Origin of the sequence: Streptomyces sp. ADI95-17 (assembly GCF_003846175.1) — a bacterium.
GTDB classification, from domain to species: domain Bacteria; phylum Actinomycetota; class Actinomycetes; order Streptomycetales; family Streptomycetaceae; genus Streptomyces; species Streptomyces sanglieri.
Genome location: NZ_ML123044.1, coordinates 1,255,931 through 1,311,607 on the forward strand (window position 1 = coordinate 1,255,931; position 55,677 = coordinate 1,311,607).

At 68.4% G+C, this 55,677-nt stretch carries 60 protein-coding genes and 1 tRNA gene (1 of these 61 running past the window's edge); 13 read left to right on the plus strand and 48 right to left on the minus strand.

The genetic code is table 11. The features are described 5' to 3' along the window. Positions 1-222: 222 nt before the first annotated feature. The 28 genes from rpsK to rpsJ form a co-directional block, all read right to left on the minus strand. On the minus strand, positions 223-627 hold the full coding sequence (rpsK, locus tag EES42_RS05495) for a 30S ribosomal protein S11 (protein ID WP_003956432.1): 405 nt from the start codon (positions 625-627) through the stop codon (positions 223-225). A gap of 105 nt (positions 628-732) precedes the next feature. Beyond that, positions 733-1,113, minus strand: a complete 381-nt coding sequence (gene rpsM, locus EES42_RS05500; protein WP_018519286.1) for a 30S ribosomal protein S13 — start codon at positions 1,111-1,113, stop codon at positions 733-735. A gap of 194 nt (positions 1,114-1,307) precedes the next feature. After that, entirely contained in the window at positions 1,308-1,421 is a 114-nt protein-coding gene (gene rpmJ / locus EES42_RS05505) for a 50S ribosomal protein L36 (protein WP_003956441.1), read from the minus strand. 60 nt (positions 1,422-1,481) lie between these two features. Further along, positions 1,482-1,703 carry a translation initiation factor IF-1 gene (infA, locus tag EES42_RS05510; protein WP_003956442.1) on the minus strand — a complete coding sequence of 74 codons (222 nt, stop codon included), beginning with the start codon at positions 1,701-1,703 and terminating at the stop codon, positions 1,482-1,484. A 178-nt stretch (positions 1,704-1,881) separates the two neighbouring features. After that, positions 1,882-2,718, minus strand: a complete 837-nt coding sequence (gene map / locus EES42_RS05515; RefSeq protein ID WP_124716933.1) for a type I methionyl aminopeptidase — start codon at positions 2,716-2,718, stop codon at positions 1,882-1,884. Between the two features lie 138 nt (positions 2,719-2,856). Continuing rightward, on the minus strand, positions 2,857-3,513 hold the full coding sequence (locus EES42_RS05520; RefSeq protein WP_124716934.1) for an adenylate kinase: 657 nt from the start codon (positions 3,511-3,513) through the stop codon (positions 2,857-2,859). Further along, positions 3,513-4,832, minus strand: a complete 1,320-nt coding sequence (gene secY, locus EES42_RS05525; protein ID WP_093540755.1) for a preprotein translocase subunit SecY — start codon at positions 4,830-4,832, stop codon at positions 3,513-3,515. The genes EES42_RS05520 and secY overlap by 1 nt, the downstream gene beginning before the upstream one ends. A 215-nt stretch (positions 4,833-5,047) precedes the next feature. Then, positions 5,048-5,503 carry a 50S ribosomal protein L15 gene (gene rplO, locus EES42_RS05530; RefSeq protein ID WP_018550610.1) on the minus strand — a complete coding sequence of 152 codons (456 nt, stop codon included), beginning with the start codon at positions 5,501-5,503 and terminating at the stop codon, positions 5,048-5,050. Position 5,504: 1 nt separating this feature from the next. Then, complete coding sequence (gene rpmD / locus EES42_RS05535) at positions 5,505-5,687, minus strand: 50S ribosomal protein L30 (RefSeq protein ID WP_018550611.1); 183 nt, start codon at positions 5,685-5,687, stop codon at positions 5,505-5,507. After that, entirely contained in the window at positions 5,687-6,292 is a 606-nt protein-coding gene (gene rpsE / locus EES42_RS05540; protein WP_030914151.1) for a 30S ribosomal protein S5, read from the minus strand. Before rpsE ends, rpmD begins: the two co-directional genes overlap by 1 nt. Positions 6,293-6,338: 46 nt before the next feature. Next, complete coding sequence (gene rplR, locus EES42_RS05545; protein ID WP_093540756.1) at positions 6,339-6,722, minus strand: 50S ribosomal protein L18; 384 nt, start codon at positions 6,720-6,722, stop codon at positions 6,339-6,341. Positions 6,723-6,724: 2 nt separating this feature from the next. Then, on the minus strand, positions 6,725-7,264 hold the full coding sequence (gene rplF, locus EES42_RS05550; RefSeq protein WP_124716935.1) for a 50S ribosomal protein L6: 540 nt from the start codon (positions 7,262-7,264) through the stop codon (positions 6,725-6,727). Between the two features lie 21 nt (positions 7,265-7,285). After that, positions 7,286-7,684, minus strand: a complete 399-nt coding sequence (gene rpsH, locus EES42_RS05555; RefSeq protein WP_124716936.1) for a 30S ribosomal protein S8 — start codon at positions 7,682-7,684, stop codon at positions 7,286-7,288. A 224-nt stretch (positions 7,685-7,908) separates the two neighbouring features. After that, the gene (locus EES42_RS05565) at positions 7,909-8,094 is read right to left on the minus strand and encodes a type Z 30S ribosomal protein S14 (RefSeq protein ID WP_003948630.1); all 186 of its coding nucleotides are present in this window, start codon (positions 8,092-8,094) and stop codon (positions 7,909-7,911) included. Positions 8,095-8,096: 2 nt separating this feature from the next. Then, positions 8,097-8,654 (minus strand): 50S ribosomal protein L5, encoded by a 558-nt coding sequence (rplE, locus tag EES42_RS05570; RefSeq protein WP_093540759.1) that lies wholly within the window; start codon positions 8,652-8,654, stop codon positions 8,097-8,099. Next, on the minus strand, positions 8,654-8,977 hold the full coding sequence (rplX, locus tag EES42_RS05575) for a 50S ribosomal protein L24 (RefSeq protein WP_003966949.1): 324 nt from the start codon (positions 8,975-8,977) through the stop codon (positions 8,654-8,656). Before rplX ends, rplE begins: the two co-directional genes overlap by 1 nt. Before the next feature lie 2 nt (positions 8,978-8,979). After that, the gene (gene rplN, locus EES42_RS05580) at positions 8,980-9,348 is read right to left on the minus strand and encodes a 50S ribosomal protein L14 (RefSeq protein ID WP_003966950.1); all 369 of its coding nucleotides are present in this window, start codon (positions 9,346-9,348) and stop codon (positions 8,980-8,982) included. A 106-nt stretch (positions 9,349-9,454) separates the two neighbouring features. Then, positions 9,455-9,739, minus strand: a complete 285-nt coding sequence (rpsQ, locus tag EES42_RS05585; RefSeq protein WP_030977953.1) for a 30S ribosomal protein S17 — start codon at positions 9,737-9,739, stop codon at positions 9,455-9,457. After that, on the minus strand, positions 9,739-9,963 hold the full coding sequence (gene rpmC, locus EES42_RS05590; RefSeq protein WP_124716937.1) for a 50S ribosomal protein L29: 225 nt from the start codon (positions 9,961-9,963) through the stop codon (positions 9,739-9,741). Before rpmC ends, rpsQ begins: the two co-directional genes overlap by 1 nt. Further along, positions 9,963-10,382 (minus strand): 50S ribosomal protein L16, encoded by a 420-nt coding sequence (gene rplP, locus EES42_RS05595; RefSeq protein ID WP_014047785.1) that lies wholly within the window; start codon positions 10,380-10,382, stop codon positions 9,963-9,965. Before rplP ends, rpmC begins: the two co-directional genes overlap by 1 nt. Positions 10,383-10,387: 5 nt before the next feature. Next, complete coding sequence (gene rpsC, locus EES42_RS05600; RefSeq protein ID WP_093540760.1) at positions 10,388-11,230, minus strand: 30S ribosomal protein S3; 843 nt, start codon at positions 11,228-11,230, stop codon at positions 10,388-10,390. Next, positions 11,230-11,577 carry a 50S ribosomal protein L22 gene (gene rplV, locus EES42_RS05605; RefSeq protein ID WP_004571827.1) on the minus strand — a complete coding sequence of 116 codons (348 nt, stop codon included), beginning with the start codon at positions 11,575-11,577 and terminating at the stop codon, positions 11,230-11,232. The genes rpsC and rplV overlap by 1 nt, the downstream gene beginning before the upstream one ends. Positions 11,578-11,617: 40 nt before the next feature. Then, complete coding sequence (gene rpsS, locus EES42_RS05610; RefSeq protein WP_003966956.1) at positions 11,618-11,899, minus strand: 30S ribosomal protein S19; 282 nt, start codon at positions 11,897-11,899, stop codon at positions 11,618-11,620. 12 nt (positions 11,900-11,911) lie between these two features. Beyond that, positions 11,912-12,748: a 50S ribosomal protein L2 gene (rplB, locus tag EES42_RS05615; protein WP_124716938.1), complete on the minus strand. Its 837-nt coding sequence runs from the start codon at positions 12,746-12,748 to the stop codon at positions 11,912-11,914. A gap of 39 nt (positions 12,749-12,787) precedes the next feature. Then, the gene (gene rplW / locus EES42_RS05620; protein WP_014154589.1) at positions 12,788-13,111 is read right to left on the minus strand and encodes a 50S ribosomal protein L23; all 324 of its coding nucleotides are present in this window, start codon (positions 13,109-13,111) and stop codon (positions 12,788-12,790) included. Further along, positions 13,111-13,761 (minus strand): 50S ribosomal protein L4, encoded by a 651-nt coding sequence (gene rplD, locus EES42_RS05625; RefSeq protein WP_072485541.1) that lies wholly within the window; start codon positions 13,759-13,761, stop codon positions 13,111-13,113. The genes rplW and rplD overlap by 1 nt, the downstream gene beginning before the upstream one ends. A 4-nt stretch (positions 13,762-13,765) precedes the next feature. After that, a complete protein-coding gene (gene rplC / locus EES42_RS05630) occupies positions 13,766-14,410 on the minus strand; it encodes a 50S ribosomal protein L3 (protein WP_072485542.1) in 645 nt (214 codons plus the stop codon). 13 nt (positions 14,411-14,423) lie between these two features. Beyond that, positions 14,424-14,732: a 30S ribosomal protein S10 gene (gene rpsJ / locus EES42_RS05635; protein WP_003948644.1), complete on the minus strand. Its 309-nt coding sequence runs from the start codon at positions 14,730-14,732 to the stop codon at positions 14,424-14,426. A 510-nt stretch (positions 14,733-15,242) separates the two neighbouring features. Between rpsJ and EES42_RS05640 the strand changes: the two genes are divergently transcribed. From EES42_RS05640 to EES42_RS05655, 4 genes are all read left to right on the plus strand, one after another. Further along, entirely contained in the window at positions 15,243-16,913 is a 1,671-nt protein-coding gene (locus EES42_RS05640; protein WP_124716939.1) for an RNA ligase family protein, read from the plus strand. Positions 16,914-17,076: 163 nt separating this feature from the next. After that, the gene (locus EES42_RS05645; RefSeq protein WP_124716940.1) at positions 17,077-19,596 is read left to right on the plus strand and encodes a poly(A) polymerase; all 2,520 of its coding nucleotides are present in this window, start codon (positions 17,077-17,079) and stop codon (positions 19,594-19,596) included. A gap of 47 nt (positions 19,597-19,643) precedes the next feature. Beyond that, positions 19,644-20,102: a GNAT family N-acetyltransferase gene (locus EES42_RS05650; RefSeq protein ID WP_124716941.1), complete on the plus strand. Its 459-nt coding sequence runs from the start codon at positions 19,644-19,646 to the stop codon at positions 20,100-20,102. A 202-nt stretch (positions 20,103-20,304) separates the two neighbouring features. Next, positions 20,305-22,371, plus strand: coding sequence for a PIG-L family deacetylase (locus tag EES42_RS05655; protein ID WP_124717431.1), 2,067 nt, complete (start codon positions 20,305-20,307; stop codon positions 22,369-22,371). A gap of 113 nt (positions 22,372-22,484) precedes the next feature. On the opposite strand, the gene tuf is transcribed toward EES42_RS05655, so the two are convergent. The 4 genes from tuf to rpsL form a co-directional block, all read right to left on the minus strand. Beyond that, complete coding sequence (gene tuf / locus EES42_RS05660; protein ID WP_072485548.1) at positions 22,485-23,678, minus strand: elongation factor Tu; 1,194 nt, start codon at positions 23,676-23,678, stop codon at positions 22,485-22,487. 160 nt (positions 23,679-23,838) lie between these two features. Then, positions 23,839-25,968: an elongation factor G gene (gene fusA, locus EES42_RS05665; RefSeq protein ID WP_124716942.1), complete on the minus strand. Its 2,130-nt coding sequence runs from the start codon at positions 25,966-25,968 to the stop codon at positions 23,839-23,841. 38 nt (positions 25,969-26,006) lie between these two features. After that, entirely contained in the window at positions 26,007-26,477 is a 471-nt protein-coding gene (rpsG, locus tag EES42_RS05670) for a 30S ribosomal protein S7 (RefSeq protein WP_007445917.1), read from the minus strand. A 2-nt stretch (positions 26,478-26,479) separates the two neighbouring features. Further along, on the minus strand, positions 26,480-26,851 hold the full coding sequence (gene rpsL / locus EES42_RS05675) for a 30S ribosomal protein S12 (protein ID WP_003948652.1): 372 nt from the start codon (positions 26,849-26,851) through the stop codon (positions 26,480-26,482). Between the two features lie 381 nt (positions 26,852-27,232). Between rpsL and EES42_RS05680 the strand changes: the two genes are divergently transcribed. The 6 genes from EES42_RS05680 (at position 27,233) to EES42_RS05705 (ending at position 34,155) form a co-directional block, all read left to right on the plus strand. Next, positions 27,233-28,003 carry a Crp/Fnr family transcriptional regulator gene (locus EES42_RS05680; protein WP_124716943.1) on the plus strand — a complete coding sequence of 257 codons (771 nt, stop codon included), beginning with the start codon at positions 27,233-27,235 and terminating at the stop codon, positions 28,001-28,003. Between the two features lie 129 nt (positions 28,004-28,132). Beyond that, complete coding sequence (locus tag EES42_RS05685) at positions 28,133-28,909, plus strand: hypothetical protein (RefSeq protein ID WP_124716944.1); 777 nt, start codon at positions 28,133-28,135, stop codon at positions 28,907-28,909. Then, positions 28,906-31,080: a hypothetical protein gene (locus EES42_RS05690; protein WP_124716945.1), complete on the plus strand. Its 2,175-nt coding sequence runs from the start codon at positions 28,906-28,908 to the stop codon at positions 31,078-31,080. Before EES42_RS05685 ends, EES42_RS05690 begins: the two co-directional genes overlap by 4 nt. Positions 31,081-31,115: 35 nt before the next feature. Beyond that, the gene (locus EES42_RS05695) at positions 31,116-32,522 is read left to right on the plus strand and encodes a hypothetical protein (protein WP_124716946.1); all 1,407 of its coding nucleotides are present in this window, start codon (positions 31,116-31,118) and stop codon (positions 32,520-32,522) included. Then, entirely contained in the window at positions 32,519-33,028 is a 510-nt protein-coding gene (locus EES42_RS05700) for a Pycsar system effector family protein (protein WP_124716947.1), read from the plus strand. The genes EES42_RS05695 and EES42_RS05700 overlap by 4 nt, the downstream gene beginning before the upstream one ends. A gap of 23 nt (positions 33,029-33,051) precedes the next feature. After that, positions 33,052-34,155: a M48 family metalloprotease gene (locus EES42_RS05705; RefSeq protein WP_124716948.1), complete on the plus strand. Its 1,104-nt coding sequence runs from the start codon at positions 33,052-33,054 to the stop codon at positions 34,153-34,155. Positions 34,156-34,252: 97 nt separating this feature from the next. On the opposite strand, the gene EES42_RS05710 is transcribed toward EES42_RS05705, so the two are convergent. The 10 genes from EES42_RS05710 to EES42_RS05760 form a co-directional block, all read right to left on the minus strand. Then, positions 34,253-38,152 carry a DNA-directed RNA polymerase subunit beta' gene (locus EES42_RS05710; protein ID WP_093540768.1) on the minus strand — a complete coding sequence of 1,300 codons (3,900 nt, stop codon included), beginning with the start codon at positions 38,150-38,152 and terminating at the stop codon, positions 34,253-34,255. Between the two features lie 129 nt (positions 38,153-38,281). Beyond that, positions 38,282-41,767 (minus strand): DNA-directed RNA polymerase subunit beta, encoded by a 3,486-nt coding sequence (gene rpoB / locus EES42_RS05715; protein WP_124716949.1) that lies wholly within the window; start codon positions 41,765-41,767, stop codon positions 38,282-38,284. A 618-nt stretch (positions 41,768-42,385) separates the two neighbouring features. Beyond that, a complete protein-coding gene (gene rplL, locus EES42_RS05725; protein ID WP_093540770.1) occupies positions 42,386-42,769 on the minus strand; it encodes a 50S ribosomal protein L7/L12 in 384 nt (127 codons plus the stop codon). A 111-nt stretch (positions 42,770-42,880) separates the two neighbouring features. Further along, positions 42,881-43,411 (minus strand): 50S ribosomal protein L10, encoded by a 531-nt coding sequence (gene rplJ, locus EES42_RS05730; RefSeq protein WP_093540771.1) that lies wholly within the window; start codon positions 43,409-43,411, stop codon positions 42,881-42,883. Between the two features lie 274 nt (positions 43,412-43,685). Further along, positions 43,686-44,597 carry an SCO4651 family lipoprotein gene (locus EES42_RS05735; protein ID WP_124716950.1) on the minus strand — a complete coding sequence of 304 codons (912 nt, stop codon included), beginning with the start codon at positions 44,595-44,597 and terminating at the stop codon, positions 43,686-43,688. 162 nt (positions 44,598-44,759) lie between these two features. After that, on the minus strand, positions 44,760-45,482 hold the full coding sequence (rplA, locus tag EES42_RS05740; RefSeq protein ID WP_093540773.1) for a 50S ribosomal protein L1: 723 nt from the start codon (positions 45,480-45,482) through the stop codon (positions 44,760-44,762). Positions 45,483-45,564: 82 nt separating this feature from the next. Beyond that, positions 45,565-45,999: a 50S ribosomal protein L11 gene (gene rplK, locus EES42_RS05745; protein WP_006126872.1), complete on the minus strand. Its 435-nt coding sequence runs from the start codon at positions 45,997-45,999 to the stop codon at positions 45,565-45,567. A 176-nt stretch (positions 46,000-46,175) separates the two neighbouring features. Next, entirely contained in the window at positions 46,176-47,051 is an 876-nt protein-coding gene (nusG, locus tag EES42_RS05750) for a transcription termination/antitermination protein NusG (RefSeq protein ID WP_124716951.1), read from the minus strand. 73 nt (positions 47,052-47,124) lie between these two features. Next, positions 47,125-47,412: a preprotein translocase subunit SecE gene (secE, locus tag EES42_RS05755; RefSeq protein ID WP_093540775.1), complete on the minus strand. Its 288-nt coding sequence runs from the start codon at positions 47,410-47,412 to the stop codon at positions 47,125-47,127. 106 nt (positions 47,413-47,518) lie between these two features. Further along, a tRNA-Trp gene (locus tag EES42_RS05760) sits at positions 47,519-47,591 on the minus strand. Positions 47,592-47,816: 225 nt separating this feature from the next. Here EES42_RS05760 and EES42_RS05765 point away from each other — a divergent pair. After that, positions 47,817-49,043, plus strand: a complete 1,227-nt coding sequence (locus tag EES42_RS05765) for a pyridoxal phosphate-dependent aminotransferase (protein ID WP_124716952.1) — start codon at positions 47,817-47,819, stop codon at positions 49,041-49,043. Between the two features lie 124 nt (positions 49,044-49,167). Further along, a complete protein-coding gene (locus EES42_RS05770) occupies positions 49,168-50,190 on the plus strand; it encodes an adenosine deaminase (RefSeq protein ID WP_124716953.1) in 1,023 nt (340 codons plus the stop codon). A gap of 8 nt (positions 50,191-50,198) precedes the next feature. Here the strand turns inward: EES42_RS05770 and EES42_RS05775 are convergent, their stop codons facing one another. Next, positions 50,199-50,804, minus strand: a complete 606-nt coding sequence (locus EES42_RS05775; RefSeq protein WP_124716954.1) for a TetR/AcrR family transcriptional regulator — start codon at positions 50,802-50,804, stop codon at positions 50,199-50,201. Between the two features lie 87 nt (positions 50,805-50,891). Between EES42_RS05775 and EES42_RS05780 the strand changes: the two genes are divergently transcribed. Then, positions 50,892-51,527 carry an NAD(P)-dependent oxidoreductase gene (locus EES42_RS05780; protein ID WP_124716955.1) on the plus strand — a complete coding sequence of 212 codons (636 nt, stop codon included), beginning with the start codon at positions 50,892-50,894 and terminating at the stop codon, positions 51,525-51,527. 65 nt (positions 51,528-51,592) lie between these two features. On the opposite strand, the gene EES42_RS05785 is transcribed toward EES42_RS05780, so the two are convergent. From EES42_RS05785 to EES42_RS05805, 5 genes are all read right to left on the minus strand, one after another. After that, positions 51,593-52,648, minus strand: a complete 1,056-nt coding sequence (locus tag EES42_RS05785) for a UDP-N-acetylmuramate dehydrogenase (protein WP_124716956.1) — start codon at positions 52,646-52,648, stop codon at positions 51,593-51,595. A gap of 70 nt (positions 52,649-52,718) precedes the next feature. Beyond that, positions 52,719-54,149, minus strand: a complete 1,431-nt coding sequence (locus tag EES42_RS05790) for an MFS transporter (protein ID WP_124716957.1) — start codon at positions 54,147-54,149, stop codon at positions 52,719-52,721. A 75-nt stretch (positions 54,150-54,224) separates the two neighbouring features. Continuing rightward, the gene (locus EES42_RS05795) at positions 54,225-54,773 is read right to left on the minus strand and encodes a TetR/AcrR family transcriptional regulator (protein ID WP_124716958.1); all 549 of its coding nucleotides are present in this window, start codon (positions 54,771-54,773) and stop codon (positions 54,225-54,227) included. Between the two features lie 120 nt (positions 54,774-54,893). Continuing rightward, positions 54,894-55,322, minus strand: a complete 429-nt coding sequence (locus EES42_RS05800; RefSeq protein WP_124716959.1) for a MaoC family dehydratase — start codon at positions 55,320-55,322, stop codon at positions 54,894-54,896. Next, positions 55,322-55,677, minus strand: partial view of a MaoC family dehydratase N-terminal domain-containing protein gene (locus EES42_RS05805; protein ID WP_124716960.1) — the 3' portion only. Its footprint extends 97 nt past the window's final position; 356 of the gene's 453 nt are visible here — the last part of the coding sequence; its start codon lies off the right edge, out of view — the gene reads right to left on this strand; it ends in the stop codon at positions 55,322-55,324. Before EES42_RS05805 ends, EES42_RS05800 begins: the two co-directional genes overlap by 1 nt.

The window sequence follows — 55,677 nt, forward strand, 5'->3', positions numbered from 1 at the left end:
AAGCCCGGCTCCAGCGGCTCGATGACGAACCGGGAGCGGAACTCGTCAACGACCTCTTCGGTCAGCGACGGACGCTGAGCGATAAGCATGTTGCGTTCCTTCAGTCGTGGGCGCCCACTATTTGACGCCCCCAGATACTGACAAGGGTACGGGCGGCACGACCCCGAAGGGGCCGTACCGCCCGGACCCACGAGCTACTGCCTGGAGCAGAGCCCGAAAAAATCAGACGCGGCGACGCTTGGGCGGGCGGCATCCGTTGTGCGGGGTGGGGGTGACGTCCTGGATCGAACCGACCTCCAGGCCGGTGGCCTGGAGCGAACGGATCGCGGTCTCGCGGCCGGAGCCCGGACCCTTGACGAAGACGTCAACCTTGCGCATGCCGTGCTCCTGCGCGCGGCGGGCGGCCGACTCGGCGGCCATCTGCGCGGCGAAGGGGGTGGACTTGCGCGAGCCCTTGAAGCCGACGTGGCCGGCGGAGGCCCAGGAGATCACGTTGCCCGAGGGGTCCGTGATCGAGACGATCGTGTTGTTGAACGTGCTCTTGATGTGCGCGTGGCCGTGAGCGACGTTCTTCTTTTCCTTGCGACGCACCTTCTTGGCTGCGCCCTGACGACCCTTGGGGGGCATGTCTTGACTCCAGATGGAGAGGGGAGGTGATCGGTCCTACAGCGAAGACCGCTGGTTGCTGCGGATGACCGGTGGCCCGGACGCCCGCAGTGCGTCCGCTGAGGACTACTTCTTGCCCGGCTTCTTCTTGCCGGCGATCGCGCGACGCGGGCCCTTGCGGGTACGAGCGTTCGTGCTGGTGCGCTGGCCGTGGACCGGCAGGCCGCGGCGGTGACGCAGACCCTGGTAGCAGCCGATCTCGACCTTGCGGCGGATGTCGGCCTGAATCTCGCGACGGAGGTCACCCTCGGTGCGGAGGTTGGCGTCCACGTACTCGCGGATCTTGACCAGGTCCTCTTCGGCCAGGTCGCGAACGCGGGTGTTGGGGTTCACGCCAGTGGTGGCGAGAATCTCCTTGGACCGGGTGCGCCCGATACCGAAGACGTAGGTGAGGGCAACCTCCACGCGCTTTTCGCGCGGGATGTCAACACCTGAAACGCGTGCCATTCAATGGCTCCAGTTGTTAATTCGGGGGTCTTCCGCAGTGCCGCTCCCGACCGCCGACCTCTCATGGCGAGAGATGGTACGCCCGGGTCCCCGGCCCCCACCGGAGGTGTCGTCAGCCGAAGCTTGGACGGACTCTGCGTATGTACGTTTTACGTGCGTCGCGCGAAGTACTGCGAGATGCAGGGGGTCGTGCGTCAGCCCTGGCGCTGCTTGTGGCGCAGGTTGTCGCAGATGACCATGACCCGACCGTGACGGCGGATCACCTTGCACTTGTCGCAGATCTTCTTGACGCTCGGCTTGACCTTCATGGGATGTCAGGTTCTCCGGGTCAGTGCCGTCACCACGCGGAAGCGAGGTGGAGGCAAGATCTACTTGTAGCGGTAGACGATCCGGCCACGCGTCAGGTCGTACGGGGAGAGCTCCACGACGACCCGGTCATCCGGAAGGATTCGGATGTAGTGCATCCGCATCTTGCCGCTGATGTGCGCGAGGACCTTGTGACCGTTCTGGAGCTCCACCTTGAACATGGCGTTCGGGAGGGACTCGATCACGGTGCCCTCAATTTCGATGGCACCTTGCTTCTTGGCCACGCTTCGCCTTTCGAATCGGCTACCTTGATCGACTTTCGGCATCGCATGCGGACACACTGATGCACGACAGCCGACGAGTCAGTCTACGTCAGCGGACTCCAAAAGACGAATCCGTCAAGTTTGCCCACCGGAGGAGATCCTTAGACCTCGACAAGCGGGTCAAATCCCCCGGGCACCGTCAGCCCAGCGGGTCGGGCGCCGCCTCGATGCCGTACTGCGCCAGCTTCGCCCGGCCGCAGTCGGGGGCGGTCAGGACCAGGGGGCCCTGCTCGGTGAGGGCGATCGAGTGCTCCCAGTGGGAGGACCAGGTGCCGTCCGTCGTGATGACCGTCCAGTCGTCCTGGAGCACCTCGGTCTGCGCCGTACCGAGCGAGACCATCGGCTCGATGGCCAGGCAGACTCCGGGGACCAGCTTGATGCCCTTGCCGCGCTTGCGGGCGACGTAGTTCAGCAGGTGCGGGTCCATGTGCATCTCGGTGCCGATGCCGTGGCCGCCGTAGTCCTCGATGATCCCGTACTTGCCGGTGGCGGGGCGGGGCTGGCGGCGGATGTAGGACTCGATCGCCTTCGAGATGTCGACCAGGCGGTTGTTCACCTTCATCGCGGCGATGCCGGCCCACATGGACTCCTCGGTCACCCGGGAGAGCTCGACCAGCTCCGGTGCGTGACCGGTGCCGACGAAGGCCGTGTACGCGGCGTCGCCGTGCCAGCCGTCGACGATCGCGCCGGCGTCGATGGAGATGATGTCGCCGTCCTTGAGGACCGTCTTCTCGTCCGGGATGCCATGGACGACGACCTCGTTGACCGAGGTGCAGATGGTCGCGGGGAACCCGCCGTAACCGAGGAAGTTCGACTTCGCACCGTGGTCGGCGATCACCTTGCGGGCGACCTGGTCCAGGTCCAGCGTGGTGGCGCCGGGCACCGCCGCCTCGCGGGTGGCCGCGTGAATGGCAGCGACCACCAGCCCCGCCTCGCGCATCTTCGCGATCTGCTCGGGGGTCTTGATCTGCACCATTGCGCGGCGCCTCTCTGCATCGGACTGCATCGAACGGTGGTGTCTGCGGCGTACTCACACAACGATACGGCGCAAACAGTCGGCCGCGGCGCCCATGGACGCCGCGGCCGACTGCACAAGTACTGCGGGGTTCTGCGCTCAGTCCTTGTCGGACTTGAGGGCCTCCATCGCCCGCTCGGTCACATCTGTGACCTTGCCGAGCGCGGAGATGGTGACCACCAGGTTCTGGGCCCGGTAGTAGTCGATGATCGGCTCGGTCTGCGTGTGGTAGACCTCCAGCCGGGTACGCACCGTCTCCTCGGTGTCGTCGTCGCGCTGGTACAGCTCGCCGCCGCAGACGTCGCAGACGCCCTCGGTCTTCGGCGGGTTGTACGTCACGTGGAAGACGTGGGAGCCCTCGTTCCGGCAGATCCGGCGGCCGGCGATGCGCTTGACCACCTCGTCCTCGGGGACCTCCAGGTCCAGGACCGCGTCGAGCTTGGTGCCCTCGTCCTTCAGCATGGCGTCAAGAGCCTCGGCCTGACCCACGTTGCGCGGGAAGCCGTCCAGCAGGAAGCCGTTCTCGGCGTCCGGCTGGGACATGCGGTCCTTGGCCATCCCGATGGTGACCTCGTCCGGCACCAACTGACCTGCGTCCATGAAGGCGCGGGCCCGCTTGCCAAGGTCGGTGCCCTGGCTGATGTTGGCGCGGAAGAGATCGCCCGTGGAGATCTGCGGAATCGACAGGTTCTTGGCAAGGTACGCAGCCTGCGTTCCCTTGCCGGCACCGGGCGGCCCGACGAGGACGATTCGCATCAGCGGAGGAACCCTTCGTAATTGCGCTGCTGGAGCTGACTCTCGATCTGCTTCACGGTCTCCAGCCCCACACCCACGATGATCAGGATGCTCGTCCCGCCGAACGGGAAGTTGGCGTTCGCACCACCGAAGCCGGCCAACGCCATCGTCGGCACAAGAGCGATCAGACCCAAGTACAGCGAGCCCGGCCAAGTGATCCTGTTGAGCACGTAGCTCAGGTACTCGGCAGTAGGTCGACCAGCCCGGATACCCGGGATGAACCCACCATACTTCTTCATGTTGTCGGCGACTTCCTCGGGGTTGAACGAAATCGCCACATAGAAGAAGGCGAAGAAGACGATCAACAGGAAGTACGCCGTGATGTAGTACGGGTGGTCGCCCTTGACGAAGTTGTCCTTGATCCAGGTCGCCCAGCCCGCGGTCGAGTTGGAGAACTGGACGATCAGGGCAGGGATGTAGAGCAGCGAAGAAGCGAAGATGACGGGAATCACACCCGCCTGGTTGACCTTCAGCGGAATGTACGTCGAGGTACCGCCGTACGACCTGCGGCCGATCATGCGCTTCGCGTACTGCACCGGGATGCGGCGCTGGGCCTGCTCGACGAAGACGACGAGGCCCACCATCACGAAGCCGATCAGGATGACGGTGCCGAACTCGATCCAGCCGTCGGCCAGCTTGCCGCTGGTCTTGATGGCCCACAGGGCACCGGGGAAGCTGGCGGCGATCGAGATGAACATCAGGATCGACATGCCGTTGCCGATGCCGCGGTCGGTGATGAGCTCACCGAGCCACATGACGGCCGCGGTGCCCGCGGTCATCGTGATGACCATCACGATGGTCGTGAAGATCGACTGGTTCGGCACGATCTGATCGGCGACCGGGCAGCCGCTGAACAGCGCGCCACTGGTGGCGGTGGCCACCAGGCCGGTGCCCTGGAGGATGGCGAGCGCGACGGTCAGATAACGCGTGTACTGCGTGATCTTGGCCTGGCCGGACTGCCCCTCCTTCTTGAGCGCCTCGAGTCGGGGAATCACCACGGTCAGCAGCTGAAGAATGATGCTGGCCGTGATGTACGGCATGATGCCGAGCGCGAAGATCGTGATCTGCAGCAGTGCACCACCGCTGAACATGTTCACCAGGCCGAAGAGGCTGTTGTTGCCCTTGCTGGCCTGATCAACACAGGTCTGGACGTTCTCGTAGCTCACTCCCGGGACCGGGATGTGTGCCCCGAGCCGGTAGAGCACGATGATGCCGAGCGTGAAGAGCAGCTTCTTGCGCAGGTCGGGCGTCTTGAACGCCCGGGCGAACGCGGTGAGCACGGTGCCTCCTGCGACCCCCGCGCAATGCGTAGAGGTGACGGTCTTGAGGATCGACGAATACGTAAAAGTCAAAGCCCCCGGGGCGGGTGCCCAGAGGGGTACCACACAACAACGCACGCCACCTTACCGGCGACCATGCCCCCCTAGGAACGACCAACCGGGGATGCCCCATATGAGAGGCATCCCCGGTCGGATGTTCAGGCCATCGAGTTGTCTCAGACGAGCTCGGTGACGGTGCCGCCGGCGGCGGCAATCTTCTCCTTGGCGGAGCCGGAGACGGCGTCAACCGAAACCTGCAGTGCCACGGAGATCTCGCCCTGTCCGAGGACCTTGACGAGGTGGTTGTTGCGCACCGCACCCTTGGCGACCAGGTCGGCCACGGTGACCTCTCCACCCTCGGGGTAGAGCGTCGCGAGCTTGTCCAGGTTCACGACCTGGTACTCGGTGCGGAACGGGTTCTTGAAGCCCTTGAGCTTCGGGAGACGCATGTGGAGGGGCATCTGCCCACCCTCGAAGCGCTCCGGAACCTGGTAACGGGCCTTGGTGCCCTTGGTGCCACGACCGGCGGTCTTACCCTTGGACGCCTCACCACGACCCACACGGGTCTTGGCGGTCTTGGCGCCCGGGGCGGGCCGGAGGTCATGGGCCTTCAGCGGCTTGTTCTCCGCCATGTCAGTCGACCTCCTCAACCGTCACGAGGTGGCGGACGGTGTGCACCATTCCGCGGAACTCGGGGCGGTCCTCCTTGACAACCACGTCGTGCAGGCGCTTGAGCCCGAGCGAACGCAGGGTGTCGCGGTGGTTCTGCTTGCTGCCGATGTACGACTTCGTCTGCGTGATCTTGAGGCGAGCCATTACGCACCCGCTCCCGCACGCGCACGAAGCAGAGCCGCGGGGGCGACGTCCTCGAGCGGCAGACCACGGCGGGCCGCGATCTCCTCGGGACGCTGCAGGCCCTTGAGGGCCGCCACGGTCGCGTGCACGATGTTGATCGCGTTGTCGGAGCCGAGCGACTTCGACAGGATGTCGTGAACGCCGGCGCACTCCAGAACGGCGCGCACCGGGCCACCGGCGATAACACCGGTACCGGGGGAAGCAGGCTTCAGCAGGACGACGCCCGCAGCCTTCTCGCCCTGGATCGGGTGAGGAATGGTGCCCTGGATGCGCGGAACCTTGAAGAAGTTCTTCTTGGCTTCCTCGACACCCTTGGCGATGGCCGCGGGAACTTCCTTGGCCTTGCCGTAACCGACACCGACGGTGCCGTCACCATCGCCCACCACGACCAGCGCGGTGAAGCTGAAGCGACGACCACCCTTCACAACCTTGGCGACGCGGTTGATCGCGACAACGCGCTCAACGTACGCGGTCTTCTCGGCGGCAGCTGCGCCGCCGTCACGGCCCTTCCGGTCCCGCCGCTCGCCGCCACCGGCACCGCTTCCGCGGCGCTGGGGTCCAGCCATTGGATTTACCTCTCTCTGTTACGTCCGCTGTGCGTAGGAACCGGGCTCAGAACTTCAGACCGGCTTCACGGGCGGCGTCAGCCAGAGCGGCAATCCGCCCGGCGTACTGGTTACCACCGCGGTCAAACACGACGGCCTCGACGCCTGCGGCCTTGGCGCGCTCAGCGACCAGGGCGCCGACCTGCTTGGCCTGGGTGCTCTTGTCGCCCTCGCCACCACGGATGGAGACGTCCAGGGTCGACGCCGACGCGAGCGTGTGGCCCGCGATGTCGTCGATGACCTGAGCCACCATGTGGCGGTTGGACCGCGTCACGACCAAGCGCGGACGCTCCGGCGAACCGGAGATGTGCTTGCGGACGCGGATGTGGCGACGCTTGAGGGCGGCACGCTTGTAGGCGTCGCCCTTGGCGATCTTCACGCCGTATGCCATGGCTACTTACCAGCCTTTCCGACCTTGCGGCGGATGACCTCGCCGGCGTACTTGACGCCCTTGGCCTTGTACGGGTCAGGCTTCCGCAGCTTGCGGATCTTGGCCGCGGTCTCGCCGACCTTCTGCTTGTCGATGCCCTCGACGGAGAACTTCGTGGGGGACTCCACCTTGAAGGTGATGCCCTCCGGGGCCTCGATCAGGATCGGGTGGCTGTAGCCCAGGGCGAACTCCAGGTTGGAGCCCTTCGCCTGGACGCGGTAACCGACACCACTGATCTCGAGCGCCTTGGTGTATCCCTGGGTCACACCGGTGATCATGTTCGCCACCAGCGTGCGGGACAGGCCGTGAAGGGCCTTGTTCTGACGCTCGTCGTTCGGGCGGGCGACGTTCAGAACGCCGTCCTCACCCTTGGTGACCTCGATCGGCGACGCGACGGTGTGCGAGAGGGTGCCCTTGGGCCCCTTCACCGCGACCGTGCGGCCATCGATGGTGACGTCCACACCGGCGGGAACCTGGATGGGGAGCTTGCCGATTCGCGACATGAGCTATTCCTCCGTTCCCGACTACCAGACGTAGGCGAGGACTTCCCCACCTACGCCCTTCTTGCTGGCCTGCTGGCCGGTCAGGAGACCGTGGGACGTGGAGATGATCGCCACGCCCAGGCCGCCGAGGACCTTCGGCAGGTTGGTGGACTTTGCGTATACACGCAGACCCGGCTTCGAGATTCGCTTGATGCCGGCGATCGAGCGCTCGCGGTTCGGGCCGAACTTCAGCTCGAGGATGAGGTTCTTACCAACCTCGGCGTCCTCGACCTTCCAGCCGGTGATGAAGCCCTCCTGCTGGAGGATCTCCGCGATGTGCGACTTGATCTTGCTGTGCGGCATCGCGACATCGTCGTGGTACGCCGAGTTCGCGTTACGCAGACGCGTGAGCATGTCTGCGATGGGATCAGTCATGGTCATGAGTTGGCCTTCGGCCTCTCTCGCCGGGGTTTCCTGTATGCGCCATCCCTCTCCCCACTCAGAGGCAGGACGGGTGCGGTGCGGGGACCTACGGCGTAGTAAGTCGGTCTTGGGCGGCAGGCGCCCAACCCCACAAGCCTACGGCATGTGAGGCCGGACTCCTGCCGACCAGATGCTTACCGAGAGTCTCCGGTGATTCCCAACGCCCAAGGGGCGAAGGAGAATTACCAGGAGCTCTTGGTCACGCCCGGCAGCTCGCCACGGTGAGCCATCTCACGAAGGCACACGCGGCACAGGCCGAACTTGCGGTAGACGGAGTGGGGCCGGCCGCAGCGCTGGCAGCGGGTGTACCCGCGGACGCCGAACTTCGGCTTACGGGCGGCCTTAGCGATCAGAGCCTTCTTCGCCACGGTCAGTTCTCCTTGAACGGGAAGCCGAGGTGACGAAGGAGGGCACGACCCTCGTCGTCATTGGTCGCCGTGGTGACCACGGTGATGTCCATGCCCCGGACCCGGTCGATCTTGTCCTGGTCGATCTCGTGGAACATGACCTGCTCCGTGAGACCGAAGGTGTAGTTGCCACGGCCGTCGAACTGCTTCGGCGACAGACCACGGAAGTCACGGATACGCGGCAGCGCGAGCGACAGCGTACGGTCCAGGAACTCCCACATGCGGTCACCACGGAGGGTGACATGGCAGCCGATCGGCTGACCCTCGCGCAGCTTGAACTGCGCGATGGACTTGCGGGCCTTGGTGACGGCCGGCTTCTGGCCGGTGATCGTGGTGAGGTCGCGCACGGCGCCGTCGATCAGCTTGGAGTCGCGGGCGGCGTCGCCCACACCCATGTTGACCACGATCTTGACCAGGCCGGGGACCTGCATGACGTTCTCGTACGAGAACTCCTCACGCAGCTTGCCGGCGATTTCCTCGCGGTACTTCGTCTTCAGACGCGGAGTGGTGGTGGTAGCCATCAGATGTCCTCACCCGTCCGCTTGGCAACGCGGATCTTGTTGCCTTCGTCGTCGAAGCGGTAACCGACGCGCGTGACGACCTTGTTGCCGTCCTTCTCCACGACGAGCTGAACGTTGCTCACGTGGATGGGGGCCTCGGTCGTGACGATGCCACCGGTCTGCGAACCGCGAGCGGTCTGACCGGCCTTGGTGTGCTTCTTGACCCGGTTGACACCCTCGACGAGGACGCGGTCCTGAGCGGGGTAGGCCACGATGACCTTGCCCTGCTTGCCCTTGTCCTTACCGGTGATGACCTGAACCAGGTCGCCCTTCTTGATCTTCATGCTTACAGCACCTCCGGCGCGAGCGAGATGATCTTCATGAACTTCTTCTCGCGCAGTTCCCGGCCCACCGGGCCGAAGATGCGGGTGCCGCGGGGGTCACCGTCGTTCTTCAGAATGACGGCGGCGTTCTCGTCGAAGCGGATGTACGAGCCATCCTGACGGCGACGCTCCTTGACGGTGCGAACGATGACGGCCTTGACGACGTCACCCTTCTTCACGTTGCCACCGGGGATCGCGTCCTTGACGGTGGCGACGATGACGTCACCGATGCCCGCGTAGCGGCGACCCGAACCACCGAGAACACGGATGGTGAGGATTTCCTTCGCACCCGTGTTGTCGGCGACGCGAAGTCGCGACTCCTGCTGGATCACGTCTATCTCCTGATCGTCTGCCGGTTCCCGGCGGGGGCCGCTCCGTCACCGGAGCGGGCCCCACCGAGCCTGGCGGAACTTGCCTGAGGGGAATGCCCCTCAGGAATTACTTGGCCTTCTCGAGGATCTCGACGACGCGCCACCGCTTCGTGGCGGACAGCGGCCGGGTCTCCATCAGGAGGACGCGGTCGCCGACGCCGGCGGCGTTCTGCTCGTCGTGCGCCTTGAGCTTGTTCGTACGGCGGATGACCTTGCCGTACAGCGCGTGCTTGACACGGTCCTCGACAGCGACGACGACGGTCTTGTCCATCTTGTCGCTGACGACCAGACCCTCACGGGTCTTGCGGAAACCGCGGTCGGTGTTCGTCTCAGTCACAGTCTTCTCGCTCATCAGGCGCTCTCCACCGTCTCGATGCCCAGCTCGCGCTCGCGCATCAGGGTGTAGATCCGGGCGATGTCCTTACGGACGGACTTGAGCCGACCGTGGTTCTCGAGCTGCCCGGTCGCCGCCTGGAAGCGGAGGTTGAACAGCTCTTCCTTGGCCTCGCGGAGCTTGTTGAGGAGCTCCTCGCCGCCCAGTTCGCGCAGCTCGGACGCCTTGGTACCGGCCGACATCACGACTCACCTGCCTCGCGCCGAACGATCCGGCACTTCATCGGAAGCTTGTGAGCAGCGCGGGTGAGCGCCTCACGAGCAATCTTCTCGTTCGGGTAGGACAGCTCGAACATCACCCGACCGGGCTTGACGTTCGCGATCCACCACTCGGGAGAACCCTTACCGGAACCCATGCGGGTCTCGGCCGGCTTCTTCGTCAGGGGGCGGTCCGGGTAGATGTTGATCCAGACCTTGCCGCCACGCTTGATGTGGCGGGTCATCGCGATACGAGCTGCCTCGATCTGGCGGTTCGTCACGTACGCCGGGGTCAGCGCCTGGATGCCGTACTCGCCGAACGCAACCTGCGTGCCACCCTTGGACATACCGCTGCGCTTCGGGTGGTGCTGCTTGCGGTGCTTGACCCTACGGGGGATCAGCATTTCGGTCAGGCCTCCGTTCCGGTGCTCTCGGCAGCCGGAGCGGCAGCGGCGGGAGCCTCGGCCTTGGGGGCCTCGGCAGCCGGAGCCGACTGCTGCTGCGGCTTGCGACCGCGGCCGCCACGCTCGCCACCGCGGCCACCACGGCCGGCCGGGCGGTCAGCGCCGCCACGGGCCGGGCGGTTGCCTGCGCGGGCAGCGGCGTTCTCGGCGCGGACCTCGGCGATGTTCTTGACGTCGCCCTTGTAGATCCAGACCTTCACACCGATGCGGCCGAAGGTCGTCTTGGCCTCGAAGAAGCCGTAGTCGACGTTCGCGCGGAGCGTGTGCAGGGGCACACGGCCCTCGCGGTAGAACTCCGAGCGGGACATCTCGGCGCCGCCGAGGCGGCCACCGCACTGGATCTTGATGCCCTTGGCGCCGGCCTTCATCGAGGACTGCATGCTCTTGCGCATGGCCCGACGGAAGGAGACGCGGGAGGAGAGCTGCTCGGCGACGGCCTGGGCCACCAGCTGAGCGTCCACCTCGGGGTTCTTGACCTCGAGGATGTTCAGCTGGACCTGCTTGCCGGTCAGCTTCTCCAGCTCGCCACGGATGCGGTCGGCCTCGGCGCCGCGGCGACCGATGACGATGCCCGGGCGGGCGGTGTGGATGTCAACGCGGACGCGGTCGCGGGTGCGCTCGATCTCGACCTTCGAGATGCCGGCCCGCTCCATGCCCTTCGTCATCATGCGACGAATGGCGACGTCTTCCTTGACGTAGTCCTTGTACAGCTTGTCGGCGTACCAACGGGACTTGAAGTCCGTGGTAATGCCGAGCCGGAACCCGTGCGGGTTTACCTTCTGGCCCATTACCGGGTTCCTTCCTTGCTGCTGACGACCACGGTGATGTGGCTGGTCCGCTTACGGATCCGGTAGGCACGGCCCTGAGCACGCGGACGGAACCGCTTCAGGGTCGGGCCCTCGTCCACGTACGCCTCGCTGATGACCAGCGAAGAGGCGTCGGTGTGGTCGTAGTTGTGTGCAGCGTTGGCAATGGCGCTGTCCAGCACCTTGCCAACCGGCACGCTCGCGGCCTGCGGGGCGAAACGCAGGACCGCCTGAGCCTCCGTGGCATCCATGCCACGGATGAGGTCCACCACGCGGCGGGCCTTCATGGGCGTGACGCGGATGTACCGCGCCTGGGCCCTGGCTTCCATGGTTGTCCCTTCGGTGTAAGTCATAGTCAGTCACCCCGCGTTAGCGGCGCTTCGACTTCCGGTCGTCCTTGACGTGGCCGCGGAAGGTGCGAGTCGGCGAGAACTCGCCGAGCTTGTGGCCGACCATCGACTCGGTGACGAACACCGGGACGTGGATCTTGCCGTTGTGCACCGCGATGGTGTGACCCAGCATGGCCGGGACGATCATCGAGCGACGGGACCAGGTCTTGATGACGTTCTTGGTGCCTGCCTCGTTCTGTACGTCCACCTTCTTGATGAGGTGGCCGTCGACGAAGGGCCCCTTCTTGAGACTGCGCGGCATCTAAACCCGCTCCTAGCGCTTCTTGTTCGTCTTGCGGCGGCGGACGATGTACTTGTTCGATGCCTTCTTCGGCGAACGAGTACGACCCTCCTTCTGACCCCACGGCGAGACCGGGTGACGACCACCGGAGGTCTTGCCTTCACCACCACCGTGCGGGTGGTCAACCGGGTTCATCGCGACACCGCGGACGGTCGGGCGAACGCCCTTCCAGCGCATGCGGCCGGCCTTGCCCCAGTTGATGTTCGACTGCTCGGCGTTGCCGACCTCGCCGATGGTGGCGCGGCAGCGGGCGTCGACCAGGCGGATCTCACCCGACGGCATACGAAGGTGGGCCATGGTGCCCTCCTTCGCCAGCAGCTGCACGGAGGCACCCGCGGAACGGGCGAACTTCGCGCCGCCGCCGGGCCGCAGCTCGATGGCGTGGATGGTCGTACCGACCGGGATGTTGCGCAGCGCCAGGTTGTTGCCGGGCTTGATGTCGGCGGCCGGGCCGTTCTCGACACGGTCGCCCTGCGTCAGGCCACGCGGCGCGATGATGTAGCGCTTCTCGCCGTCCGCGTAGTGCAGGAGCGCGATGCGCGCGGTGCGGTTCGGGTCGTACTCGATGTGCGCGACCTTGGCCGGCACGCCGTCCTTGTCGTGACGACGGAAGTCGATCACTCGGTAGGCGCGCTTGTGGCCACCGCCCTGGTGGCGAACGGTCACACGACCGGCGTTGTTACGGCCGCCCTTGCTGTGCAGGGGGCGGACCAGCGACTTCTCCGGCGTGGACCGCGTGATCTCGACAAAGTCGGCGACGCTGGAGCCACGACGGCCCGGGGTCGTCGGCTTGTACTTGCGGATACCCATTTCTCAGTCCTCGTCCGATTCCGGACGACTCGACCTCCGTCAGGAGGTCGGGCCGCCGAAGATGTCGATACGGTCGCCCTCGGCGAGGGTCACGATGGCGCGCTTGGTGTCAGCGCGCTTGCCGAAACCGGTCTTGGTGCGCTTGCGCTTACCCTGCCGGTTGATCGTGTTGACCCCGGTGACCTTGACCGAGAAGACCGCTTCCACGGCCTGCTTGATCTGGGTCTTGTTGGAGCCGGGCGCGACGATGAACGTGTACTTGTTCTCGTCGAGCAGCGCGTAGCTCTTCTCGGAAACGACCGGCTTGACGAGAACGTCGCGCGGGTCCGAGTAGGTCTTGCTGGTAACGGTCGCCTCGCTCATCAGGCGTCGCTCCCTTCGGTCTCAGCGGTCTGGGGGCCAGACACGAAGGACTCGAGGGCGGCCTGGGTGAAGACCACGTCGTCAGAGACGATCACGTCGTACGTGTTCAGCTGGCCCGGCTCCAGGATGTGCACCTGGGGCAGGTTGCGGGCGGACAGCCACGCGGCCTCGTCGGCACGGTCGACGACCAGGAGCAGGTTCTTGCGCTCCGAGATCTTGCCGAACAGCGTCTTGGCGGCCTTCGTGGAGACAGCTCCGTCGACCACGCCGGTGACGACGTGGATGCGGGAGTGACGGGCCCGGTCGGAGAGGGCACCGCGCAGGGCGGCGGCCTTCATCTTCTTCGGGGTCCGCTGCGAGTAGTCACGCGGCTGCGGGCCGTGGACGACGCCACCGCCGGCGAACTGCGGCGCACGGGTCGAACCCTGGCGCGCGCGGCCGGTGCCCTTCTGGCGGTACGGCTTGCGGCCACCACCACGGACTTCGCCGCGGGTCTTGGTCTTGTGCGTGCCCTGACGGGCAGCTGCCAGCTGTGCGACGACGACCTGGTGGATCAGCGGAACGCTGGTCTTCGCGTCGAAGATCTCCGCGGGGAGCTCGACGGTACCGGCCTTGTCGCCTGCCGGCGAAAGGATGTCAATGGTGCTCATTACCTCAAGCCCCCTTGGCCGCGGTACGGACCAGGACGAGGCCGCCGTTCGGACCGGGGACTGCGCCCTTGATGAGGAGCAGACCCTTCTCCGCGTCAACCGCGTGGATGGTCAGGTTCTGGGTGGTGACACGCTCGTTGCCCATGCGACCCGCCATGCGCATGCCCTTGAAGACACGGCCGGGGGTGGCACAGCCACCGATGGAGCCGGGCATACGGTGCACACGGTGGGCACCGTGGGACGCCTTGCCACCCTTGAAGTTGTGACGCTTCATCACACCGGCGAAGCCCTTGCCCTTGCTCTTGCCCGTGACGTCGACCTTGACGCCGGACTCGAACACCTCGGCAGTGACCTCCTGGCCCAGCGTGTACTCGCTGGCGTCAGGGGTGCGGAGCTCCACCAGGTGGCGGCGCGGGGTGACGTCGGCCTTGGCGAAGTGGCCCTTGAGGGGCTTGTTCACCTTGCGGGGGTCGATCTCGCCGAAGGCGATCTGGACTGCCTCGTAGCCGTCGTTGTCGTTGGTGCGGACCTGGGTGACGACGCAGGGCCCGGCCTTGACGACGGTCACCGGGACGACCCGGTTGTTCTCGTCCCAGACCTGGGTCATGCCGAGCTTCTCGCCCAGGACGCCCTTAATGTTCTTAGCCATCTCGCGCGTCACCTCAGAGCTTGATCTCGATGTCGACGCCCGCCGGCAGGTCGAGACGCATCAGCGAGTCAACCGTCTTCGGCGTGGGGTCGAGGATGTCGATGAGGCGCTTGTGCGTGCGCATCTCGAAGTGCTCGCGCGAGTCCTTGTACTTGTGCGGCGACTTGATGACGCAGTACACGTTCTTCTCAGTGGGCAGCGGCACCGGGCCCGCGACCGACGCACCAGTGCGGGTCACCGTCTCGACGATCTTCTTCGCCGAGGAGTCGATGACCTCGTGGTCGTAGGCCTTGAGCCGGATGCGGATCTTCTGTCCCGCCATGGCTACTAGTAGTCCTGTCTCTCATAACGCTCTGGAACCCGGGAGTTCTAACAACTCCACCTCCGACCCACGCGGTCGGGCGTGTCGCATCCCCTCTACGCAGATCTCCCGAAGGATTTCCCAACCAAGGGGGTGCGGGCCCGAAGACCGCAGGACCGGGGGCGAAACACCCACCGGGTGCCTGGCCGGTACCCCACTGACGCTTCCCGGAAGATTCCCGTACGTCCGACCCGCAAGGGGTCGACGAGTACTGTGGGACTCGCTTCCGGTCCTCCCGGCGGGAGGCGCGCAGCATTGACACTCAACCGAGCAACCTGGTCAGTGTGCCATACGGGGCCTGGGCCTGGCCAATCGGGCCGAGGATCTTACCCCGCGTGGTCGCTCGGTCAAACGCGGGCGCGCTGCGGGGGGGCCGTGCCGGGCACCGCACATCGTAATTGGGTCGAGCGCGGCAGTCCCCGCCCCTACAGTGACCGGCCGGGCAAACCGTCGTCACCAGGGGCATCGATCATGCGTACGCACTATCCACGCACCGCCCATCTGCCCTGGTCCCCCGGGGCCACCTCGGACGACGTACGGATCGCGGACCTCTCCGGGCTGACCGGCCGCGAGGTCGTCGTCACCGAGAAGCTGGACGGCGAGAACACCACGCTCTACGCCGACGGGCTCCACGCCCGCTCCCTGGACTCCGCGCACCACCCCTCGCGGGGCTGGGTGAAAGCGCTCCAGGGCCGGGTCGGGGCGCGGATCCCCGACGGATGGCGGGTGTGCGGCGAGAACGTGTTCGCGCGCCACTCGATCCCGTACGAGGAGCTGGAGTCCTTCTTCTACGGCTTCTCCGTCTGGGACGGGGAGCGCTGCCTGGACTGGGACCGGACCGTGGCGTTCCTGCGGGATCTGGGGATACCGGTGCCGCCGGTGCTGTGGCGCGGGGTGTTCGACGCCCGCGCCGAGAAGGCGCTGCGGGCGCTGAAGCCGGACACCGGGCGCCAGGAGGGTTACGTCGTACGGCCCGCCGACGGTTTCGGCGCGGCGGACTTCCGGCGGCTGGTGGCCAAGTGGGTGCGGCCCGGTCACGTACAGACCGATACGCACTGGATGCACGCCGCCGTCGTGGCGAACGGGCTCGGCCCGGCCGCCGCCCTGTGGGCCGTACGGTCCGGCGCCCCGGCCGACGCGGCGGCGCTGGCCGCCGCCACCGGGACGGGTACGGGGGACGCCGGGGCCGCCGCCGCGATGGGCGACGCCCTCGACGCGGCCGGCCGGACGGGCGAGGACCGGCTGACCGGGGTGCTGGCCGCGCTGCTGCACCGGTCCCGGCGCGCCGGGCTCGCGCCCGCGCTGGCCCCGGCGCTGGGGATGCCGCTCGCCCGCCGCGTCGCGGACCTCGTCGGACTGCACCCCGCGCTGCACCGCCCCTACCCGGACGAGGAGCGCCGCACCGGACTGGTCCGGATGTCCTTCGCCGCCGATCTGCCGCTGCTGCACGCGCTGGCCGCCACGGTGGCGGACACCGCCGAGGCGCGCGAGCAGGTGGAGTGGTCGGCGCTGCACGCGGAGGGCGTGCGCGAACCCGCCGGGCTGCGGGAGGCGTTCGCGGATCTGGAGCCGGATGCCGCCGACCGCTGTCTGGCGCAGGCCCGTGAGGCGTACGCGCTGGGCCGGGTCACCACCGCCGAGGAGGCGGTCGCCGCGACCTGGCGCCGGCGGGCCGGGGACTTCCCGCGCCTGGTCCACCTGGTCGGCCCGTCCGGCAGCGGCAAGAGCACCTTCGGGCGCGCCCTGCCCGGCGTCGACACGTATCTTTCGCTCGACGACCTGCGCTCCGCCCGGGGTTCGCGCGCCGACCAGAAGGCCAACGGGGACGTGCTGCGCGAGGGGCTAGACCGGCTGGACGCCGCGCTCGCGGCGGGTTCCACGGTCGTCTGGGACGCCACCTCGCTCAACACCCAGCAGCGCTCCCTGGTGCACGGGGTCGCCCGGCGCAGGGACGCGCTGCTCACCCATGCCGTGGCGCTGGTCGACGAGGCGGAGCTGATCCGCCGCAACGGGTGCCGCAGCCACCCCGTACCGCCCGAGGTGCTCACCTCGCAGCTGCGCAGATTCGTGCCCCCGTACCCCGGCCAGGCGCACCGCACCTGGTACATCGGCGCGAGCGGGACCGTGGAGGACAGGGCGTAGGGCCCTTCGCCCGGATCGGGCCGGACCGGGGAGCGGGGTCCGGTGCCGTGGATCGCGGGGCGGAGGAGGGAGTCATGGCTGAGCCGTGGCGAGTGACGACAAGGCCGCGAGGCGCGGCACCGGGACACGCGAGCCCGGCCTGATCCGGACGGAAGGCCCCTGAATGCGTACCAGCGAGGAGATCTACCACCGGGTCCGCTGGGACGCCCGGTTCGACCCGGCGCGCTTCGTGCTGGGCGTGGCGCAGCGCGGGACCGTGCCCAAGCGGGTGCCGCTGCCCCGCTTCACGCCCGGCGGGGACATCCCCTGGCACCGGGTGCTGTTCTTCGAGGCGGACGGCGAGGTGGTGTGGGACCGGTCCTCGGGCGTGGACCGGATCGACGCCACGGACGCCGGGCGGATACGCGCCCCGCGCCGGCTGCCGTCCCCGTACTTCATCTCCCGTACGCCGCACGCGTTCTCCGTGCCGGAGGCCGCCTGGGCTCCGGTGCCCGAGGACGCGCCTGCGCCCGCGCCGGTCGCCCCGCTGACCGTGCTGACCTGGAACACCCTCTGGGACCGCTACGACAGCGACCGCATCGACACCGCCCGGCGACGGCCGCTCCTGCTCGACGCGCTGCGCGCCGCGGACGCCGATGTGATCGCCCTCCAGGAGGCCGAACCGGCCCTGCTCGCCATGCTGCTGGCGGCGCCCTGGGTCCGCGAGGACTACACGTTCTGGGCCGATCCGGCGGGCCGTGACGTCGCCGACTGCGGTCTGCTGCTGCTCAGCCGGGTGCCGGTTCGCGAGGCGGGCCTGCACGCGCTCGGCCCGCACAAGGCGGTCGCGGCGGTCGTCGTGGACGGGCCGGACGGGCCGGTCACGGTCGCGGCGACCCATCTCAGCAGCGACCACTCGGCCGACGGCGCCGCCCGGCGCGATGCCGAACTGACCGATCTGGCAACGGGGTTGGCGGCGGTCGAGGGCGATGTGACACTGCTCGGCGACTTCAACGACGGCGGGGACACCCCGCAGGACCGGCTGGGGATGACGGACGCCTGGAGCCGGGTGCGCGGCGCGGACGACCGGACGCCCACCTTCGACCCGTCGGTCAATCCGCTGGCCGCGGTCTCGTCCCTGACCGGTCGGGTGTCCCGGCTGGACCGGGTGCTGGTCCGTCCGGAGCGGCTGCGGCCCGTCTCGGCGGTACTGCTGGGCGACGTGCCGGCGGCGGACGGGCTGTATGTCTCGGACCACTTCGGGGTGCGCGTGGAGCTGGCCGCCGGGGCGGCGGACGAGGTCCGTGCGGACGCCGCGGAGGAGGCGTGCGCGGTCGATGTCGTGCGCCGGGTGGCCGCCGCGCTGCCCGAGGGCCGTGTCCACCTGGCCGGCTCCCGGCGGATGGGCTGTGCGCTGCCCGGCGCGGACGTGGACCTGGTCGCGGCGCTGCCCGGCGAGGTGAATCCGCCCGCGGTACGGGAGCGGCTGGCCGCGGCCCTGCCGGACGCCGTGGACCTGCACGAGGTGACCGGCGCCCGCGTACCGGGGCTGCGCTTCGGCCTCGGCGGCCTGAAGGTGGACCTGGTGACCGTGGCGACGGGCGGTCTCGCCCCGGCCGGGGCGGTGGCCGGGCGCGCCGGGCTGGGCGAGGCGGCGGCCACGGCGCTCAGCGCGGTGAGCGACGCGGACGCCGTGCTCGCGGCGGCGGACCCGCACCGGGCGGCGTTCGCGGGCCTCGCCCGCGAGGTGAAGGCCTGGGCGCGGGCGCGCGGCCTGGACTCCGCGCCGTGCGGCGGGCTGCCGGGCCTCGCCTGGTCGGTGCTCGCGGCCCGTACCGCCCACGAGTCGGGCGACCTGCCTCCGCTCCCCCTGCTCAGGCACTTCTTCGCGACCTGGGCCACCTGGGACTGGGACCGCCCGGTCGGCTCCGGTGGGACCGGCGGCTCGGACGGGGATGGCGGGCCCGGTGGGGACGGCGGGCCCGGTGGGGACGGCGGGCCCGGTGGGGACGGCGGGGCCAGTAGGGCCGGTGGGGCCAGTAGGGCCGGTGGGGCCGGTGGGGCCTGCGGCTCCGGCGACCCCAGCAGCCCCAGCAGCCCCAGCAGCTCAGGCAGCCCCAACGGCTCCGGCGACCCCAGCGGCTCCGGCGGCTCCGGTGACCCCAGCAGCCCCTGCAGCCCCAGCGACCCCGACGGCACCAGCAGCCCTGGAAGCCCTGGAAGCCCCAGCAGGCTCCCCCTCACCGTCCTCACCCCGACCGCCCCCGTCCGCTCCTGCACCACCCAGGTCTCCCCCGCCGGCCGCGACCTGATCGCCGAGGAGCTCTTCCGCGCCTGGGAGATCCTGGAGTCCGTCGACGACACCGGCCCCGTACCGCGCGACCTGCTCCGCACCCCGCCGCCGCTGCGCCTGCGCCACGCCGCCTGGGCGATCGTCTCCGTGCGGCAGGGCGCCGACGAGGGACGGCTGCGCGGCCGCCTTCTGGCCCTGCTCGCCGCCCTCGCCAAGGCCGGTTCCCCGGACGCACACGCCTGGCCCCGCCCGTGCGGCAGCGACCCGACCCATGTCCAGTACGCCATCGGTCTGGGCCGCACCCCGCCCGACGGGACCCGGCTCGCGGAGATCGGCGCGGAGCTGCTGCGCGGCATCCCGGAGGCGGGGCTGCGCCGGGCGGACCGCGCCGAGGCACCGGACCTGCGGTGAGGGCGGCCGGAGCGGGCCCGCCCCGCCCGGCCTGCGAGGATCCGTCCATGAACACGAGCACCACCGCCACCTGGGCCCTGCGCCCCGCCCTGCCCGAGGACATCGAGGCCCTGGCCGAACTCCGGGCCACCGCGATGCGCCCCGACCTGGAGCGGCTCGGGCGTTACGACGAGCACCGCGTACGCCGGCGGATGCGGGACGGCTACGTACCGGGGCACACCTCGGTAGTGGTCGTGGACGGCGAGCTCGCCGGGTCCGTCACCCTGCGCCCGGTCGACAGCGGGCTGCGGCTGGAGAACTTCTGCCTCTCCCCCGCGCTCCACGGGCGCGGCATCGGCACCGCGGTGCTCCGCTCGCTGCTCGCGCGGGCCGACGAGCAGGGCGCGACCGTGCGGCTGGACGTGCTCCAGGGCAGCGCCGCCCGCGCGCTCTACGAACGGCACGGGTTCACCGAGGAGCGGCAGGATCCGATCGATGTGTTCATGGTGCGTACACCCGCGCGTTGAACCGTCCGGGTCACATCATCGGATATCCAGGCAACCCGCCTTCTTGAATCTCCGTCTATCCCCCCGCAGCAGCGGCTCGCCACCTACCGCGACCTGCATGGATTCGGTACGCAGCACAGGGCCGCCCGGCCGTCCGCTGCGGGGGAAGTGGACGGAGCACGGTGTGACGGATCGACCCGCCCTGCGCGCAGCCCGCCCGGGAATGCCGCGGCGCACCCTGCTGGCGGCGGCCGGCGCGACCGGCCTGGCGGCCCTCAGCGCCTGCACGGCGCCCTCGCCGCCCCGCCGCCGCGATCCGGCCGCGGACCCGACGCCCGGACTGCCGATAAGCACCTCGCACCCGGCCCTGATGATGCAGATCCTCGCCCACCCGGACGACGACCTGTACTTCATGAACCCGGACACCCAGCAGGCCCTCGACGCCGGAACACCGCTGGTCTGCGTCTATCTGACCGGCGGTGAGGCCACCGGCATAAACCGCATGCCGGGCCGCCCGGTGCCCGTGCCCGACAAGGCCGCGTACTCCTCCTCGCGCCACCAGGGGCTCCGCCAGGCGTACGCGACCCTGCTGGGCCTCGGCAGGTTCGCCCCGTGGCAGAAGTCCGTCATCGAGCTGCACGGCGGCCACCGCGCCGAGATCGACTCCCTCGCCAACCGCGGCCGCCGGGTCGAGCTGATCTTCATCAACACCGCCATGCACACCACGTACGGGCGTCTGGGCCTGCCCAGCCTCTGGCAGGACCGGCGGCTGGTGCTGCCGACCGTCGTCGCCGACGGCTCCCCGCTCAGGAAGGCGGGTTCGTACACCTACGACGGACTGATCGACGTACTGGCCGGACTGTTCGAGCGGTACCGGCCGAGCGTCCTGCACACCATGGACCCGGACCCCGACATCCAGCACAGCAGCGAGGCCGTCCGGCGCCGGGACAGCGAGCAGCAGGGCTACTCCGACCACCCCGACCACACCGCCGCGGCGCTGTTCACCTGGGCGTCGCTGATCCGGTGGGTGGCCCGGACCACCCGGGACGGCGGACAGGTGCCGAGCTTCGCCACCACGGCGTTCCGGGCCTACTACAACCGGCACTGGCCGAAGAACCTGCCGCCCACCGTGCTGGCCGAGAAGGCGTCGCACCTGGTGCCGTACGGCGGCTCCGCGGACTGGCGGTGCGGCAATCCGGCGGGCTGCGGGGACTACAACGTGGGCGGCGACCGGCCGCTGACCAACCGGAAGGGCTGGGTGCGCTCCACCCACTACCGCTACCCGGGCCCCCGCCCCGCCGTCGCCGCCGAACCGGACGGCCGGCTCGTCGCCTACGGGGTGCTGGGCCTGCGGGCGGTGCGGTGGCGCGAGAGCACGCCTGGCAGCGGGGCGTGGGACGCGCCGGACGACCTCGGCGGCGGACCGCTCGCACCGGTGCTCGGGAGCGCGACGCTGCCGGACGGGCGCCATCTGCTCTTCGGGCTGCGGTTCTCGGCGATCGGCGGGCACGGCGCGGACAACGAGCGCGAGATCGTCGCGCTGGAGCAGCGCTCCCCCGGCGGCCCCTTCCGCGCCTGGCAGGGGCTGGGGAACCCGGTGCACGGCCACGAAGGCGGGCGCCGGATCGGCGTCCCGGTCGCGGTCGCCGCGCCGGACGGGCGGGCGCATCTCTTCGTACGGAACGCGGAGAAGGGCGTCAGCACCCGGGTACGGGACACGGCCGGCCGGTGGAGCGGGTGGCAGGACATGGGCGGTGGCGAGATCCAGGACGGGCTGAGTGCCGTGGTGGACGCCGAGGGGTGCGTCCATGTCCACGCGGCGGGCCGGTTCGCGGTGCACCACTGGACGCAGGACGCGCCCGGCGAGGCGCTGACCGCCCGCACCCAGATCTCCGGGGTGCCGGTGCCCGGGGACGGACCGGCCGCGCTGCCCGGGGCGGACGGCACCGTCGAGCTGTTCTACCGGGCGGCGGCGAAGGCCGCCGTGACGACCGTACGGACCGGGGAGACGGCCGACGAGACCGGTATCGACGGATACGGGCGGCTGACCGGGGGCCGGGCGGGCCTGGACGGGTACGGACCGGTGGCCGCCGGCGGGTCGCCCGGCGCCCCGGTGCTGCTCGGCCGCACCGCCTCGGGCCTCCTCCAGCTCCGTACGCCCCGAGGACACTTCGTACGGCGGCGCGGGCCGGTGGCGCTGGACGGGCCGGCCCTGCACGTCGGGAAGGACGGACGGCCGACGGTGGTGGCGATGGGCCCGGACGCCCGGCCCTGGATCTGGCGCCCCTGAACGGTCCCTCTCTCCCCCGCACATGAAGAAGGGCCCCGGTCCACCGCTCGCGCGGCGGGCCGGGGCCCTTCTCGGTGCTCTGTGCGGAGCAACCAGGTCAGACAGTCAGGTAATTACTTGACGATCTTGGTGACCTGGCCGGCGCCCACGGTCCGGCCACCCTCACGGATGGCGAACTTCAGGCCCTCTTCCATGGCGACGGGCTGGATCAGCGAGACGCTCATGACGGTGTTGTCGCCCGGCATGACCATCTCGGTGCCCTCGGGAAGGGTCACAACGCCCGTCACGTCCGTGGTACGGAAGTAGAACTGCGGGCGGTAGTTGTTGAAGAACGGGGTGTGACGGCCACCCTCGTCCTTCGACAGGATGTAGGCCTGGGCCTCGAACTCGGTGTGCGGCGTGACCGAACCGGGCTTGATGATGACCTGGCCGCGCTCGACGTCCTCGCGCTTGATGCCACGGAGGAGCAGACCGACGTTCTCACCGGCCTGGCCCTCGTCGAGCAGCTTGCGGAACATCTCGATGCCGGTGACCGTGGTGGTGGTCTTCTCCTGCTTGATACCGACGATGTCGACGGTCTCGTTGACCTTCAGGATACCGCGCTCGATACGACCGGTGACGACGGTGCCACGACCGGTGATCGTGAAGACGTCCTCGATCGGCATCAGGAACGGCTTGTCGACGTCACGCTCGGGCTGCGGGATGTTCTCGTCGACGGCCTTCATCAGGTCGAGGACGGTCTGGCCCCACTCCTTGTCGCCCTCAAGAGCCTTGAGCGCCGAGACCTTGACGACCGGAAGGTCGTCGCCCGGGAACTCGTACTCGGAGAGGAGCTCACGGACCTCGAGCTCGACGAGCTCCAGGATCTCCTCGTCGTCCACCATGTCGGCCTTGTTCAGGGCGACGACGATGTACGGAACGCCGACCTGGCGGGCCAGGAGCACGTGCTCCTTGGTCTGCGGCATCGGGCCGTCGGTGGCGGCGACCACGAGGATGGCGCCGTCCATCTGCGCGGCACCCGTGATCATGTTCTTGATGTAGTCCGCGTGACCCGGGCAGTCGACGTGCGCGTAGTGACGCGACTCCGTCTGGTACTCGACGTGCGCGATCGAGATCGTGATACCGCGCTGGCGCTCCTCGGGAGCCTTGTCGATCTGGTCGAAGGCCGAGGCCTCGTTCAGGTCCGGGTACGCGTCGTGCAGCACCTTGGTAATGGCGGCCGTGAGGGTCGTCTTACCGTGGTCAATGTGACCGATGGTGCCGATGTTGACGTGCGGCTTAGTCCGCTCGAACTTCGCCTTCGCCACTGGGTCCTCCTGTGGAGTGGTTCTGTACGCCTTGCTTCATCGGCGCCAGGTGATCTTTGCTGGGATGCCGGTGCCGGGGGCATTCACCGCAGAACTTCCGCTCTGCGACGAATGCCCCACCAGGCTCCGGTGACAAGCCTAAAGCGTGAGCTCGGGAGAGTTACTCGCCCTTGGCCTTCGCGATGATCTCCTCGGCGACGTTCCGCGGAACCTCGGCGTAGGAGTCGAACTGCATCGAGTAGCTTGCGCGACCCGAGGTCTTGCTGCGGAGGTCTCCGACGTAGCCGAACATCTCCGAGAGGGGCACGAGGCCCTTCACGACGCGAGCGCCGCTGCGCTCCTCCATGGCCTGGATCTGGCCACGGCGGGAGTTGAGGTCGCCGATGACATCGCCCATGTAGTCCTCGGGCGTGGTGACCTCGACGGCCATCATCGGCTCCAGGAGCACGGGGGACGCCTTGCGAGCACCCTCCTTGAACGCCTGCGAACCGGCGATCTTGAAGGCGAGCTCGGAGGAGTCGACCTCGTGGTAACCACCGTCGAGAAGGGTGACGCGGACGCCGACCATCTCGTAGCCGGCCAGGATGCCGAACTGCATGGCTTCCTGGGCACCCGCGTCCACCGAGGGGATGTACTCACGGGGGATGCGGCCACCGGTGACCTTGTTGACGAACTCGTAGGACGCGTCGCCACCCTCGATGGGCTCAAGGGCGATCTGCACCTTCGCGAACTGGCCGGTACCACCAGTCTGCTTCTTGTGCGTGTAGTCGATGCGCTCGACGGCCTTGCGGATCGTCTCGCGGTACGCGACCTGCGGCTTGCCGACGTTCGCCTCGACGCGGAATTCGCGCTTCATGCGGTCGACGAGCACTTCGAGGTGAAGCTCGCCCATACCACCGATGATGGTCTGGCCGGTCTCCTCGTCGGAGTGCACCTGGAAGGACGGGTCCTCCTCGGAGAGGCGCTGGATGGCGACACCCAGCTTCTCCTGGTCACCCTTGGACTTGGGCTCGATGGCGACCTGAATGACCGGCGCCGGGAAGTCCATGGACTCCAGGATGACCGGGTTCTTGTCGTCACACAGCGTCTCACCGGTGGTGGTCTGCTTCAGGCCCATGACGGCGATGATGTCGCCGGCGCCCACCGACGCGATCTCCTCACGCTTGTTCGCGTGCATGCGGTAGATCTTGCCGATGCGCTCCTTCTTGCCCTTGACCGAGTTCAGCACCGCGGTGCCGGCCTCGAGGCGACCGGAGTAGATCCGGACGAAGGTGAGCTTGCCGAGGTGCGGGTCGCTGGCAATCTTGAACGCCAGGCCGGAGAACGGCTCGTCGTCCGAGGGCTTGCGCTTGATGACCTTCTCGGGGTCCTTGACGTCGTGGCCCTCGATGGCCTCGACGTCCAGGGGGGAAGGCAGGTAGCGGACGACCGCGTCGAGCAGGGGCTGGACGCCCTTGTTCTTGAACGCCGTGCCACAGAACACCGGGGTGACGGTGACGGAGTCGGCACTGCCCTTCGATGCGAGGGTGATCCGGCGGATCGCCTCGTGCAGCTGCTCCTGGGTGGGCTCGACGCCCTCCAGGTACAGCTCCATCATCTCGTCGTCGTTCTCGGAGACGGCCTCAAGGAGCTTGCCGCGCCATTCCTGGGCAGCCTCCTTGAGGTTGTCCGGGATCTCGACGGTGTCGTACATCTCGCCCTTGACGGCCTCTTCGGGGTACACGAAGGCCTTCATCGACACGAGGTCGACGACGCCTCGGAAGTCGGCCTCCGCACCGATGGGGAGCTGCATGACGATCGGGACCGCGCCGAGGCGCTGGACGATCATGTCGACACAACGGAGGAAGTCGGCACCGGTGCGGTCGAGCTTGTTGACGAAGCAGATACGCGGCACGCCGTAGCGGTCCGCCTGACGCCAGACGGTCTCGGACTGCGGCTCGACGCCGGCCACACCGTCGAACACGGTGACAGCACCGTCGAGGACGCGGAGCGAACGCTCCACCTCGACGGTGAAGTCGACGTGACCGGGGGTGTCGATGATGTTGATGGTGTGGTCAACATCATTGAGCGGCCAGTGGCAGGTCGTCGCGGCGGACGTGATCGTGATGCCGCGCTCCTGCTCCTGCTCCATCCAGTCCATCGTGGCAGCGCCGTCGTGGACTTCACCGATCTTGTACGAGACGCCGGTGTAGAACAGGATCCGCTCAGTGGTGGTCGTCTTGCCCGCGTCGATGTGGGCCATGATCCCGATGTTGCGGACCTTGGCCAGGTCAAGCGAAGTGGTGGCCATAAGGCTCAATCTTCTCTCGGTCTCGATGTGGGTAGCGACTACCAGCGGTAGTGCGCGAAGGCCTTGTTGGACTCGGCCATCTTGTGGGTGTCCTCACGCTTCTTGACAGCAGCGCCAAGACCGTTGGAGGCGTCGAGCAGCTCGTTCATGAGGCGCTCGGTCATGGTCTTCTCACGGCGGGCGCGGGAGTAACCCACGAGCCAGCGCAGTGCGAGGGTGGAGGCGCGACCGGGCTTGACCTCGATCGGCACCTGGTAGGTGGCGCCACCGACACGGCGGGACTTGACCTCAAGCGAGGGCTTGACGTTCTCAAGCGCGCGCTTCAGCGTGATGACCGGGTCGTTGCCGGTCTTCTCGCGGAGGCCCTCCATGGCGCCGTACACGATTCGCTCGGCGGTGGAGCGCTTGCCGTCCAGCAGGATCTTGTTGATCAGCGAGGTGACAAGAGGAGAGCTGTAGACCGGGTCGATGATGACCGGGCGCTTCGGGGCGGGGCCCTTACGAGGCATTCTTACTTCTCCTTCTTGGCGCCGTAGCGGCTGCGGGCCTGCTTGCGGTTCTTGACACCCTGGGTGTCGAGCGAGCCGCGGATGATCTTGTAACGAACACCCGGCAGGTCCTTCACACGGCCACCACGCACGAGCACGATGGAGTGCTCCTGCAGGTTGTGTCCCTCACCCGGGATGTAGGCCGTGACCTCGATGCCGGAGGTCAGACGCACACGCGCGACCTTACGGAGGGCCGAGTTCGGCTTCTTCGGGGTGGTCGTGAACACACGCGTGCAGACGCCGCGGCGCTGGGGCGAACCCTCGAGCGCGGGCGTCTTGTTCTTCTCGACCTTGTCCTGCCGGCCCTTCCGGACCAGCTGCTGGATCGTAGGCACTACTTCTCCGGTTTCTGTGTGCCGTTCGTGAAACTAACCTGGAACGTCACCGACCCACGCGGTCGGGTGTGTCGAATACTGCAGGCTTCTGCCGCAAGGCAGAAGGAGCGCAGATTGCGGTAGCCACTGACGGACTCGCCATGCGGTTGAGGACACGCACACGAGCCCAGGCACACCCCAGGCACAAGGTCTGAGCGTACCTACCTCGTCGACTCCGGTCAAAACAAATGCCACCGGCCGCGACACGCCGGACTTCCGTAGCTCATGGCCGACGGGATCGAGACAGCCGGCCGCGGGCGCTCGGCAGGAAAACGACCTTGCCGGTGCGGCCGTACGCATTCTCAGTACATTGAACCGCGCGGCGGACGATCGGGGGACGGTATGGCGGCGTACGTGGCCGACGGCGACGGCCTCGACGACCGGGTGCCCTTCCTCGCCCGCCTGGAGCGGGAGGACCGGGTGTCTCTGCTCGGACTGGGCCGTGAGCTGAGTTTCGCCTCTCGGGCGCCTCTGCTCAGACAGGACGAGCCGTCCTCGTACATCCTGTTGATCATCAATGGATGGACGAAGGTCACCACATCCGCGCCGAACGGCTACGAAGCTCTGCACGCCCTGCGCGGCCCCGGTGACATCGTGGGCGAATCCGCCTCGCTGACCGGCCGGCCGCGCTCGGCCACGGTGACCGCGCTCTCCCCCGTTCGGGCCGTGGTCGTGCCGCACGAGAAGTTCCGCGCGTTCGTGACCGGCTCCGCCGAGATCTCCCTCACCCTCCTGGCGCTGACCGCCGACCGCACGCGCGCCGCGGACCGGCGCAGTCTTGAGTTCGCGGCGATGACGGTACGGGAGCGCTTCGCCGTCCTGTTGCTGGATCTGGCACACACCCATGGCGTCCGCACGGACGAAGGCATCGAACTCGACATACCGCTCAGCAAGCAGGAGTTGGCCGGGGCGGTCGGCGCGTCCAGGGAAATGGTCCAGCGGCTGCTGAAGGACCTGCGAGCACGAGGCATCGTGCTGACGGGGCGGCGGGCGATGGTGATCGTGCGTCCGGACTCGCTCCGCCGAATCGCCCGGGCCCAGGACTCCGTTCGACCGCCCGTCGGCCATGAAGCCCCGCAGACCCCGCAGAACGGCCCCCGCACACTCCGGTGAGGGAACGCGTCCCCGCCCGGCACTGTGCACACGGTCACAGTGCGAGTGAGTCATCCGTCCTCACCACCGCAGTCCCATCGGCCCCACGCTCGTGTCTTCGACCCCGGAGACCCGAGCGAGAGGCACCCGATGAACGACCCCGTGAACAGCACGATCCTGCTGCTCGACATCGAGAAGTACAGCGAGCGGGACGATGTCGAGCAGGCGTATCTGCGCCGCATGCTCTACGACCTCACCGACCGGGCACTGCTGGCCGCCGGGATCGAGGAGACCCGGCGCAGGCGGGCGGACCGTGGCGACTCCGTCATGGAGCTGATCGACGCCAACTGCTCGGTGATCTCACTGCTGCGCGCTCTGCTGACCGAGGTACCGGCCCAGTTGCACAGCCGGAACCGGCGCGCCTCCGCCTCGGCCCGGATGCGGCTGCGCGGAGTGGTCGCCTCGGGGTACGTCGCCGTGGACGGGCTCGACGGCTGGGTCGGCAGCGACCTCAACCACGCGTGCAGGCTGCTGGACGCGGAGGTGCTGAGGAACGCGCTGCGAGAGAGCGCGGACGACTTCGCGCTGTGTGTGTCCGACCAGGTCTACCGGGGGATCGTGCAGCACAGCCACACCGGCGTGCCGGCCGAGGTGTTCCGCTCCGTCACGGTGGACAGCAAGAACGGCCCGCTCCCGGCGTGGCTGCACGGCCCGGCTCCGGCTGAGCACCCGCGTCCCGCGAGCGGGCGGACGGACACCGCACCGGCCGGCCGCAACACTCTTCCCGCCCCACAGGCACCGGCTTTCGACTTCGGCGGTGCCACGGTCACCGGAGGTGTCTTCGGCGGGACCAACCACGGCATCGGCGGCGGCACCTTCTCCGGGGACATCCATCTCGGCAACGGCGGCGGGGAAGACCGCCGATGAGCGTCGAGGAGCAGCCGCACCGCCCCCAGCCGACGGCAGGGGGCGACCAGGTCCCTGAGACCCAGGACGACCATCAGGGCGACGGGGAGGCGGCCGAGGCGACCGACCACCCGCAGCCCGCCTGGGCGGCCCGGCGGGACCTGGTGAACCACACCCCCCGGACCATGGGATTCGGGGACGGCAGCCAGGTCGACGGAGGCGTCTTCGGCGGGATCAACCACGGCATCGGCGGCGGCACCTTCTCCGGGGACATCCATCTCGGCAAGACAGAGATCATCTACCAGTTCGGCACGTCCTCCTCGCTCCATGCGTCGGGCGAGATCGCCCGGTCCACGCTGGAGGAGCTGTCGGCCCGCTTCGTGCCCGCGTGCACCGACTTCGAGGCGCTGGTCGACCGGCTTCGTGAGGAGCACGTCCTCGTGCTCTCGGGTCCGTACTACGCGGGCCGGCGCACGGCCGCGCTGGTGCTGCTGCACCGGGTCGGCGCCCATCCGGTCCGGGCGATCAGCCGGGACACCACCCCCGGACAGCTCACGGCCGGCCTCGGCGGCGGCGAGGCGCGGGGCGGGCGAACCGGTCATGTCCTCTGCGATCTGATCACCGAGCCCGGCCGGCCGCTGCGCGAGGCGGACCTGCTGGCCGCCCGCAAGGAGCTGGACGAGAACGCGTATCTGGTGATCACCGTGGGGCCGACGGCACTGCTGGAGGACGTACCGGTGGTGAGCTGGCAGGCGCCCCTGCCGGGAGACGTCCTCACCGCGCACCTGGGCATGTTGGTGACCGAGGACGACGCGGCCGAGCTGCTGTCCCTGCCTGCCGTGACCGCATTCCTCGAACGCAGCCACCAGCCGCGTGAGGTCGCCGGTTTCGCCCGGATTCTCGCAAGGTACGCGGCCGGGGAGGTCGACGCCGCAGGACTCCGGGACTTCTCCCTGGCCACGTTGCAGGACCAGGTCCAGGAGTGGTTCGAGGACGACGGAACCGTGCTGCATCTGCGGGAGAAAGCCTTCCTGGTCGCCCTGGCCGCCTTCGACGAGGGACCGTACGCCCTCACGGCGGAGCTGAGTGACCTGCTCTATGCCTTTCTCCAGGAGACCGAGAACGGGACACGGTTCCCCAAGGTCCCGGTCTTCGGCACCCACATCGGCAAACGGCTCCAGTTGGCGCGCGCCCGTCGGTTCGAGGACGAGGAGGCCACCGAGTGGGGTCCGGTCCGACAGGTGAAGGCCGCCTTTCTGGACGAACGGGCCTCGCTCGTGCTGCTGCGCGAGATGTGGACCGGGCATCCTTCGGCACGGCCCGCGCTCGTACGCTGGCTGCGACAGCTGGCAGAGGACGGACGACCGTTCGTCCGCACCCGCGCCGCCTCCACCGTCGCCGTCCTCGCCCACACCGATCTGCCGTCCGCCATGGCGCTGATCATCGAGCCATGGGCTTCCTCCAGCCTGTACAGACACCGCCTCGTCGCCGTCAACGCGCTCACGCTCACCCACTTCCTGGGCACCCCCAACGTGCCGCGCATTCTCGACGCCTGGTGCGAGAGTGACGAGTCGGCGCTGCGCTGGGTGGCCATCCGCGCCCACGGCCTGATGGGGCCGGAGCGCCCCTCCGAAGCCCTGGCGGCGCTGCGCGCGGCGGCCCGGCACCAGGCTGAGCAGTCGGACCCGGACGAGGATCTGCCGGGGCAGCTGGCCGAGGCGGTGGAGCTGTTGCTGCTTTCGCCGGCCGACGACGACGTACTCGCCGAGCTGCTCAGGACGCTGCACGACGACCGTCCGGCAACGGAACTCGCACTCGGTGGCTTCCTCAGTGCCTGCCGCCGGACCGAGCAGGACGAACGCCACGGGCAGCCGCTCGTACTCTCCTGGTTCGCACGGGCATCGGCCGCGCGAACACCGGCCGCCACCGGCATCGGTGAGCTGTGGCGCACTGCTCTGGGCAGTCGTGGCCACACCCGGGACGCCCTCGAAGTACTGCGCCGCTGGGTGCTGTCGGCCGACCACGACACCGCTACGGAGTGGGCACTCGCCGCGCTGCTGCCCTCGCTCGTCACCACCTCGTCGGAGTGCCGGCGGATCGGCCATCTTCTGCGGACCATGCCCGGCGAGGACGGCACCGATCCCCCGCCCGTGGCAGGCCGGCTGCTGGCCGTCCTGCCGCACCTCCGATGAGCACCACCTCACCCCCAGCCACAGGAGAGTGCCTCATGCCCGACTTCCGCCGACCACCGGAATGGGACCAGCAGGCCGACCGCGGATCGCGGTTGACCGACCCGGTGGTCACGGTCCGGCAGCTGTCCCGCTTCGGATTCGCCCGCCGGCCGCTCACCCGCATCGATCACGCCCTGGTCTTCTCGGCCCCGGACGGCTGCTACGACACCTATCTCCCACCGGTCCGCCCCACCCGGGCCGGGGCGGCCGCGAAGCGTTACACCTCGGTGTACGAGGTCGACATGGGCGTCCATCGCGTGCGCGAGGAGTTCGGCCTGCCCAGCGACGACGACGCCTTCGAGTTCGCGGTGACTGTCGAGCTGTCGTGGCAGGTCGTCGATCCCGCACGGTTCGTGGCGAGCCGGCACCGCGACGTGCCGCGGCTGCTGATCGGTGAGCTGGAGCAGGCAGCCCGCCCCGTCGCCCGCGGCTACCCCGTCTCCCGGAGCGCGGACGCGGAGCAGGCGCTGCTGCGGGAGGTACCCGCGCAGGGTGCGCTCGGCACCCGGGCGGGGCTCGCGGTGACCTGGACCGTCCGGATGCGTGGGGATCTCGGAGTCATCGACCATGTGCGGCGGATGAGGTCCATCGACCACGCGGCCACCGAGCAGATCCACACCGAGCAGCGCGGCAGGGAGCACGACGCCGCGATCGACCGACGCGTCAGGGAACAGGACGCACTGCAGTGGGGGCGTTCGGCCGAATTCGAGGAACAGCAGCATGAACTGAGGCTGCGGCAGCAGAAGTGGCAACACGCGGAGGCGGTCGACCGGACCCGCCGGCAGATGGAGCTGCAGCAGGTGAACGCGGAAAAGATCGCCTTCTACGAAAAGCACCTGGAACAGGGCGGGGTCCGTGCGTGGGCACTCCATCTGGCCGACCGTCCGCAGGACACCGGGCTCGTGGTGAACAGCCTGCGTCAGGACCAACTGCACATGATCAAGGCGCAGATGGAACTGGCAGGCGAATTGCTGAATGGCGACAGCGCGGAGAGCTACGAGCTGGAGGCGCCGAAGAAGAGAGCCCTCCAGGCCTTGATCGACGTACTGAACCAACACCTGCCCGGGGTCACCGCGCAGAGCACGGCCGCGGGTCGGCTGACAGTGTCGATGCCGGGGGCGGTCATGCAGGACACACCCGTGCCGGGCCCCGACCGGACCGGCGTCGACACCGCGGACGGTGGGGGCGCGGCCCCGATCGACGCGACACCGTTGCGCAAGGCCGATGCTGAGACGGACTCCTCCTTGAGCGCCTTCCCCGGCTGGCAGCCGCCACCGGGCTATGGCAGTGCTCCCCTGCGGGAAGCAGGCACGGCCGGGGCCGTGAACGCGCCGAGAACCGTGGGCACGGCCAGGAACACGGAAGCGGCCGAAGAACCGGACAAGGAGGGCCACCGCACATGACCGTCATCCCACCGGCCACGGACAGCGACGCCGGAGCGCGGCTCCTGCTCGATCTGCGGTCCGAGATCGCACGGGCCGACAGCAAGGCGTCCGTACTGGTTGCCGCACTCGGCATGACCGCAGGTGTGATCAGTGGCTGGCTTGCGGGCAGCGAGTGGCGACCGAGCCTGCTTTCCGACCCTGCCACAGCACTGTGGTGGACGGGCGCCGGAGGGCTGACAGTCGCGCTGCTCTCCATGCTGATGGCCGTGCTCCCGCGCTACCGCGCCAGTACCTGGTCCCCCGGGGCCCCACTCACCTACTTCGCGGACATCCGGCGCGCCGCCCGTCAGCACCGGTTGGCGGAAGCGCTCGACGCCACCGAGAGCGCCCCGGCCGCCGCGCTCGTCACAGCCCTGGTCGAAACCAGCCGGATCGCCGTGCGAAAGCACCAGTGGATACGTGTGGGGCTGCTCGCCTATTCCGTGGGTGCGGTCCTGCTGCCCGCCTCGCTGCTCCTCGGCTGATGCTCCTCACGCAAAGGACGATCATGAATCGATCAGCGCCTCAACCCCCGGACCCGGGCGACGGGCCCGTGCCGGTGGACGGAGATCCCGGGCGGTTCCCTCCGGGCAGCGGGACCGTACCTCCCACGGGTCCGGGCCCGGTCCCGGCCCCAGCCGCCCCGCCCCCGCTCGACGACCTGGTCTACGAGCACGGGCCGGGCCGGCGCGTGTACTACGCCGCGCGCCAACGGCGCGTGGATGTCACCGCACTCGGAAAGCTCGTGCTGGCGCTGCCCACCTTCCTGATGAGCACGTTGATGGTGCTGCTCGTGGGCGCGGTCCTGGACGGCTCTCTCGGGCTTCCGTTCTGGATACCGACCGCGCTCTGGCTGGTGTCCGGGGCTCTGGCCTTCCACCGGCCCACGGAGGATCTGCTCGCCCGCTACCTGCTCGGGCTCCGGCGCCCGATGCCCCCGGAGGCCGCACGGCTGGAGCCCGTCTGGCGGGAGGTGACGGCCGTCGCCGGGGTCGACGGAGCGGTGTATCAGCTCTGGGTCGAGGAGAGCGACGACCTCAACGCCTACGCCGCCGCGGGTCACATCGTGGGGGTCACCCGGTTCGCACTGGAACAACTGCCGAGTGGGCAGCTGGCCGCGGTACTCGCCCACGAACTCGGACACCACGCCGGCGGTCATGCGTGGTCGTCGCTGCTGAGCCACTGGTACGGGCTGCCCGGCCGGACAGCCTGGCGCGCCCTCCGGGTGGTTGCCCGCTCCGTCGTCACGCCGGCCCGGTGTGCCGTCTACCTCTCCACAGGTGTCCTGCTGCTGGCGGTCGGCGGACTTGGCTCCACCGCGGCCGCGATCCTGTACGGGCTTCCGCTGCTTCTCGTACTTCCGTATCTGTCGGCAGCGGTGGGACGCCGTGCCGAACTGCGTGCCGATCGCCACGCCGCCCAGCTCGGATTCGCACCGAATCTGGCCGAGGTGTTCCAGACCATGCATGCGAACAGGGCTCAGTCCCGGCGCAGGACATTCGCTGTCGGTGGAGAGCGGACACAGCGGGAGCCGGGATCGGCACACGCACGGTTGCTCTCGACCCACCCCGACTTCCCGACCCGGCTGCATCACCTGCGGGGCTATCTGTAGGAGCGGCCGCCCGCACGGCACGCCGGCGGAAAACGCCGGAGGGCGGCCACCCCGTACGAAACGGGGTGACCGCCCTCCGGTCGGTCAAGCGACTCGCTTACTGGTTGTACGGACCGTAGTCGTAGTCCTCCAGCGGAACGGCCTGGCCGGAGCCCGTGCCGAACGGCGAGTAGTCGATGTCGTCGTAGCCGACGGCCGAGTACATCGCGGCCTTGGCCTCCTCGGTCGGCTCGACCCGGATGTTGCGGTAGCGGGACAGGCCCGTACCGGCCGGGATGAGCTTACCGATGATGACGTTCTCCTTGAGGCCGATGAGGCTGTCGGACTTGGCGTTGATCGCCGCATCCGTCAGGACTCGGGTCGTCTCCTGGAAGGAGGCGGCCGACAGCCAGGATTCCGTCGCCAGCGAGGCCTTGGTGATACCCATCAGCTGCGGACGACCGGAGGCGGGGTGACCGCCCTCGGTGACCACACGACGGTTCTCGGTCTCGAACTTCGAGCGCTCGACGAGCTCGCCCGGCAGCAGCTCCGCGTCGCCGGACTCGATGATCGTCACGCGGCGCAGCATCTGCCGGATGATGATCTCGATGTGCTTGTCGTGGATCGACACACCCTGCGAGTTGTAGACCTTCTGGACCTCGCCGACCAGGTGGACCTGGACCGCGCGCTGACCGAGGATCCGCAGCACGTCGTGCGGGTTGGTGGCACCCACGGTGAGCTTCTGGCCCACCTCGACGTGGTCGCCCTCGCCCACCAGCAGACGGGCGCGCTTCGAGATCGGGAACGGGATCTCGTCGCTGCCGTCGTCCGGCGTGACCACGAGCTTCTTGGTCTTCTCGGTCTCCTCGATCCGGACCCGGCCCGCGGACTCCGAGATCGGGGCGACACCCTTGGGCGTACGGGCTTCGAAGAGCTCGACGACACGGGGCAGCCCCTGGGTGATGTCGTCACCGGCCACACCACCGGTGTGGAAGGTACGCATCGTCAGCTGGGTACCGGGCTCACCGATGGACTGGGCGGCGATGATGCCGACCGCCTCACCGATGTCGACCAGCTTGCCGGTGGCGAGCGAGCGTCCGTAGCAGAAGGCACAGGTGCCGACCGCGGACTCACAGGTCAGGACCGAACGGGTCTTGACCTCCTCGACGCCGGCGCCCACCAGGGCGTCGATCAGGACGTCACCGAGGTCGACGTTGGCAGGCGCGATGACCTTGCCGTCCACCACGACGTCCTCGGCGAGCATGCGGGCGTAGACCGAGGTCTCGACGTCCTCCGTCTTGCGGAGCACACCGTCCGCACCCTTGACGGCGATCTTCAGCTTGAGGCCGCGGTCGGTGCCGCAGTCCTCCTCGCGAATGATCACGTCCTGCGAGACGTCCACCAGACGACGGGTCAGGTAACCCGAGTCGGCGGTACGCAGGGCGGTGTCCGCCAGACCCTTACGGGCACCGTGCGTGGAGATGAAGTACTCCAGAACGGTGAGGCCCTCACGGAAGGACGCCTTGATGGGACGCGGGATCGTCTCGTTCTTGGCGTTGGACACCAGACCACGCATACCGGCGATCTGACGCATCTGCATCATGTTTCCTCGGGCACCCGAGTCAACCATCATGAAGATGGGGTTCGTCTTGGGGAAGTTCGCGTTCATCGCCTCGGCAACCTCGTTGGTCGCCTTGGTCCAGATCGCGATGAGCTCCTGCGTGCGCTCGTCCTTGGTGATCAGACCGCGCTCGTACTGCTTCTGGACCTTCTCGTCCTGCGCCTCGTAGCCCGCGACGATCGCCTTCTTGGCCTCGGGGACCACGACGTCGGAGATGGCCACGGTGACACCGGAACGGGTCGCCCAGTGGAAGCCCGCCGCCTTCAGGTTGTCGAGCGTCGCCGCCACGATGACCTTGGGGTAGCGCTCGGCGAGGTCGTTGACGATCTCGGAGAGCTGCTTCTTGCCGACCGAGTAGTCGACGAACGGGTAGTCCTCGGGCAGCAGCTCGTTGAAGAGCGCGCGGCCCAGGGACGTACGCAGCCGGAACGTGTCGCCCTGCTGGTACTCCTGCTCGCCTTCCTCGGCGACCGGCGGCACCCAGCCACGCGGCGGGATGGTGCCCACCGGGAAGCGGATGTCGACCTTCGCCTGGAGCGACAGCTCGCGGGCGTCGAAGGCCATGATCGCCTCGGCCGTGGAGCCGAAGGAGCGGCCCTGGCCGATGACCTTGCGCTCCTCCTCGTCCGTGGTGAGGAAGAACAGGCCCAGCACCATGTCCTGGGTCGGCATGGTGACGGGACGACCGTCGGCCGGCTTCAGGATGTTGTTCGAGGACAGCATCAGGATGCGGGCCTCGGCCTGCGCCTCCGCGGAGAGCGGCAGGTGCACGGCCATCTGGTCACCGTCGAAGTCCGCGTTGAACGCGGTGCAGACGAGCGGGTGGATCTGGATGGCCTTGCCCTCGACCAGCTGCGGCTCGAAGGCCTGGATGCCGAGGCGGTGCAGGGTGGGTGCACGGTTCAGCAGCACCGGGTGCTCGGCGATGACCTCTTCGAGGACGTCGTACACCACGGTGCGGCCGCGCTCGACCATGCGCTTGGCCGACTTGATGTTCTGCGCGTGGTTCAGGTCGACCAGGCGCTTCATCACGAACGGCTTGAAGAGCTCCAGCGCCATGGCCTTCGGCAGACCGCACTGGTGCAGCTTGAGCTGCGGGCCGACGACGATCACGGAACGCGCGGAGTAGTCCACACGCTTACCGAGAAGGTTCTGACGGAATCGGCCCTGCTTGCCCTTCAGCATGTCGCTGAGGGACTTGAGCGGGCGGTTCCCGGGACCGGTGACCGGGCGACCACGACGACCGTTGTCGAAGAGGGCGTCCACGGCCTCCTGGAGCATGCGCTTCTCGTTGTTCACGATGATCTCGGGCGCGCCGAGGTCGAGAAGCCGCTTCAGACGGTTGTTGCGGTTGATCACGCGGCGGTACAGGTCGTTCAGGTCGGAGGTCGCGAAGCGGCCACCGTCCAGCTGCACCATCGGACGCAAGTCCGGCGGGATGACCGGCACGCAGTCGAGCACCATGCCCTTGGGCTTGTTGCTGGTCTGCAGGAACGCGGAGACGACCTTGAGGCGCTTGAGCGCACGGGTCTTCTTCTGGCCCTTGCCGGTACGGATGATCTCGCGGAGGCGCTCGGCCTCCTCGTCGAGGTCGAAGGACTCCAGGCGCTTCTGCAGGGCGGCGGCGCCCATGCAGCCGTCGAAGTACGTGCCGAAGCGGTCACGCAGCTCGCGGTAGAGCAGCTCGTCGCCCTCCAGGTCCTGGACCTTGAGGTTCTTGAAGCGGCTCCACACCTCGTCGAGACGGTCGATCTCGCGCTGCGCACGGTCGCGCAGCTGCTTCATCTCGCGCTCGGCACCTTCGCGCACCTTGCGGCGCACGTCGGCCTTGGCGCCCTCGGCCTCCAGCTCGGCCAGGTCGGTCTCAAGCTTCTTGGCGCGGGCTTCGAGGTCGGCGTCGCGGCGGTTCTCGATCTGCTGACGCTCGACGGAGACGTGCGCCTCCAGCGACGGCAGGTCGCGCGTACGGCGCTCCTCGTCCACGAACGTGATCATGTACGCGGCGAAGTAGATGACCTTTTCGAGGTCCTTCGGCGCGAGGTCGAGGAGGTAGCCCAGACGCGACGGGACGCCCTTGAAGTACCAGATGTGGGTGACGGGAGCGGCAAGCTCGATGTGACCCATGCGCTCACGGCGCACCTTGGCGCGCGTGACCTCGACGCCACAGCGCTCACAGATGATGCCCTTGAAGCGGACACGCTTGTACTTGCCGCAGTAGCACTCCCAGTCCCGGGTCGGACCGAAGATCTTCTCGCAGAAGAGTCCGTCCTTTTCGGGCTTGAGCGTGCGGTAGTTGATGGTCTCCGGCTTCTTCACTTCGCCGTGGGACCAGGTCCGGATGTCGTCCGCGGTGGCAAGGCCGATCCGCAGCTCGTCGAAGAAGTTGACGTCGAGCACTTGTCGTCAATCCCTCTTTCGGGGGTTCGAGCCCCCTCGCGTCAGGCGAGAAAACGGGGCACTTCAGCAATGGTCTGAACGGGTCCGGGGAGAGCCGGCCGGATCACTGGGATCCGGCCGGCCAACCCGTCAGACCTCTTCGACGCTGCTCGGCTCGCGCCGGGACAGGTCGATACCGAGCTCCTCCGCCGCGCGGAAGACGTCCTCGTCCGTGTCGCGCATCTCGATGGACATGCCGTCCGAGGACAGCACCTCCACGTTGAGGCAGAGCGACTGCATTTCCTTGATGAGCACCTTGAAGGACTCGGGGATGCCGGGCTCGGGGATGTTCTCGCCCTTGACGATGGCCTCGTAGACCTTCACGCGGCCGGTCACGTCGTCGGACTTGATCGTCAGGAGCTCCTGGAGGGCGTATGCGGCGCCGTAAGCCTCAAGGGCCCACACCTCCATCTCACCGAATCGCTGACCACCGAACTGAGCCTTACCACCCAGCGGCTGCTGGGTGATCATGGAGTACGGACCCGTCGAACGAGCGTGCAGCTTGTCGTCGACGAGGTGGTGCAGCTTGAGGATGTACATGTAGCCGACCGAGACCGGGTCCGGGAACGGCTCGCCGGAGCGGCCGTCGAACAGATTGGCCTTGCCGGAGGGCTGCACCAGGCGGTCGCCGTCGCGGTTCGGGATCGTGGCCTCGAAGAGACCGGAGATCTCGTCCTCGCGCGCACCGTCGAAGACGGGGGTGGCGACGTTGGTGCCGGGGGCGACCTGGTCGGCGCCGATGGCCTGCAGGCGCTTGGCCCACTCGTCACCGAGGCCGGAGACGTCCCAGCCGCGGCTGGCGAGCCAGCCGAGGTGGATCTCCAGGACCTGTCCCGGGTTCATTCGGGACGGGACACCCAGCGGGTTGAGGATGATGTCGACCGGGGTGCCGTCCTCCAGGAACGGCATGTCCTCGATCGGCAGGATCTTCGAGATGACGCCCTTGTTGCCGTGACGGCCGGCGAGCTTGTCACCGTCGGTGATCTTGCGCTTCTGCGCGACGTAGACGCGGACCAGCTGGTTCACGCCCGGCGGCAGCTCGTCGCCCTCTTCGCGGTCGAAGACGCGGACGCCGATGACCTTGCCGATCTCACCGTGCGGCACCTTCAGCGAGGTGTCGCGCACCTCGCGCGCCTTCTCACCGAAGATCGCGCGGAGCAGGCGCTCCTCGGGGGTCAGCTCGGTCTCACCCTTGGGCGTGACCTTGCCGACGAGGATGTCGCCGGCGACGACCTCGGCACCGATACGGATGATGCCGCGCTCGTCGAGGTCGGCGAGGACCTCCTCGGAGACGTTCGGGATGTCCCGGGTGATCTCCTCCGGGCCGAGCTTGGTGTCACGGGCGTCGACCTCGTGCTCCTCGATGTGGATCGAGGAGAGGACGTCGTCCTGCACGAGGCGCTGCGACAGGATGATCGCGTCCTCGTAGTTGTGACCCTCCCACGGCATGAACGCCACGAGCAGGTTCTTGCCGAGGGCCATCTCACCGAACTCGGTGGCCGGACCGTCGGCGAGGACCTGGTCGGCGACGACCCGGTCGCCCTCGGAGACGACAACCTTCTGGTTGACCGAGGTGCCCTGGTTGGAGCGCATGAACTTGGCGATGCGGTACGTGGTGTACGTGCCGTCGTCGTTCGTGACCGTGATGTAGTCCGCGGAGACCTCCTGGACCACACCGTCCTTCTCGGCCTTGAGCACGTCACCGGCGTCGGTGGCGCAGCGGTACTCCATGCCGGTGCCGACGAGCGGGGCCTCCGACTTAATCAGCGGCACCGCCTGACGCATCATGTTCGCGCCCATGAGGGCACGGTTGGCGTCGTCGTGCTCCAGGAAGGGGATCATCGCGGTCGCGACGGACACCATCTGGCGCGGCGAGACGTCCATGTAGTCGACGTCCGTGCCGGGCACGTAGTCGACCTCGCCGCCACGGCGGCGGACCAGCACGCGGGACTCGGCGAACCGGAGATCGTCGGTCAGCGGCGCGTTGGCCTGCGCGATGACGAAGCGGTCCTCCTCGTCGGCGGTCAGGTAGTCGACCTCGTCGGTGACCTGGTCGTCGACGACCTTGCGGTACGGCGTCTCGATGAAACCGAACGCGTTGATCCGGCCGTAGGAGGCCAGCGAGCCGATCAGACCGATGTTCGGGCCTTCGGGCGTCTCGATCGGGCACATGCGGCCGTAGTGCGAGGGGTGCACGTCACGGACTTCGAAGCCGGCCCGCTCACGGGAGAGACCACCCGGGCCCAGCGCGTTGAGACGACGCTTGTGCGTCAGGCCGGACAGCGGGTTGTTCTGGTCCATGAACTGGGACAGCTGGCTGGTGCCGAAGAACTCCTTGATGGAGGCGACGACCGGCCGGATGTTGATCAGGGTCTGCGGCGTGATCGCCTCGACGTCCTGAGTGGTCATGCGCTCGCGCACGACGCGCTCCATACGGGCGAGACCCGTACGGACCTGGTTCTGGATCAGCTCGCCGACGTTACGGATACGACGGTTGCCGAAGTGGTCGATGTCATCGGTCTCGACCATGATCGAGCGACCGGACTCGCCGACCGTCTCGGTCTCACCGGCGTGCAGCTTGACCAGGTACTTGATCGTCGCGATGACGTCGTCGCTGGTGAGCACACCGGCGTCGAGCGGCTCGTCGGCGCCGAGCTTCTTGTTCACCTTGTAGCGGCCGACCTTCGCGAGGTCGTAGCGCTTCGGGTTGAAGTAGAGGTTCTCGAGCAGCGTCTGAGCGGCCTCACGGGTGGGCGGCTCGCCCGGACGCAGCTTGCGGTAGATGTCGAGCAGCGCGTCGTCCTGGCCCTGGGTGTGGTCCTTCTCCAGGGTGGCGCGCATCGACTCGTACTCGCCGAACTCCTCCAGGATCTGCTCGGTCGTCCAGCCGAGAGCCTTCAGGAGAACGGTGACGGACTGCTTGCGCTTGCGGTCGATGCGGACACCGACCATGTCGCGCTTGTCGATCTCCATCTCCAGCCAGGCACCCCGGGACGGGATGATCTTGGCAGAGAAGATGTCCTTGTCGGACGTCTTGTCGATGGAGGAGTCGAAGTAGACACCCGGCGAGCGGACCAGCTGCGACACGACGACACGCTCGGTGCCGTTGATGACGAAGGTGCCCTTGTTGGTCATGAGCGGGAAGTCGCCCATGAAGACCGTCTGGGACTTGATCTCGCCGGTCTCGTTGTTGGTGAACTCGGCGGTGACGAAGAGCGGGGCGGCGAACGTGAAGTCGCGCTCCTTGCACTCGTCGATCGAGTTCTTCGGGGGCTCGAAGCGGTGGTCGCGGAAAGTCAGCGACATCGACCCGGAGAAGTCCTCGATCGGCGAGATCTCCTCGAAGATCTCTTCCAGGCCGGACTTGGTCGGGACGTTCTGTCCACTGTCCAGAGCAGCCTCGACGCGAGCCTTCCATGCGGCATTGCCGAGGAGCCAGTCAAAACTCTCGGTCTGCAGCGCGAGGAGGTTCGGAACCTCGAGGGGCTCCTTGATCTTTGCAAAGGAGATGCGCAGCGGGGCGGTGCTGGCACCGTTGTTCGTATTCGCGGTCGAGGCGTTGCGCGAGGCGGCCAAGAGGGGGTCCTTCCGAGGGCTCGGACTCACTACGCGCGTACCGGTCCCAAGCCGACACGGTGACAGTCGGTTCCTGATTCGACCGAATAAGGCCAGGTCAGAGACGATCAGTCATCGGTGCTCAAGCGAGGGCATGCCCCTGGTGACGGGCAGGAGGCAGCTAACAGGCAGCGCAAAGGGTCAGTGTAGCCAAACGGCACACTGATGTCCAGTCGGGGTTCTCAGAGACCCACGTTGCTCTCAACAGCTGTTCTCAACCTCTATGGCTAGCCCTTGCGCGTGGTGCGCTCTTCTTTACTGCCCGCTTCGCCCACGATCCATGCCTCGGATTCGGATCGATGTGACGACGCGTCCTGAGAATTGCGCGCCGCGTGCGGTTCGTCAAGGCCCCCCTGCGGGGACAAAGCCCCGAGGTCCTCACCCGACCGCCTCCCGGCGCCGGTCGGCCGCCCCCGAGAGGCAACGGCGAAGATCACCATACTCGTCGGCGCGGGAAGAGCAAGGCAGCCGCCTCGGGTACGCCGAAGGGCGACCACCCGGATGGGTGATCGCCCTTCGTGTGATGACGTCCGTGCCGTACGGCAGGAGGCGTCAGAAGGAGTCAGCAGACTCCCTGAGTCACTTGACCTCGACGGAAGCGCCGGCGGCCTTGAGGGACTCGGCAGCCTTCTCGGCGGCCTCCTTGGCGACCTTCTCGAGGACCGGCTTCGGGGTGCCGTCGACGAGGTCCTTGGCCTCCTTCAGACCCAGCGAGGTCAGCTCACGCACGACCTTGATGACCTGGATCTTCTTCTCGCCGGCGCCGGTGAGGATGACGTCGAACTCGTCCTGCTCCTCGGCGGCCTCGGGGGCAGCGCCACCGGCGGCGGGGCCGGCAACGGCGACGGCCGCGGCGGCGGTGACGTCGAACTTCTCCTCGAAGGCCTTCACGAACTCGGAGAGCTCGATGAGGGTCATCTCTTCGAACTGCGCGAGCAGGTCGTCCTGGGACAGCTTCGCCATGATGGCGTCCTTCCACTAATTCGGCAGGTGCCGGATGTACATGTAGGCGGGCGTACGTTCGGCCCGCTGCGACCGTCTCCCTAGTGGGCGGCGGTCATTGCGCGAGCCGAGTTACTCGGCACCGCCCTGCTCTTCGAGCTTGACGCGAAGCGCCTCCGCGGTGCGGACGAACTTCGACGGCAGCGCCTGGAAGAGCGAAGCAGCCTGAGACTGCTTGCCCTTGAAGGCACCGGCCAGCTTGCTGAGCAGAACCTCGCGGGACTCGAGGTCCGCAAGCTTCTTGATCTCATCGGCGGACAGCGCCTTACCGTCAAGGACACCGCCCTTGATGATCAGGTTCGGGTTCTCCTTGGCGAAGTCACGAAGACCCTTCGCCGACTCCACCGGGTCACCGGTGATGAAGGCAACCGCCGTCGGACCAGTGAACTGGTCGTCCAGCGAAGTGATCCCGGCCTCGTTGGCCGCAATCTTGGTCAGCGTGTTCTTCACCACGGCGTACTGGGCGTTCTCACCGAGCGAACGACGCAGCGTCTTGAGCTGCGCCACGGTGAGACCCCGGTACTCGGTCAGCACAGCGGCGTTCGAGCTGCGGAACTGGTCCGCGAGCTCGGCTACCGCGGCAGCCTTGTCGGGCCTTGCCATGAGCGTCGGCCTCCTTCCGGGTGATGAGGACCGCTCAGAAGGGGCCGGGAAAGACGAAACGCCCCGGCGCAGGCGCCAGGGCGTAGCTCGACCGAACGAATCCGGGAGCTTTCCACAGTCACCTGCGCAGGTCGCCCGTACTCAACGGATCCTTCGGTCACTGTCCCCTCTTGCGAGAGCACAGCAACGACCAGCGGTCTTTGGCTTCTGTAGGAGAGTACGCGACCGAAGTCGCGGCGAGCAAATCCGTCCCGCTCATCGCGGCGGGAGAGGCTCAGGACGCGCCCGCGCCCGCCCCCTGCTGCTGCTTCAGGAGCTCGGCGAAGTCGACCGTGTCCGAGGCCGGCGGCTGCTCGACGGAGACCTTCGTCCCGTAGTCGCTGTAGAACACCGTGGAGTTGAGCTCGCCGGTCTTCATCTGGCCGCGCTCGGTCTTCTTGACCAGCAGGTCGTTGTCGTCGACCCAGATGTCGACCGTCTCCGTGGTGATGCCGGCGTCGCTCAGCTGCTTCTTCAGCTGCTCCAGCTGGTCGGCGTCGAGCTCGGAGTTCTTCGCGGTCAGAGCGGCTACGTCGACGGTGCCGGAGTAGTGCGTGGCGGAGACGCCCCGTACGTCCTCCTTGCCGACCTTCTTGACGTCGCCGGAGGCCAGCAGCGACTTCACTCCCTGGTCGGGGGTGGTGTTCTGCATCTGCTGCTTCATCGCCTCGCCGGAGGCGCCCGCCATCTTGGCGAGGTCGGCGTAGCCGTAGTTGATCCAGTGCTTGCCGCCGGTCTGCTTCGCGAAGCCGTCGCCCATGTTGACGACGTAACCGTCCTTGAAGTACCGGGCCTGCATCGTGCCGGTGCCGCCGGACTGCTTCATGGCGTCCGCCATGCTGCCGCCGGTGTACGTGATCTCCATGGTGCCGGTGAGACCGTCGGTCCAGTCGATGACACCGGTCTGCTTCATGGACATGGTGGTGCCCATCTGAGTGGTGCCCTCGACCTTCGCCGAGTTCTCCCCACCGGTCTTCTTCTGTACGTCGAGCAGCGCGGCTATCGGGTCGGCCTTGACGACGCCGCTGCCCTGCTTGTCGCTCTTGTCGCTCTTGCCGCTGTCCGATCCGCTGCAGGCCGCGACCGACGTCAGCGCCGCTGCCGCCGCCACCGACAGACACACGCGTCGCACGGTACTGGTCCTCATGTCAGCTTCCACCCCTCGTTCGGCTCTGTCGGGGCCTCACGCTAACGCACGGGTCCGACAGAGCCTCCGGCAATACGGATACAAGGACGGGCCCCGCACCTCGAAAGGTTGCGGGGCCCGTCAATGTCACACGTGACGCGGCTTGCTGCCGAGCGCTGGGGCTCAGACGGCGGCCGGGTCCTCCTCGACGAGGAGGTTACGGGTGCGGTTGGCGTCCAGCGGGATGCCGGGGCCCATCGTGGTGGCCAGGGTGGCCTTCTTGATGTAGCGGCCCTTGGCGGCGGACGGCTTCAGACGGAGGATCTCCTCCAGCGCCGCTGCGTAGTTCTCCACCAGCTTGGTGTCGTCGAACGACGTCTTGCCGATGATGAAGTGCAGGTTCGAGTGCTTGTCGACGCGGAACTCGATCTTGCCGCCCTTGATGTCGTTGACAGCCTTCACGACGTCGGGGGTGACGGTGCCGGTCTTCGGGTTCGGCATCAGACCACGCGGACCGAGCACGCGGCCGAGGCGGCCGACCTTGCCCATGAGGTCCGGAGTGGCGACGACGGCGTCGAAGTCCAGACGGCCCTTCGCCACCTCGTCGATGAGCTCGTCGGCGCCGACGATGTCGGCTCCAGCGGCTTCCGCGGCCGCAGCACGGTCACCGGTCGCGAAGACCAGGACCCGGGCGGTCTTGCCGGTGCCGTGCGGGAGGTTCACGGTGCCACGGACCATCTGGTCGGCCTTGCGCGGGTCGACACCCAGGCAGAACGCGACCTCGACGGTGCCGTCGAACTTCGTGGAGGCGGTGTCCTTGGCGAGACGGACGGCCTCGAGCGGCGCGTAGTTGCGCGACCGGTCGACCTTGGCGTCCGCAGCGCGGAGGTTCTTGCTGCGCTTCACTTCTACTCCTGTTGGTTTCAGGGTGTGGAGTCGTGGTGCGGGCCAGCGCTTGGCCCTACCACTGAGGATGTGAGGGGCTGAATCAGCCTTCGACCGTGATGCCCATGGAACGGGCGGTGCCAGCGATGATCTTCGACGCGGCGTCGAGGTCGTTGGCGTTCAGGTCGGGGAGCTTCGTCGTGGCGATCTCACGGACCTGGGCAGCCGTCAGCTTGGCAACCTTGGTCTTGTGCGGCTCGCCGGAGCCCTTCTCCACGCCCGCGGCCTTGAGGATCAGCTTCGCGGCCGGCGGAGTCTTGGTCACGAAGGTGAAGGAACGGTCCTCGTAGACCGTGATCTCCACCGGCACGACCATGCCACGCTGCGACTCGGTCGCGGCGTTGTAGGCCTTGCAGAACTCCATGATGTTGACGCCGTGCTGGCCGAGCGCGGGGCCGACCGGCGGGGCCGGGTTGGCCGCACCGGCGTTGATCTGGAGCTTGATCAGCCCCGTGACCTTCTTCTTCTTGGGAGGCATTGCTCTCTCCGGGTCCTAGTGAGAGTGTTTCGCCGCCTTCCGGTCATCCGGATGGAGGCATACCGCACAACGATAACGGGTATAGCTGCGCGACCAAAAACCGAGCAGGTCAGACGGGCTTTGCAGCCGGTCTGACCTGCTCGGTAGGCATGTGTCCAGAGACTGGCGGAAAACCGCTAGTTCTTCTGGATCTGGTCGAAGCTGAGCTCGACCGGGGTCTCGCGGCCGAAGATCTCGACGAGACCCTTGACCTTCTTCGAGTCGGCGTTGATCTCGTTGATCGTCGCCTGCAGCGTCGCGAACGGGCCGTCGGTGACGGTGACCGAGTCGCCGACCTCGAAGTCGAGCACCTGAACCTCGACCTTGCGGGCCGGAGCCGGCTTGCCCTCGGCCTCGGCGGCCTCACGGGCGGCCTTCTCCTCGGCCTCCGGGGCGAGCATCTTGACGATCTCGTCCAGGGTCAGCGGGTACGGGTCGTAGGCGTTGCCCACGAAGCCGGTGACGCCGGGAGTGTTGCGGACGACGCCCCAGGACTCGTTCGTCAGGTCCATGCGCACCAGGACGTAGCCCGGGAGCTTGTTCTGGCGGACGTTCTTGCGCTCGCCGTTCTTGATCTGGACGATCTCTTCCTCGGGCACTTCGGCCTGGTAGATGAAGTCCTCGACGTTGAGCGAGACGGCGCGCTGCTCCAGGTTGGCCTTCACGCGCTTCTCGTAACCGGCGTACGTGTGGATGACGTACCACTCGCCGGGAAGGCCGCGCAGCTCGTCGCGCAGGGCGGTGACGGCGTCGACGGGCTCGGCCGGCTCGGCCTCTTCCTCGTCGTCCTCGTCGCTCTCGGATTCGGCGTCGGCCTCCGCGGCCTCTTCCTCGTCCTCATCCTCGACGTGCAGGGCGGCCTGCTCGGCGGGCTCACCTGCGGCGGCGTCGGCAGCTTCGGCCTGGTCCGGCTCCTCGGCGTCCGCCGCCTCGACGATGTCGAGCTCGTCCTCGGCGGACTCGAAGGCGCCCGCCGTCGGCTCGACGGCGTCGTTCAGGTTCGGGTCAGACACGGTGGCTGCTTCTTCCTGGATACAAATGGGTGGAACATGCGAAAGGGGCGCCCATGAGGCGCCCTCCGCGGGATCAGCCGAAGACGTACTTGATGACCCGCTGGAATCCGAAGTCAATCACGGTAACCAGACCGATCATGACGACGACGAAGACAATCACCACAGTGGTGTATGTCGTCAGCTGGCTGCGAGTCGGCCAGACGACCTTGCGCAACTCGGCGACGATCTGGCGGTAGAACAGCGCGAGACGGCCCAGAGGGCCCTTCTTTCCGCGCTTGCCGCCCTTCCGGGTCTTCTTCTTCGACTCGGGTACTTCATCCTCGGCATCAGGCATGTCGATGGAGCCCACGGCGTCCGTCACGCTTCTCACCTGATTCCGGGTCGTGGCCGTGCCGCGCCCGGTGGAGCCGCACGGCGGTGCATTGAAGTACGTACATGCGCACACATCCTGGCGAAGGAGTGTGTAGCAGGGCCGGAGGGACTTGAACCCCCAACCGCTGGTTTTGGAGACCAGTGCTCTACCAATTGAGCTACGACCCTTTGTGGTTTCCACCAACCTACCGCATCTCCCCGGATGCCCCGGGTGCAGGAACAGTGCGGCTGGTGAAGGCCAACGACAGGTGAGTGTACGTGTTCAGCGGCCCGGCGTCGAACAGATAGCTCCCGACCGCTCCTGGTCGCATGTTGTCCGCATGCTGTCCGAGTCGTGTCCGGTCCCTGAAACCGCTGCGCCGACAGGGATCACGGTCTGGAACCATGGGAGCCATGAGCGCTGCAACTTCCCCCTCCGAGCGCCGGGTCTCCGCCCGCATCGGTGCGATCTCCGAGTCCGCCACCCTCGCCGTGGACGCCAAGGCCAAGGCCCTCAAGGCCGCCGGCCGTCCGGTGATCGGCTTCGGTGCCGGCGAGCCCGACTTCCCGACCCCCGGCTACATCGTCGACGCCGCGGTCGAGGCCTGCCGTAACCCGAAGTACCACCGCTACACCCCGGCAGGAGGGCTCCCGGAGCTCAAGGCCGCCATCGCGGAGAAGACGCTGCGCGACTCCGGCTACGAGGTCGACGCCTCGCAGATCCTGGTGACCAACGGCGGGAAGCAGGCCATCTACGAGGCGTTCGCCGCGATCCTCGACCCGGGCGACGAGGTCATCGTCCCCGCCCCCTACTGGACCACCTACCCCGAGTCGATCCGGCTGGCCGGCGGTGTCCCGGTGGAGGTCGTGGCCGACGAGACCACCGGCTACCGGGTCTCCGTCGAGCAGCTGGAGGCGGCGCGCACCGAGCGCACCAAGGTCGTCCTGTTCGTCTCGCCCTCGAACCCGACCGGTGCCGTGTACAGCGAGGCCGACGCCGAGGCGATCGGACACTGGGCCGTCGAGCACGGCCTGTGGGTGCTGACCGACGAGATCTACGAGCACCTGGTCTACGGGGACGCGAAGTTCACCTCGCTGCCCGCGATCGTGCCCGAGCTGCGTGACAGGTGCATCGTGGTCAACGGCGTCGCCAAGACGTACGCGATGACCGGCTGGCGGGTGGGCTGGATCGTCGGTCCGAAGGACGTAGTCAAGGCCGCGACCAACCTCCAGTCGCACGCCACGTCCAACGTCTCCAACGTGGCCCAGGTCGCCGCGCTGGCCGCCGTCTCCGGGAGCCTGGACGCGGTCGCCGAGATGCGGACCGCCTTCGACCGGCGCCGGCGGACCATCGTGCGGATGCTCAACGAGATCGACGGGGTGCTGTGCCCGGAGCCCGAGGGCGCGTTCTACGCGTACCCCTCGGTGAAGGAACTGCTCGGCAAGGAGATCCGCGGCAGGCGCCCGGCCACCTCGGTCGAGCTGGCGGCGCTGATCCTGGACGAGGCCGAGGTCGCGGTCGTACCGGGCGAGGCCTTCGGCACGCCGGGCTACCTGCGGCTCTCGTACGCGCTGGGCGACGACGACCTCGTCGAGGGCGTCTCGCGGCTCCAGAAGCTGCTGGGCGAGGCCAAGTCCTAGTACGTCCCGCGTTCCCGTGGAGCGGCCCCCCGGCCCCGGCCGGGGGGCCGCTCGCGCGTTCGGGGGTCAACTCGATGGGGAAAGCGGCTACCGCTCGACCCCGGGTGTGCGGCAGGATCTTGGAATGGAGCGTGATGTACGGCTGTTGCCCAAGGCCCACCTGCACCTGCATTTCACCGGGTCGATGCGGCCGACGACCCTGCTCGAACTCGCCGACAAGTACGGCGTGCACCTGCCTGATGCCCTGACCGGCGGCGAGCCGCCGAAGCTGCGGGCCACGGACGAGCGCGGATGGTTCCGTTTCCAGCGGCTCTACGACATCGCCCGGTCCTGTCTCAGGTCCCCCGAGGACATTCAGCGGCTGGTCCGCGAGGCGGCCCAGGAGGACGTCGCGGACGGCTCGGGCTGGCTGGAGATCCAGGTCGACCCCACCTCGTACGCGCCGCTGCTCGGCGGGCTGATCCCGGCGATCGAGATCATTCTGGACGCGGTGGACAGCGCCTCGCGCGGGACCGGGCTGCCGATCCGGGTGGTGATCGCGGCGAACCGGATGAAGCATCCGCTGGACGCCCGGACGCTCGCCCGGCTCGCGGTGCGGTACGCGGACCGGGGCGTGGTCGGATTCGGGCTCTCCAACGACGAGCGCCGCGGGATGGCCCGGGACTTCGACCGGGCCTTCGCCATCGCCCGCGAGGGCGGTCTGCTGGCCGCGCCGCACGGCGGGGAGCTGTCCGGCCCCTCCAGCGTCCGGGACTGCCTGGACGACCTCGACGCGGCCCGGATCGGGCACGGCGTACGGGCCGCCGAGGACCCCCGGCTGCTGCGCACGCTGGCCGAGCGCCAGGTGACCTGCGAGGTCTGCCCGGCGTCGAACGTGGCGCTGGGCGTCTACGAGAAGCCCGCCGACGTACCCCTGCGCAAACTGTTCGAGGCCGGGGTGCCGATGGCGCTGGGCGCGGACGATCCGCTGCTCTTCGGTTCCCGGCTGGCCGCGCAGTACGACCTGGTGCGGCGCCACCACGCGTTCACCGACGAGGAGCTGGCGGAACTGGCCCGGCAGTCGGTCCGGGGCTCCGCCGCACCGGCTCCGGTGCGGGCGCAGCTCCTGGCGGGCGTCGACGACTGGCTGGCGAAGCCCGCGGGGTAGGTCTCCGGTTACGCCCCGACGCCGCGCATCAGCGTGCTCGCCAGGGACGCGGCGAACTCGTCGAGAGGCTGCGGCGGTTCTCCGCCCGCCGCGGCCTCGTAGGCGAAGGCGCGTTGCGCGCAGGCTCCCAGCAGCAGCGACGCGGCCGCGTAGGTGTCCGCGTCGGCGCGGACCCGGCCGGCCGCCTGTTCGGAGCGCAGATAGGCGTCCAGGCCCCTGATGGGCATGTGCGGGCCGGTACCGAGCTCCCGCATCGCCTCGTTGTGGCGTTCCTTGAGCCTGGGCTCGGCGTACAGCGAGGCGGCGATCGGGAAGCTCTGCTCGTAGAAGAGCGCGGCCTGGCGGGCGATCTCGGTGAGGTTCTGCTCGACGGTCCGCTCCCCCGCCCCGGGTGACACCACAAGCCGTTTCAGCAGCGGGTTGAGCCTGGGCAGCCGCTCCTTGAGCACGGTCACGAACAGCTCTTCCTTGCTCGCGAAGTGCTTGTAGAGCGCGGCCTCCGAGCAGCCCGCGGCCCTGGCGATCTCCTTGGTGGTGGCGCGGGCCAGGCCGATGGTGAGCATCAGCTGATGGGCGGCGTCGATGATGCGGACGCGGGCCGGCTTCTGCTCCATGCGTACTCCAACGAGGCTTGACGAGGTGGTGAGTATCCACTCACTCTAGGGGTGAGTGAATACTTACTCACCCTGGGAGGGTGCGCAATGAGGATCACGGTGTTCGGCGCCACGGGCGGCGTCGGTCAGGAGATCGTCCGTCAGGCGCTGGCGGCGGGCCACGAGGTGACGGCGGTGGTCCGCGACCCGGCGCGGCTGCCCGTCCCGCTCTCCGACGTACAGGTCCACACCGCCGCGCGCATGGACGATCCGGAGGCCCTGCGCGAGGCGGTCGCGGGCCGGGACGCGGTGCTCTCCGCGCTCGGCTCGCGCGGCCGGAAGGCGGACGGGGTCGCCGAGCGGCTCACCGGCTCGGTGCTGGCCGCGATGGAGGCGGAGGGGGTGCGGCGGCTGCTGGTGGTCAGCGCGGCCCCGGTCGGCCCCCGGCCGGCCGACGACCCGCTGCCGGACCGGCTGGCCCGCAAGGTGATCGGGGCGGTCCTCAAGGAGGTCTACGCGGACCTGACGCTGATGGAGGCCGCGCTGGCCCGGAGCGCGACGGACTGGACGTCCGTACGGCCGCCGAAGCTCACCGACGGGCCGCTGACGGGGAAGTACCGGACGGCCGTCGGCGGCACTCCACGCAGCGGCCGGACCATCTCGCGGGCGGATGTGGCGCACGCGATGCTGGCGCTGATCGACGACCCGGCGACGGTGAAGCAGGGCGTGGGCGTGGCGTACTGAGCGGGACGGGCCCGCCTTGCCCTGCCTTGCCCTGCCTTGCCCTGCCTTGCCCTGCCTTGCCCTGCCTACAGGCTCACGCCGACCGTCACCGGTTCGTTGACGAGCGTGACGCCGAATGCCTCGCGGACTCCGGCGACGACCTCGCGGGCGAGCGCGAGGAGGTCCTCGGTGGCCGCCTCGCCGCGGTTGGTGAGGGCGAGGGTGTGCTTGGTGGAGATGCGGGCCGGGCCGGTGCCGTATCCCTTGGTGAAACCGGCCTTGTCGATGAGCCAGGCCGCGGAGGTCTTGACGCGTCCCCCGTCCGCGGGGAAGGCGGGGGGCGTCGTCCCCGGGCCGAGCCGGTCCGCGGCGCGGGCGAGGAACGCCTCGTACTCCGCCTCCGTCAGGATCGGGTTGGTGAAGAAGGAGCCGGCCGACCAGGTGTCGTGGTCCTCCGGGTCCAGCACCATGCCCTTGCCGGCGCGGAGCCCGAGCACCGTCTCGCGGGCGGCCGCCGCGGGCACCCGCTCGCCCTGTTCGACGCCCATGGCACGGGCCGTCTCGGGGTACTTCAGCGGCGCGGACAGACCGCCCGCGTCCTCCAGCTCGAAACGGACCCGCAGCACCACGAAACGGTCGGGTTCGGCCTTGAAACGACTGTGCCGGTACGAGAACGCGCACTCGGCGTTCGGAATGGTGACCGTTTCCTCGGTGTGCCGGTCGTAGGCGACGACCTCCGTGATGGTGGAGGAGACCTCCTGACCGTACGCGCCGACGTTCTGGATCGGGGTCGCACCCGCGGAGCCCGGGATTCCGGCCAGGCACTCGATGCCCGCGAGACCGGCTTCGACGGTACGGGCCACGGCGTCCGTCCAGATCTCCCCGGCGGCGAGTTCCAGCGTCGTGCCGTCCAGCGCGAAGCCCTTGGTCGCGATGCGCAGGGCGGTGCCGTCGAAGCCCTTGTCGCCGATGACCAGGTTGCTGCCGCCGCCGATGACGAGGAGCGGGGTGCCGCTCCCGTCCGCCTCGCGCACGGCTTCGATCACCTCGGCGTCCGTCGTCGCCGTGAGGAGGCGGGTGGCGGGGCCGCCCAGCCGGAAGGTGGTCAGGGGGGCGAGGGGGGCGTCATGGAGTTCCTGCACGGGGACAAGGGTACGGTCCGCGCCCCCACCGCTCGGGCGGGGCACGGACCGTACGCGTGCGACCCGCGGCTCAGGCGGCGGCGCGGACGAGCTTCTCGGCCGCCGCAGGCTCCGGGGCCGGGGCGCTGCGGCGGCCCGGGATCAGCAGGGCGGCAAGGGCTGCCAGCGCCACCACACCGGAGCCGATCCACACCGCCGGAACGGTCCCGTCCGTGAAGGACTGCGCGGATTCGAAGCCGCCCTGCGAGGAGAAGACCGTGGCGAGCACGGCGATCCCGAGGGCTCCGCCGACCTCGCGCAGGGCGTTGTTGGCGCCGGAGGCGATGCCCTGTTCCTCGGGGCGGACGCTGGACATCACGAGGCTGGCGGCAGGTGCGAAGTAGAGGGCCATGCCGACGCCGCCGACGATCAGACCGGGCAACTGCGAGGCGTACGAGGCGTCGGGCCCGATGACCGTCGCGAAGAGCGCGAGGCCGGCCGACTGGAGGACGAGTCCGGCCACGACCACCGGGCGCCCGCCGAACCGGTCGGAGAGCATCCCCGCGACGGGTGCGACCAGCATCGGCATTCCGGTCCAGGGCAGCATCCGCAGGCCGGCCTCGGTGGGCGAGTAGCCCAGCACGCCCTGGAGGTACTGGCTGAGCAGGAAGATCGACCCGAACATGCCCAGGAACATCAGCATGCTCGCCATGTTGATCCCGAAGAACGCCCGGTCCCGGAAGAGCCGCATGGGCAGCATGGGGCGCTTCGCGCGGAAGCCGTGACGTACGAAGCCTGCGGTGAGCGCCCCGCCCACGATCAGCGAGGTGAGGACGGTGGGGCTGGTCCAGCCGTCGGAGTTGGCGTTGACCAGCCCGTAGACGATGCCGAAGAGCCCGCCGCTGACCAGGAGTGTGCCGGGTATGTCGAGCCGTGCGTCCGGGGCGTACGACTCGGTCAGGCGCAGCCGGGCCAGCGGCAGCAGGGCCAGGCCGACCGGGACGTTCAGCCAGAAGATCCACTGCCAGGACAGGTGCTCGGTGAGGCTGCCGCCGATCAGGGGCCCGCTGGCCACGGCCAGTCCGGTGACGGCGCTGAAGATGCCGAGCGCGGCGCCCCGGCGGGCGGGCGGCACGGCGGTGGTGAGCAGGGTGAGCGTCAGCGGCATCATGATCGCCGCGCCGACGCCCTGGACCGCCCGGAAGGCGATCAGTTCGTTGATCCCGGACGCGAGGGCGGCCGCGGCGGAGGCGCCGGTGAAGACGGTGAGCCCGGCGAGGAAGAGCCGGCGGCGGCCGAACCTGTCGCCGAGCGCCGCTCCGAGCATCAGCAGGACGGCGAAGGTGAGGGTGTAGGCGTTCACCGTCCACTCCAGCTCGGCGAGCTCACCGCCGAGGCTCTTGCGGATGGAAGGCAGGGCGGTGGTGACGACGAGGTTGTCGAGCGCCGCCATGAATCCGGCGACGCCAGTGATGACAAGGGCCCAGACCGCTCTCGAACGGCCTGCTGTGTGCTGGTTCACTGCTCCCCCTGAGGATTAGTTATCAATGACTAACTTGCCTGGGCAGAAAACCGGGCAGAGCCCGGGCCGCGCTGTTCAGCCGGTCGGCCTGGCCTCGTCGTAGAGCCCCGACCAGACCCGGTGGCCGGGCGGGAAGCCGAGCGAGGCCAACGTATTGATGAGCATTCCGAACGCCCAGAACGTCGTCGTTTCCTTGACGTCGGCGCCCAGGGTGAGATGGGTCTCGTCCCACATTTCCAGCCAGGCGGCACGCACCGCGTCGCCGACCTCGCGCTCCCCCGAGGCATCGGCACTCGCGACGGCCGCGTAGATCTGCATCTGCATCTGGAGCTTGTCGGGATCCTCGATGATGAGCCGCTGGTACGCGGCGGCCATCGCCCGCACCGCCTCCTCGCCCCCAAGTCCCTCGGCGGCCTCGGCGAAAACCTTGCGGGTGTCCGTGAGGCACCGCTCGACGGCCGCGAGGAACATGGCCTGCTTGCTGGGGAAGAGACGGAAGAGGTACGGCTGCGAGACACCCACACGCCTGGCGATCGCCTCGGTGGAGGTGGCGCTGTACCCGCCGCGGGCGAATTCGGTGATCGCCGCGCGGATGACGCTCTCGCGCCGTTCTTCTGCACTCATCCTTGCCATGCGACTAAGTTAGTGCTCAATTACTAACTTGGTCAACCGGTCTGCGTCCGCCCGGCATGCGTAAGGGGCACCGCCCATTGGACGGTGCCCCTTACGCCACGCTCGGCGGCCTCAGCCGAGCCGCACCACGGCGCGGGACATGCCCAGCACCTTCTTGCCCTCGTTCATGGCCGTCAGGTCCACCCGCACCTGCTTGTCGTCCAGCAGGGCGGCCACCTTGGCGCTGACCTCCACCAGTGCGCCGTCGTCGTCGTTCGGCACGACGACCGGCTTGGTGAACCGCACCCCGTACTCGACGACCGCACCCGGGTCACCGACCCAGTCCGTGACCACGCGGATCGCCTCGGCCATGGTGAACATGCCGTGCGCGATCACGTCCGGCAGTCCGACCTCGCGGGCGAACTTCTCGTTCCAGTGGATCGGGTTGAAGTCACCGGAAGCACCCGCGTACTGCACCAGCATCGCCCGGGTCACCTGGAAGGACTGCGCCGGCAGCTCCGTACCGACCTCGACCGACTCGTATGCGACCTTCGCCGTCATCACGCCTCCTCGGCGGCGCGCGCCACCAGCTTCGTCCACGCGGTCACGACGTGCTCACCGGACTCGTCGTGGACCTCGCCACGGACGTCCAGGATGTCGTTGCCCGCCAGGGACTTGATGGCCTCGATCGTCGAGGTGACCGTCAGCCGGTCCCCCGCCCGCACGGGACGCACATAGGCGAACTTCTGGTCGCCGTGCACCACCCGGCTGTAGTCCAGACCCAGCTGCGGGTCGTGGATCACCTGCCCGGCCGCCTTGAACGTGATGGAGAAGACGAACGTCGGCGGCGCGATCACATCGCTGTGGCCGAGCGCCTTGGCCGCCTCGGGATCGACGTACGCCGGATTCGGGTCGC

Excerpts from the sequence above, each read along its gene's own strand:
- rplE (WP_093540759.1), bottom strand. The coding sequence starts at position 8,654 with ATGGCTACCACCACCACTCCGCGTCTGAAGACGAAGTACCGCGAGGAA.
- rplW (WP_014154589.1), bottom strand. The coding sequence starts at position 13,111 with ATGAGCGAGGCGACCGTTACCAGCAAGACCTACTCGGACCCGCGCGAC.
- rplF (WP_124716935.1), bottom strand. The coding sequence starts at position 7,264 with ATGTCGCGAATCGGCAAGCTCCCCATCCAGGTTCCCGCCGGTGTGGAC.
- rplC (WP_072485542.1), bottom strand. The coding sequence starts at position 14,410 with ATGGCTAAGAACATTAAGGGCGTCCTGGGCGAGAAGCTCGGCATGACC.
- fusA (WP_124716942.1), bottom strand. The coding sequence starts at position 25,968 with ATGGCCACCACTTCGCTTGACCTGGCCAAGGTCCGCAACATCGGGATC.
- rpsS (WP_003966956.1), bottom strand. The coding sequence starts at position 11,899 with ATGCCGCGCAGTCTCAAGAAGGGGCCCTTCGTCGACGGCCACCTCATC.
- rpmD (WP_018550611.1), bottom strand. The coding sequence starts at position 5,687 with ATGGCTCGCCTCAAGATCACGCAGACGAAGTCGTACATCGGCAGCAAG.
- rpsJ (WP_003948644.1), bottom strand. The coding sequence starts at position 14,732 with ATGGCGGGACAGAAGATCCGCATCCGGCTCAAGGCCTACGACCACGAG.
- rplO (WP_018550610.1), bottom strand. The coding sequence starts at position 5,503 with ATGGCGGAGAACAAGCCGCTGAAGGCCCATGACCTCCGGCCCGCCCCG.
- EES42_RS05795 (WP_124716958.1), bottom strand. The coding sequence starts at position 54,773 with ATGAGTGCAGAAGAACGGCGCGAGAGCGTCATCCGCGCGGCGATCACC.
- rpsK (WP_003956432.1), bottom strand. The coding sequence starts at position 627 with ATGCCCCCCAAGGGTCGTCAGGGCGCAGCCAAGAAGGTGCGTCGCAAG.
- rpsG (WP_007445917.1), bottom strand. The coding sequence starts at position 26,477 with ATGCCTCGTAAGGGCCCCGCCCCGAAGCGCCCGGTCATCATCGACCCG.
- rplR (WP_093540756.1), bottom strand. The coding sequence starts at position 6,722 with ATGGCATACGGCGTGAAGATCGCCAAGGGCGACGCCTACAAGCGTGCC.
- EES42_RS05700 (WP_124716947.1), top strand. The coding sequence starts at position 32,519 with ATGACCGTCATCCCACCGGCCACGGACAGCGACGCCGGAGCGCGGCTC.
- rplD (WP_072485541.1), bottom strand. The coding sequence starts at position 13,761 with ATGAGCACCATTGACATCCTTTCGCCGGCAGGCGACAAGGCCGGTACC.
- EES42_RS05800 (WP_124716959.1), bottom strand. The coding sequence starts at position 55,322 with ATGACGGCGAAGGTCGCATACGAGTCGGTCGAGGTCGGTACGGAGCTG.
- EES42_RS05735 (WP_124716950.1), bottom strand. The coding sequence starts at position 44,597 with ATGAGGACCAGTACCGTGCGACGCGTGTGTCTGTCGGTGGCGGCGGCA.
- rplK (WP_006126872.1), bottom strand. The coding sequence starts at position 45,999 with ATGCCTCCCAAGAAGAAGAAGGTCACGGGGCTGATCAAGCTCCAGATC.
- map (WP_124716933.1), bottom strand. The coding sequence starts at position 2,718 with ATGGTGCAGATCAAGACCCCCGAGCAGATCGCGAAGATGCGCGAGGCG.
- rpsE (WP_030914151.1), bottom strand. The coding sequence starts at position 6,292 with ATGGCTGGACCCCAGCGCCGCGGAAGCGGTGCCGGTGGCGGCGAGCGG.
- rpsH (WP_124716936.1), bottom strand. The coding sequence starts at position 7,684 with ATGACCATGACTGATCCCATCGCAGACATGCTCACGCGTCTGCGTAAC.
- rpmJ (WP_003956441.1), bottom strand. The coding sequence starts at position 1,421 with ATGAAGGTCAAGCCGAGCGTCAAGAAGATCTGCGACAAGTGCAAGGTG.
- rplJ (WP_093540771.1), bottom strand. The coding sequence starts at position 43,411 with ATGGCAAGGCCCGACAAGGCTGCCGCGGTAGCCGAGCTCGCGGACCAG.
- EES42_RS05705 (WP_124716948.1), top strand. The coding sequence starts at position 33,052 with ATGAATCGATCAGCGCCTCAACCCCCGGACCCGGGCGACGGGCCCGTG.
- rpsC (WP_093540760.1), bottom strand. The coding sequence starts at position 11,230 with ATGGGCCAGAAGGTAAACCCGCACGGGTTCCGGCTCGGCATTACCACG.
- rpsQ (WP_030977953.1), bottom strand. The coding sequence starts at position 9,739 with ATGAGCGAGAAGACTGTGACTGAGACGAACACCGACCGCGGTTTCCGC.
- EES42_RS05640 (WP_124716939.1), top strand. The coding sequence starts at position 15,243 with ATGCGTACGCACTATCCACGCACCGCCCATCTGCCCTGGTCCCCCGGG.
- EES42_RS05655 (WP_124717431.1), top strand. The coding sequence starts at position 20,305 with ATGCCGCGGCGCACCCTGCTGGCGGCGGCCGGCGCGACCGGCCTGGCG.
- EES42_RS05685 (WP_124716944.1), top strand. The coding sequence starts at position 28,133 with ATGAACGACCCCGTGAACAGCACGATCCTGCTGCTCGACATCGAGAAG.
- rplP (WP_014047785.1), bottom strand. The coding sequence starts at position 10,382 with ATGCTGATCCCCCGTAGGGTCAAGCACCGCAAGCAGCACCACCCGAAG.
- EES42_RS05690 (WP_124716945.1), top strand. The coding sequence starts at position 28,906 with ATGAGCGTCGAGGAGCAGCCGCACCGCCCCCAGCCGACGGCAGGGGGC.
- EES42_RS05780 (WP_124716955.1), top strand. The coding sequence starts at position 50,892 with ATGAGGATCACGGTGTTCGGCGCCACGGGCGGCGTCGGTCAGGAGATC.
- EES42_RS05775 (WP_124716954.1), bottom strand. The coding sequence starts at position 50,804 with ATGGAGCAGAAGCCGGCCCGCGTCCGCATCATCGACGCCGCCCATCAG.
- rplX (WP_003966949.1), bottom strand. The coding sequence starts at position 8,977 with ATGAAGATCAAGAAGGGCGACCTGGTTCAGGTCATCACCGGTAAGGAC.
- EES42_RS05645 (WP_124716940.1), top strand. The coding sequence starts at position 17,077 with ATGCGTACCAGCGAGGAGATCTACCACCGGGTCCGCTGGGACGCCCGG.
- rpsM (WP_018519286.1), bottom strand. The coding sequence starts at position 1,113 with ATGGCACGCGTTTCAGGTGTTGACATCCCGCGCGAAAAGCGCGTGGAG.
- rplV (WP_004571827.1), bottom strand. The coding sequence starts at position 11,577 with ATGGAAGCCAGGGCCCAGGCGCGGTACATCCGCGTCACGCCCATGAAG.
- rplB (WP_124716938.1), bottom strand. The coding sequence starts at position 12,748 with ATGGGTATCCGCAAGTACAAGCCGACGACCCCGGGCCGTCGTGGCTCC.
- rpmC (WP_124716937.1), bottom strand. The coding sequence starts at position 9,963 with ATGTCGGCCGGTACCAAGGCGTCCGAGCTGCGCGAACTGGGCGGCGAG.
- rplL (WP_093540770.1), bottom strand. The coding sequence starts at position 42,769 with ATGGCGAAGCTGTCCCAGGACGACCTGCTCGCGCAGTTCGAAGAGATG.
- EES42_RS05520 (WP_124716934.1), bottom strand. The coding sequence starts at position 3,513 with ATGCGAATCGTCCTCGTCGGGCCGCCCGGTGCCGGCAAGGGAACGCAG.
- EES42_RS05650 (WP_124716941.1), top strand. The coding sequence starts at position 19,644 with ATGAACACGAGCACCACCGCCACCTGGGCCCTGCGCCCCGCCCTGCCC.
- EES42_RS05680 (WP_124716943.1), top strand. The coding sequence starts at position 27,233 with ATGGCGGCGTACGTGGCCGACGGCGACGGCCTCGACGACCGGGTGCCC.
- EES42_RS05765 (WP_124716952.1), top strand. The coding sequence starts at position 47,817 with ATGAGCGCTGCAACTTCCCCCTCCGAGCGCCGGGTCTCCGCCCGCATC.
- EES42_RS05770 (WP_124716953.1), top strand. The coding sequence starts at position 49,168 with ATGGAGCGTGATGTACGGCTGTTGCCCAAGGCCCACCTGCACCTGCAT.
- EES42_RS05695 (WP_124716946.1), top strand. The coding sequence starts at position 31,116 with ATGCCCGACTTCCGCCGACCACCGGAATGGGACCAGCAGGCCGACCGC.